Here is a 56,856-nt window from a genome sequence, read left to right as displayed (position 1 = left end):
TGATGGGTCCGCAGGAGCCCCTGGGCGTAGGCCAGGACGGTACGCACCCGGGTCTGCGGGGTCAGCGGGGTCGCCAGGCGCGCCCGGAGCCGGGGCAGCAGACCGTGCGGATCCGTGATCAGTTCGACGCAGTCGAGGGCGGCCTGCATCTCGTCGCGGACCTCGTCCGGCAGGGTTTCCTCCAGTGCGCGCCGCAGGAGCGCGTGGGCCCGGGCGGGGTCGCGTTCGCTCACTGCTCCCGTGGCCGCGGCACGCAACTGTTCGGGGGCCCATTCGGTCCCCGTCGGCCCCGTGCGGAGCAGATGCCGGGCCACCTCGGCCGACGGGGCGCCGCGCCGGTGCAGAACCCCGGCCGCGCGACGGTGCACGTACTCCGGTGCGACGGCCTCGGGCAACCGCCGCAGTACTTTGCTCACGACGGGGTGGACGTAGGCGGGCCGGGCGGCGTCGGTCAGCAGTCCCATGCCGGTCAGTACGGCCAGTGCGGCGACCCCCTCGCCCTCCGGCAGGCCGGCGGCCTCGGCGGTGAGCGCGGCGTCGGCCTCCCCTTCGAGGAGGGCCAGGCTCTCCGCGACTCTCGGCACCTCGGGGGGCAGATGCGAGAGCCGGGACCTGACCGTGAGTCCGACGAGGGTCTCCAGCATGCCCGGGGACCGGTCGACCCCCGCGGATTCCCGCTGCGGACCGAGGGAGGCCCTGAGCACCGTGTCGAGAAGCATGGGGTTGCCCCCCGTCAGTTCGTGCACCTCCTCCACCACCGAGACGGGCGTGCGGCCGAGGACACCGTCGACGAGTTCCCTGGTGCCGGCGGCGGTCAGCGGGGCCGGGTGCAGCACGGTCCACTCACCGGCCTCCTGAAGCGCCGCCAGCATGGCCGGCGCGGCGACCGGCTCACCGTGCCGGCGGGTGCCCACGATCGCGATCGGCCATCCCTTCAGGCGCCGGGCGGCGTAGGCGAGCACGTGCAGGGAGGGCGCGTCGCAGAAGTTCAGGTCGTCGATGGTCAGGACGACCGGAGCCCGTTCGGCGAGACTCCGGATGGCCCACAGCATCGCGTTGAGGACCTGGACGTCGTTCACGCCCGCTGGGGAATCCATGGCCCGCAGCAGCTCGGCAGCGGGACGCGCCGCTTCGGAGTCTCCCGCCGCCAGCGTAGAGAGATGGGGTTCCAGGAGCTGGTGCAGCACTCCGAAGGGGAAATCGGCCTCCAGCATGCTGCACCGCGCAGTACAGACGGTCAACTGGCGTACGGAGGCGATCCTTTCGAGTTCCAGCAACAGGGCGGTGCGGCCGACGCCGCAGCCCCCTTCGATCATGAAGAGGTCGCCGGTCCCCTGGCACAGGGTGTCGACGGTGCGGTTGAGAACCAGTAACTCCGACCAACGTTCTACCAAGATGTGCTGCACGACCCCCCCGGACGTTAGTTCCTGTCACCCCACCGCGAGGTGGCCGGCCCCGCCTGGTCCGGCCACCTCGGGGGGTCAGCTGATGCTCTGTGCGAATCGGAAGAAGTTGTCCGGGTCGTAGTGCTTCTTCACTCCTCTCAACCGGGTCAGGTTCTCCTTGTAGTAGGCGTCCGCCCAGTCGGGCAGCACGCGGTCGAGGTAGTTCACGTAGCTCTCGCCGTTCGAATGGGGGTTGACCGCGTCGAAAACGTTGCCGGCCCAGTTCCGCGCCACCGTCCGGTCCGCCTCGGGCGGCGCTCCCGTGGGCAGACCCGTGGCGATGCTCATGACGAACTCGGAGTCGCGGTGGACGTACGCGGTGTCGGTGCGGCCCGGGTCGTTCGCGCGGCCGCCGAGGACGAGGGTGCGGATGAACCGGGAGTGCCCAGCCGCCCGGTCGGCGTCGAAGGCGGTGAGCAGGGCGTCGATGCCCGAGGCGGGTATGGCGTCGCTGAAGAGGCGGCTGCGGTCGAACGACCAGCCAAAACGAGGGATCTGCCCCTCTCCCGAGGGTCCCGGCAGGTGACACTGCGGAACCGTCAGGTCGGCGCAGCCGTACAGGGCCAGTATTCCGTCGGTGTAGCTGGAGTCGTCCACGGTGCGGGTCGTCGGGGCGTGGCCCACCTCCCCGACCAGGGCGTCCAGATGCGGCGCCAGGCCGTCGGGGTCGCCCAGCCAGACACCGGACACGCCCACCGTGGGTGTGTTGCCGGACGCGGCGTCGAAGAGCGCGAGGACCGGCCCCGAACTGAGCTGCCGCGGGCCCGCAATGGCCCACTGCTGCCAGGCCGTCAGGACGTCGGCGGCCTGGTCCCAGGTCCAGTCGAGGGTGAACCGGGAAAGGGCGGGCACGGCGGTCGCGGCCGCCCGGTACGCGGTGACGATCCCGAAGTTGCCGCCCCCGCCTCCGCGCAACGCCCAGAAGAGATCGGCGTTCCGGGTCGGCGAGGCGATGACAACGCTGCCGTCGGCCAGCACGACACGGGCGCATTCGAGGGTGTCCGAGGCCATGCCGAGCAACCGCGTCTGCCAGCCGAGTCCACCGCCCTGGATGAAGCCGCCCGAACCCACGGTCGGGAAGAGACCACCGGGCAGGGCGAGTCCCGTACCGGACAGGCCGCTGACGGTGTCGATCTGGAGTGCTCCGCCGCCCAGGGCCACCTTGTTGCCGTCGGCCCTGACACCGTTGAGCCGGGACACGTCGATGACGAGCCCCGTGGTCAGCGAGAAGCCCATGAAGCTGTGTCCGCCGCTGCGCGCTGTCGCGGGTATCCCGTTCGCCTGGGCGAACTTCAGGCAGGCGCTCACGTCGGAGTCCGACTGGCAGTAGGCGACAGCCGCCGGCCGTACGGTGTCGTACTCGGTCCACGAGAGCTGCTTGGCGGCGGCGTACGCCGCGTCGGAGGGCAGCACCAGAGTGCCCTTCAGACGCTTTTGAAGCAGCGCCCAGTTGGGGCCGCCGGCGGCATGGGCGAGGAACGCGGGCATAGCGGTCGTCATGCCTGCGGCCGTGAGCGTCGCCGCCGCCCCCGTGCGGATGAATGCTCGTCGGGAAACCATGTGGATGCCTCTTCTCCGGTACGTGTGCAGGTGTGCGGGTGGAATCGGGCGCGGCGGACGCGGGCCGCGGTGGGCTCGCCCGATCAGCGCGGGACGGCCTCGACCAGGGCGTGGACGAGGGTGTCGCCGGCGCTCTCGGCCTGGACGGCGCGGGTCATACGGAAGCCCGCTGCGGCGAGGAGATCGCGCCAGTCCTGCTCGGTGCGCTCCTTGCCGCCGAGGATGACCATCATGAAGAGATCGGCGAGCATGCTCGGGTGCAGGCCGCCCCCCTCGTGGACAACGCTGTCGACGACGATGAGCCTGGCGTGCGGCGGCATCGCCTCGTGGACACGGCCGAGGATCTTCAGGCAGTCCTCGTCACTCCAGTTGTGCAGCACTCGGGACAGCACATAGGCGTCCGCGCCGGGCACGACCGAGTCGAAGAAGCTTCCGCTGACCACCTCGACACGGTCCGCGACGCCTTCTTCGGCGAGGTGGCCGGGTGCTTCGGCGGTCACGGTGGCGAGATCCTGCACGACCCCCGTCATGGAGGGGTTCAGCTTGAGGACGGCGGCCAGCAGGGTACCGACGCCGCCACCGACGTCGACGACGCTCTTGATGCCGGTGAAGTCGTACCGGTTGAGGGCGGCGATGGCCGGAGCGAGGGAGGTGACGCCCATGGTGCGGTTGAACAGCTCGTTCTCCGCCGGGTTGGCCTCGAGGTAGTCGTAATAGGCGGCCCCGTGCACCTTGTCGAAGGCGGGCTTTCCGGTGCGGACCGTGTGCATCACCTCGGTCCAGGAGCGGAAGCAGGCACCACTCTGGAGCATGACCCCGTAGCGGAAGCCGCCGGGGGCGTCGCTGCGCAGAATGGCACCCGCCTCGGTGAGCGAGAAATGCTTGTCGGGGTGGGCGTGCAGGACGCCCATGGCGGCAAGGACGCGGCAGAACCGGTACAGCGCGTCCTCGTTCGCCTCGGTGACGCGTGCGAGTTCGGTGACCGGCTTGGGTTCCGAACCCAGATGGTCGGCGAGCCCGAGCTCGGCGGCGACGTACATCGTCTGCCCGATCCAGGGACCTCCCATGTGGTAGAGCTGCATGAGGTCCGGACCCTGGGACGGTGTGAGTGCAGGCACGATCTCTCTCCTTAAGCAGGGCTCTGGGCAGGAAGGACGTGTTCTGGCATGAACACCGGAGCATGTGAACGGGAAACGGGACTGCCGAACAACGCTGTTCGGCAGCGTGGGTGCCGCAGGGCGCCGGACAAGTCGATTCGCCGGTGCGACGGGAATCCGGGCAGGCCGGGTCACCTGCAGGATGCGGCGCCCCCGATCACTGCGAGAGATGCCGGCGCCGGTCCGGTAGCGATGCCCGGTTTACCGGCAGAACACGATGATCAGAGTTCGGCCACTCGGCGACGAATGGCGTCGCCAGCGCCTCGGTCGTTCATTGTCACAGGGAAAAGAATCCCTGGAAGCCCCCGTATGCAGCACTACGCCCCCGTTGCTGGATCTGTCGACCGAAACGGACAGTCACGCGCAATGAATGCTATCCATCCGGCGAGTGGACGGGAGTGCTTTCACACCCCGTCAGTCGACGAGTGAAGCATCGCAATCCATTTCACGCCACCCCCGTGGGAGGCGTCGGCCACATATGGCTGAAATCATGCTGCACGGTGCGGGTGGCCCGGGCGGACTGCTCGCCGCGACCCGTGGTACGGCGGCGCGTTTCCGCGCAGCTCAGGCTGTCTGTACCCGGCAGGTCAGTCACCGTGGCCGGGATGCGGCGACGCCGGCCGGGCCCCGGGCGCGGCCGGGCCCCGGGAGGGGTCGGCGGCCGGAATGATCTGGTCCGATCTCCGTGCCCCGAGTGCGAAACGGAGAATGATTGTCATCCGTGAACCACCGAAACAAACACCGAAACGAAAGCGGAACCAGAATTATCTTGCTCGATCAGAATACTGGTTGCTAACGTTCCCTGAGGTTCTCGGCCGATCAGTCGATGCCGTACGCCCAGATCAATGCGGCGGCTCGCAGAGAAAAGTGCCTGCCGATCCTTCTGACGCCTCGGGACGGGGAATTGTATGTCTCATTCAGGAACTACTGCGGCCGAACAGGTCGGAACGCTGTACGACCACATGGCGGGATTTGAGTCGGACAACTTCACAGGCGACCACAACCTGCACTTCGGGTATTGGGACAACCCCGGGGACGACTGGTCGCTGGAACGCGCCGAAGAGCGCTTCACTGAGCTCATGATCGAGAAACTCAGGGCCGGCCGGGAGGATCGGGTCCTCGATGTCGGCTGCGGCATGGGAACGCCCGCTATGCGCCTGGCGAAGGCCACCGGAAGCACCGTGGTCGGCATTACGGTCAGTCATGAACAAGTGAAGCGGGCCGGAATTCGGGCGGCGTCGGAGGGGCTGGCCGACCGCGTCTCGTACCAGTATGCGGACGCGGCGGTCCTGCCCTTCGAGGACGGTTCCTTCGATGCCGTGTGGGCGCTGGAGTCGATCATCCACATGCCCGACCGCCTCCAGGTGCTGCGGGAGATGTCCCGCGTGGTCCGGCCCGGCGGCCGGATCGTGCTGACCGACTTCTTCGAGCGCGCCCCCGTCCCGGAGCACAAGCGTCCGGCCGTGGAGAAGTTCTACAAGAACTGGGTCATGGGTCCCATGGTGACCATCGACGACTATCCACGACTCGTGCGCGAAGCCGGCCTGCGGCTCGTCGAGGCGTCCGACATCAGCGAGCAGGTGATGAAGCGGACCCTCGAAGGAATCGCCCGGCGCATCGGTCACGACCGGGACCACATCGACGACACCCTCGGCTCCGAAATGGCCGACGATCTCGATCTGTCGGACCTCATCGAGGTGTGGGAACTCGGCTACCTCCTGGTGGTCGCCGAACTCCCCGCGAACGACGCCTGAGGCCGGATTCGAGCTGCGCGGCCGGATGAAACCGGCGCGTGAGACGGAACAGCGCAACGCCAGGACAGCAGTCGGATCCGTTGGAGGAAACCATGCCCGTCCATACCCGAGAAGGCCCGGATCTCCGGGAGATGTACCACGCGTCCGGTCCGTGGATAGGGCAGACGCTCTACGTCGCCGCGCATCTGGGCCTCGCGGATCTGCTGGGCGACGAGCCCATGGGCGTCGGGGACATCGCGAAGGCGACCAACAGCGACGAGGACGCCCTCTACCGCTTCTGCCGGGCACTCACGGCGCTCGGCATGCTGGCGGAACATCCCGGGAAGTCCTTCACCCTGCAGCCTTCCGGCAAGGCCCTCGCACAGGACGCCCCCGACGGGTTCCGCGACGGGGTGCTCCTGCAGAGCGGCGCCGTCTTCCGCGCATGGGCGGACGTGCTCCACACCGTCACTACCGGGCGCCCGGCCTTCGACAAGGCGCTCGGCATGAACTACTTCGAATTCCTCGCCGCCAACCCGGAGGAAGCGCGCATCTTCAACCGCGCCATGGGCGCCACCATGCCGGCCGCTGTCGCGGCACTGGAGCTGTACGAGTTCGGCGACTGCGGGACGGTCGTCGACGTCGGGGGTGGTGACGGACGGCTGATGGCATCGGTGCTCACCCGCCACCCGGAGATGCGTGGTGTGCTCCAGGACCTGCCCGAGACCGTCCAGCAGGCCGAGGAGAACCTGGCTGATGTCACCGACCGGTGCACCCTCGTCGGGGAGAGCTTCTTCGACAAGGTCGCCACCGGGGGAGACGTGTACATCCTGTCCCGGGTGCTGCACGACTGGGACGACGACAACGCCGGGAAGATACTGCGGAGGGTGCGGGCATCCATGCCCGCGCACGGGCGGCTGATCCTGGTGGAGAGCATCCTGAGGCCCGCCGAGGGAGACCTGCGCAGCGTACTGGGGGACCTCCTCATGCTGGTCGTCCTCGGCGGCAGGGAACGCACGGAGAGCGAGTGGACCGAACTGCTCGGATCGTCGGGGTTCAAGATCCGGCGGGTGCGGGACGACCCGGGCATGGCCACCACGCGCGGGCACAGCGTCATCGAGGCGGTCGTCCAGTAGGAAGTCGTCACGACGCCCGGCCGGTCGCGTGCCGGCCGGGCACGCCCGCGGCGGCGGTCCCTCCGCTCGCCGAACGGGGGCGGGGTCTTCGCCGACCGGTTGTCGGTGGTGGGCCCGACCACGGGGACGGCCGGCCGACTGGCCCGGGCGGCGGCGTGGTTCTGCGGGCGCACCGGTGCACGGCCGGTGGCGGACCGGGTCAGCCGTGTCTCTGGCTCTCGTCCAGCAACTCGAAGAACACGTCGCCGCGCACCACCTCGAACGGGTCGTCCAGGAGCGCCGCGACGGTCGCGATGTCGCTCGGTGTCCAGGTCCAGGCGTTGATGGCCGCCGCGATGAACAGGGGGCGGGACGGGTCGCGGTCCTCGACGTGCTTCAGCAGTGCGTCCCGGAAGTCCGCGCCCTTGCCCTGCGGATAGAAGTTGCCGATCACCGGGATGCCGCCGGCCCGGGTCTGGAGATCACCGGTCTCCCAGGACTGGATGATGCCGCGCAGGGGCGTGTGGCGGGCGTACGAGGCGACGACGCGTTCGTCGAAGGGGATCCAGCCGTCGCCCGCCGCGTTGCGCGGGTTGTAGGCGTACACGAGGTCCATGCCGGTGCGGCGCAGGTAGCGGCCGGTCAGTTCGGTGTAGGCGGCCAGGTGCTCCTCGGGCCAGGAGGCCGGGTACGTGTAACCCGCGCCGGAGGGGCCGCAGACGAGGAGGTCGTTGGCGGTGGCCGTGCGCTGGTAGTGGGCGAGCAGCGCGGGGCCGAGGTCGGCGAGCAGGGGGCTGACGGTCCAGTTGACGGGGACGGTGCCGCGCGCCGGGTCGTCCCAGATGTCCCGCATACGACGCTGGCAGTACTGCACGTTGTCGCCCTCGCCGATGGTGAAGGTGACGTGGACGCGGTTGCGGAGTCTCGCCCTCGGCCGGGTGCGCACCCGGCCCGAGACGCGTGCGGGGACGCCGGCGTGGACCGTCGCGTTCATGTAGAAGTCGGTGGCGACGACCTCGACGCCGTGGCGCGAGGCGCGGTCGACGCCACCCCATTCGCCGGCCACGTCGTTGGGGAACCAGCCGGTGTAGGGCGTGGTCGGCGCGAGTCGGCTCAGCGCCTCGTCGAGCAGGTCACCGGTCTCGCCGGCGGGCGGCAGCCACAGGACCACAGCTCTGCTCGCGACCGTGTAGTCACGGAAGTTGGGGAACGGTTCGACGCGGGTCGGGGCCGTGGTGGTGGCGGTGACGAGGAACTGGTTCCACAGGTCGACCTCGGCGGTCAGCCGCTGCGTGCCGCCGGGGACGGTGAAGCGGTAGACGAAGTAGCCGCTGCCGTCGCCGAACCGGTTGGCGTCGCCGCCGACGGAGGAGTCGAGTCCGTCGAAGAGGTAGGGCCTCTCGGCCTCGGTGCCCGGGGTGAAACGGGCGATCTCGGCTCCGTCGGCGTGCAGCGCGAGCGAACCCACGGACGCCCCCCAGCCGTCGTCGCCGAAGGAGTCCTGGAACCGCAGATACACGGCGTCGCCGTCGCCGCCGGCGCTCAGCTCGGGGCTCAGGTCCAGCGTGCGTGTGCGGCGGTTGGAGCTGTCGCGCACCCGCTCCGTCTCCCGTGCGACCTCCCGCCACCGCACCCCGGGGGCGGGCACGGTGCGCGTCGGCGGCAGCCCGGCCACCAGCGTGTGGGCGCAGCGCGGGAAGAGGTGGCGGAGCTGCCAGCGGTAGGTGGCGGGCACGTCGTCGGGGTCGAAGCGGCCGCGCAGGTCGGTGACCGTCCCGAGGCCGTGACGGTCGGCCTGCTCCGCGGTGGCCGCCACCGCGTCGGACAGGCCGGCCAGGGTGGTCGCGACATTGACCGAGTCGGGCACGTCCGGGTCGATCAGCACGGCGCCGCGTACCTCGCGGCGGTACCTGGCCACCAGGTCCAGGGCGTGGTCGTGAGCGGTGACCCTCGCGCCGGTGCCGGCCAGCCAGCGCAGGTCGGTGTCCCCGGTGGCGTAGCTGAAGTAGAGGCGTGGTGTGCGGCGGTTGACGACGCCCTGGAGGGTCGTGAGGAGGAGCTGGTCGTAGCCGTCGAGGCCACTGACGTCGGCCACGTCGAGTCGGGTGGGGCGGCCGAAGGACGGAAGGAGGCGGGGTGCGGGGGCGGCGTCGGCCTCGGGTGGCCGTGCGAGTCCGAGCCCGCCCGCCGCGAGAACCGCGCTGCCCGTCCGTAGCAGGTCTCTCCGTGTGACCATCGATGATCTCCGCTTCCCGTAGCCGCCACGCCCGGACTTCGACATCGTTGTCAATCGTCTGTGAGCGTAGCGAGGGATGTGGTGGTCGTCCATGGTGCGTACGGGATACGACCGGTTTCCGGCGGGTCGGCCGGTTCAGTCCTGTTGCGACAGGTCCCGTTCCAGCGCGTGTGCCGCGGTCTTGAGCGCCGTGACCAGTGGCTGGAGCCGCTGTGGGTCGTAGCGGACGCCTGGCATCGACACGGACAGCCCGGCCAACGCGGTCTCCTCCTGGTCCCGGACCGGAACGCCGACCGCGACGAGACCGCGTTCCGACCGCTCCCTGTTGACGGCGAAGCCGTTGCGCCGCAGACGCCTCAGTTCCGTCCGCAGCCGACTCGTCTAAGTGGACTTGTACAGGATGCGACGTAGCAGACCTATCCCGATGTGAGGTTTTCCTTGATGAGCGAGAACCTGCCGGCCAAGCCCGAGGACGTGGTCGATCGGGGCCGGGAGTGGGAGCTGCCGGCCGAGTTCGTCACCGATCCGGATCCGGCGATGCGCATGGGCATCGTGTCGGGGCGCAGGCGCCACGGGAAGTCGTACCTCCTGCAGGCACTGTGCGAGCAGGTCGGCGGCCTCTACGTCACCGCGGTACGGGAAGAAGGGCGGCTGCCGGCGATCCGGCGGTTCGGCGACGCCGTCGCGGCACACGCCGGTCTGCGGTCCGGCACGCTGAGGCCGGCCGACTGGCGTGAGGTCCTGACCAACGCCCTTGATGTCACCGCACGTTCGGGTACCCCGCTCCTGGTGATCGACGAACTGCCGTATCTGCTCCAGCACTCGCCGGAGATCCCCGGACTGCTCCAGCAGCTCTATGACGAGCGTCAGCGCAACACCGGCACCGGCACCGGTGCCCGGCTGATCCTCTGCGGCTCCGCCGTGAGCGTCATGCACGAACTGCTTTCGGGTACCAGGCCGTTGCGGGGCCGCGCCGTGATCGACCTCCGGCTGGGTGCCTTCGACTACCGTGCCGCCCGCGACTTCTGGCAGATCGACGACCCACTGACCGCCCTGCAGGTCCACGCCGTCGTCGGCGGAGCCCCGGCTACCGGCCGGTGGCGGCCCGGCCGCACCCGAACGACGGCTTCGCCGACTGGCTGACCCGCACGCTCCTGGATCCCGGCCGCGCCGTCTACTCACGTACCGAGACGGAGTACCTGCTGCGGGAGGATCCGCGGATCACTCATCCTCCTTGCACGGCTTCTATCCGGACCTGGTCGAATTGCGGCCGGACGTGATGACCTTCTCCTGGTCGACCTGCCGGGTCTCTACGGGACCGGCTGACTCGACAGGGATGTGCCCGTCAAGCCGATGAACGGCGCACAGGGGAAGAGATCAGCCGGTGCCCTCCCGGGGCCTCGGCGTCCCTCGCCACGAACGGCTTCGTCTGTCCTCGGCTCCCCGCCCCCTGAAGCGGCACCCGGGGCCCGCGGGGCTCACCAGTCGTGCACCGTGCCGTCCTGCAGTCGGTTGACCGGCAGGTAGGCCGCCTCGTAGGGGTGGGCGGCCGCGAGGTCCAGGTCCAGCTCCACGCCGATGCCGGGGGCCTCGCCCGGGTGCAGGTGGCCGTCGGTGAAGGTGTAGGCGTGCCGGAAGACCTCGTCGGTGAGGGGGGTGTGGCCCGAGTACTCCTGGATGCCGAAGTTGTGCACGGCGAGGTCCAGGTGGAGCGCGGCCGCCATGCCCACCGGGGAGATGTCCTCGGGGCCGTGCACGGCGCTCCTGATCTGGAACTGCGCGGCGTAGTCGAAGAGCTTGCGCAGCGGCGTGACACCGCCGAAGTGGGTCACGGCGGAGCGGACGTAGTCGATCAACTGCTCGCTGATCAGCGTCTGGTAGTCGTGCACGGTGTTGAAGACCTCGCCGACGGCGAGCGGTGTCGTGGTGTTCCGGCGCACCAGGCGCAGGGCCTCCTGGTTCTCGGCCGGCGTGCAGTCCTCCAGCCAGAAGGGGCGGTACGGTTCCAGGTCCCTGCCGAGCCGGGCCGCCTGTACGGGGCTGAGCCGGTGGTGTGCGTCGTGGAGCAGCGGGAGTTCGGCGCCGAACTCGGCACGGACCGCCTCGAACACGGTGGGCGTGTGCCGCAAGTAGGCGTCGGTGTCCCAGTCCTCCACCAGGGGGCGGGCCTGCTGGTGCAGGACGGGCGCGCCGTCGTCGTCGGTGCTGTGGACGCCGTAGACGGCCTTCAGGCCGGGGATGCCGGACTGGATGCGCACCGCCTGGTAGCCCTCGGCGAGCCTGGCGCGTACGGAGTCGAGGAGTTCGGGGATGTCGCGGCCGTTCGCGTGTCCGTAGGCACGGACGCGGTCCCGGCTGGCGCCGCCGAGGAGCTGGTAGAGCGGCAGGCCGGCGGCCTTCGCCTTGATGTCCCACAGGGCCACGTCGACGGCGGCGATCGCGGCCATGGTGACGGGGCCGCGCCGCCAGTAGGCCCCCCGGTACAGGTACTGCCAGGTGTCCTCGATCCGGTGCGGGTCGCGGCCGGTGAGCAGGGGCACGACGTGGTCGGTCAGGTAGCTGACGACGGCGAGTTCCCGGCCGTTGAGGGTGGCGTCGCCGAGGCCGGTGAGGCCGTCGTCGGTCGTCAGCTTCAGCGTGACGAAGTTGCGGCCCGGGCTGGTGACGACGACCTGGGCGTCGACGATCTTCATGCGTGTGCTCTTTCCAGTGCGGTGGCGTGCGTATGCGTAGGTGTGTGGGGGCTGGGCTGGCTCAGCCCTTGGTGGCGCCCGCAGTCAGGCCCGCCACCAGGTACTTCTGGCCGACGACGGCGGCGATGACGACGGGGACGGTGATGAGGGTGGCGGCGGCCATGAGGCCGCCCCAGTCCGTGCTCGCGTACGAGATGAAGTTGAAGAGGGTCACGGGCACCGTCTGGGTGCGGTCGTCGGCGAAGACCAGCGCGAACATGAAGTTGTTCCAGCTGAAGACGAACGCGAGGAGCGAGGCGGTCGCGGTGCCGGGCGCGGCCAGCGGCAGCGAGATCCGCCAGAAGGCGCCGAACGCGCTCAGGCCGTCGGTGCGGGCGGCCTCCTCGAGTTCGACCGGGAGACCCGCGAAGAAGCTGATCATCACCCACATGATCAGTGGGACGGAGACGAACATGTGGCTGAGCACGAGGACGGTGTAGGAGCCGACGAGCCCCATCTGCGCGAACAGGTAGTACCAGGGCACGAGCAGCGAGATGGCCGGCACGATGCGGGCGACGAGGACGAGCGAGCCGGTGCGGTGCATGCCGAACCGGCCCACGGCCCACGCGGCGGGCACGGCTATGACGGCGGACAGCACCGTGGACACCACGCCCACCAGCAGCGAGTTGCCCAGGGAGCGCACGATCTGCCCGGCCTCGACGATGCTGCGGAAGTTGTCGAGGGTGGGAGTGAACCAGAGCCCCACGCTCGGGTCGGTCACCTGCACGTTGGTCTTGAACGCGGCGGCGAACATCCACACCAGGGGCAGCGCGAAGACGAGCGTGACCAGGGCGATGGCCGTGCCGCGCAGCCAGGACCACGTCCTGCGCCGCCGGGGGGCGGGCCTGAGCGGCGGCCGGGCCGCGGGGGTGACGGTGGCGCTCATCCGTTCTTCCTTCCGCCGCGGCGGCGCAGCAGGACCACGACACCGATGATGAACAGTGTGAACAGCACCAGGACGGCGGCGGCCAGGCCGTACTCCTGGTAGTCGAAGGTGAGCCCGTAGGCGTAGACGTTGAGCGTCTCCACCTCGAAGTCGGAGCCGCCGCCCGCGCCCTTGGTGGCGTAGAGGATGTCGAAGGTCTTGAGCGCGTCGACGGCGCGCAGGACCAGGGCCGTGGCGAGCGTGGGGGCGAGCATCGGCAGGATCACGTGGCGGAAGCGCTGCCAGGCGTTCGCGCCGTCGACGAGCGCGGCCTCCTCGGGCTCCTCGGGGAGGGTGGTCAGGCCCGCGAGCAGGAGCAGCGTCATCATCGGTGTCCACTGCCACACGTCGATGAGCATCAGTACCGGCAGCGACTGGCTCACCGAGCCGAGGAACTCCTGGCGCGGCAGTCCGACACCGGCGAGCAGGTGGTTGGCGATGCCGTTGGTGGGGTCGAGGATCAGCAGCCACAGGACGCCGATCGCGACGGGCGTGGCGAGCAGCGGGATGATCAGGACGGTGCGCACCAGACGCATGCCGCGGAACGGCTTGCGCATGAGCATCGCGAGCGCGAGCCCGAGGACCGTCTCCAGGACCACGGCACCGACGGTGAAGACCACGGTGCGGCGCGCGGCGGGCCAGAACCGGCGGGTGTCACCCAGCGCGTCGAGGAAGTTCTGGAGCCCGATGTGGCGTTTGTCCGCGTTCACCGCCCCGAAGGCGTCGGTCAGGCTCAAGTTCAGGGTGAAGGCCAGCGGGAAGACGATCATCAGGCCGACGAAGAGCAGCGCCGGGGTGAGCATCGCCCACTTCAGGCGCCGGTTGGCCTGCTCGAAGGTGCGCGGCGGCCGGGTGCGGGGGGCGTCCGGCCGTCCCCGGGTGCCGGCGCGGGCGGGGGAGACCTCGGTGGCGGCCATCAGGACTCCTTGTGGCGGTTGTCGCGGACGAGGAAATCGGCGAACTCCGCGTCGGCGTCGCGCGCGACGGGCCGTACGGACTCGCCGAGGATCGCCGCGACCAGGGGGCGCCCGACGATGTCCCTGGCCCGGCCGACCTGGAGGACCCGCGGCCGGTCGTAGCCGAGGCCGCGTTCGGCGTTGACCCGCATCGACTCGGCGAGGTCCGCCGGGAAGGACGCGAGCGTGCGGGAGTCGGCCCACACGGAGCTGCGGGCGCCGGGGATGCCGTCCGACTGGAGGGCGGCGGACAGGGCGGGACCCGCGGCCCACCTGATGAACTCCCACGCCTCGTCGCGCAGCAGGGAGAACCTGTTGATGCCGAGGCTCCAGGACGGGATGTTGTGCGGCTTCGCACCGGCCGGACCAGCGGGGAAGGGGGCGAACCCGACGGCCTCCCGCACACCCCGGGTGGCGACCTTCGGGTCGAGGAAGTTGCTGTAGATCGCGTCGGCGTCGATGTAGAAGGCGGCCTTGCCCTGCGCGAAGATCGGCATGGCCTGTTCGAGGCTCATGTTGGTCGAGCCGGGCGGCCCGGCCCGGCCGAGCAGGTCGCCGTAGTACTGGTAGGCGGCCAGGGCCTGGCGGCTGCCGATGCCCGACTCGCCGTCGACGAGGAAGTCGCCGCCGTGCGAGTACAGGAAGCTCGACCACTGGGAGACGGCGCCGCTGCGCTGGCCGCGGCCGACGAACCCGTAGAACCCCTTGTCCTCGTCGGTGAGTTCGAGCGCGGTGGACAGCAGGGCGTCCAGGGTGCGGGGCGGTCCGTCGACGAGGTCCTTGCGGTAGTACAGCGTGGGGCGTTCGGTCACCACCGGGACGCTCAGCACCTTGCCCGCCGTCACGGAGGCCTCACGCGGCGCCTCCTGGAAGTCCGCCCACGCGAACTCCCGGTCGTCGCCGACCCGGTCGGTGAGGTCGGCCAGCCAGTCGTTGTGCGCGAAGAGCAGCTGCTCCTGGAGGGGGCGGACCATCATGACGTCCACGTCGGTGCCCGAGGCGTTGAGCTTGACGTTGTAACTGCTCGACAGCTGGTCCGCGGTGAGCAGGGTCATCGAGACCCGGCGCCCGATCCGCTCCTCGAACTCCTTCGTCCGCCGCTTGACCGCCTGCGACCACACGTGATTGATCGCCATGATCCGCAACGGGCTGTCGGCCGAGGGCCTGCCGCCCTGCGGAGAACAGGCGCTCACCGCGCCCCCGGCGACGGTCGCGGCCGTCCCCGCGGCCAGCCTGTTGAAGGAGCGCCTGCTCAACAGCCGACTGCTCGTGGACATCGTCGTCCTCGTTCCTGGTGGGTGGTTGCGTCTGCCGGACCAGTGGTCCAACTGGTAGGACCAGTTTGCTGACGGGACCGTAACAGGATGCCGGCGCTTCCGAACAGCCCCTGAGGTGAAGATCCACACAACGGAACGGTTACGCGGCTCGGCCCGGGCCGGCCCGCCCCGGCACGAGGGGTACGGCTACTGGCCCGCGCTGCAGCTGCCGCCGTTGCCCGCCCGTCGGGCCTCCGCCTGCCCCAGCAGCGTCTCGATGTGGTTGCGGGCCATGATGTCCACCTGCACGTCGAGGTCCGGCCCGTAGGTACGCAGGCCGAGCATGAGGTGCTCCCGCATCCGCGCGGCCGCGAGGTCCTCGTCGCGTGCCTCGATCGCCTCGAAGATCTCCGGGTGGTGCGGTACTCCGGGCTCCCCGATCGAGGGGTCCGAGTTGGACCGGAGCATCATCTCGAACATCATTCCGCTGATCGACGACAGCATGATCCGCAGTACGGGATTCTTGCTCGCCACCGCGATCGCGTCGTGGAACTCCATGTCGGCCTGCGCCTTGACCACGGCGTCCGTGGCCGACTCCAGGGCCTCGCACGAGTTCCGCATCACGGCGAGGTCGTCGTCCGTGGCCCGCACGGTCGCCAGCCGGACCATCTCGACCTCCAACGGCAGCCGGGCCTCGATGAGCTGACGGACCGTCGGACGGCCGGCGCGGTAGAGCGCGTCGTACTCCCTGGCCTGCCCCGAGCTCTGCTCCCGGACGAAGGAACCGCGCCCCGGCGCGACCTCGATGAGGCGTTGCGCCTCGAGCCGCCTCAGCACCTCGCGCACGACATTGCGACTGGAACCGAACTGGGCGGCCAACTCGCGCTCGGACGGCAGCTTCGCCCCGACCGCGATCTCACCGGCCCGGATCTCGTGCTCCAGCCGGCGCGCGATCCGCTCCGTCAGCAGACCGCGCTCGGCGGGTCCGGTGAGACGGCCCGGCTGTGCGGAACCCGACGACGGGGAGGGAGCGGACGACTGCATGGTCGCAGCGTACAGCCGACCCGAGGGCGTGATCGCGCCCCGGGGCAGGCGTTCCCAGGCCGGGAGTTCCCGGACACCGGGCGGTGGGGCCCGGGGCGCGGGCCGGGTCTCGGGGGCGCCGACCCGTCGTGAAGGCCCTTCGGTCCGGGGCGGCCGTTCACCGGGGCGGTGCGACCAGGCGGCCCTGGTGGACGAGTGAGGCGGCCTTCTTGAGGATGCGCAGCCGGACGCCGATCGTGTAGCCGGTGATGCCGGGCACCGTCGCCAGCGTGCCGCTGAGCCAGTCGTAGAAGTCGGCGGTGCCCGTGCACATCGCGATCGCCATGAGGTTCTGCTCCCCGGTCGTGGCGGAGGCGAAGACGACCCGGGGGAGCGCGGCGACGGCCGAGCCCGTCTCGTGCAGGCGCGCGGGGGAGGTGGTCAGCCAGAGTACGGCGCTGAACGGGTAGCCCAGCTTCTCCAGGGCCAGGTCCACGTCGTAGAACAGGGTGCCCGAGCGCTCCAGCACCTCCAGGCGCCGTGCGACCCGTCCGGTGGTCCAGCCGGTGCGGTCGGCGAGCGCGGCCTGACTCGCCCGGCCGTCCTCGGCGAGCGCGGCGAGCAGGGCCCCGTCCTCCTCGTGCGGTGCGACCGGCGGGCCCTGCGGTGCTGTACGGGGGTGGTGCTCGCGCAGGAACGCCACCGCCTCCTCGGGGAGCGAGGGGCCGAGTCCTCTCCAGTCGGCCCCCGGCGGGGAGTAGGTGTGCAGGGTCATGCGCGAGTCGATGTCCAACACGCCCGGAGTACGGGCGAGTTGGCGCAGCACCTCCGGCAGTCGTCCCTCGTGCGGTGTCGCCATCGAGCACACGATCTCCGAGCCGCCGAAGGAGGTGTGCGCGAACGAGACCTCGGGAAGCCGCGTCAGCGCCTCGGCGCACGCGTCGATCCGGTCGGGGCGCAGCGAGATCCGCACCACACTCGACACCAGGCCCTGCACCGACGGGTTGACCAGGCCCACCACCCGCACCGTGCCCGCACGGCTCATGGTCCGGTAACGGCGGGCGACGGTCTGTTCCGAGGTGCCCACCACCTCTCCGACCAGCCGGAACGGCGCGCGGGGGCTGACGTGGAGCGCGTGGAGGATATAGCTGTCCAGGGTGTCGAGCATGGAGCAAGTATGCGGTGAAGCACTGCCGGGTGCGGGTTTCCTCCGGGTGCGGGGGTTCTGTTTGAGGGAATGGTGCCTTCCGGAGGAGACTCGGTCGCGTTCGATGTTCGATTTTCGGGTCTCCGGCCGACGGTGTCCGGTGCGGCCCGGCCCGGTCCGTGGCGGCTCCCCCGTGTGCTGCTCGGGGCCGTACGGCCGGACATGCCCCCACCCACCAGGCCCTCCCGTCTCTCATCTGTTCCCCGCGCCGGTCACCGGCGTCGCGAAGGAGTTGTGTTGTCCCAGTCACCGCCCCCAACCGTGCCTCGTCGCGGGGCGACCGTCGTCATGGCCTGTCTCGGGGTCTTCGTCGCCTACCTGCCGGTGACCAGCGTCTCGGTGAGCCTGACCGCCATCCAGTCGGCGCTGTCCACGACGACCTCCCAACTGGCCTGGGTGTCGGACGCCTTCGTGCTGCCGATGGCCGCCTTCATCCTCACCGCCGGCGTCTTCGGCGACGTGCACGGGCGCCGCAAGGTCTTCCTCGCCGGGCTGCTGCTCTCCGCCGCCGGCGCGGCCACGTCGCTCACCGCGCACTCGATCGGCCAGCTGTGGACCGGGCAGGCGCTGTCCGGGCTCGGCGCCGCCGCGCTGCTGCCCACCACGCTGGCCCTCATCAGCCACGCCGTACCCGACCACCGCGAGCGCGGGAAGTACATCGGCATCTGGGCGATGTGCCTGCTGGGCGCGCTCGCCGTCGGCGGTGTGCTGGCCGGGTCGATCATCAACAGCGCCGGCTGGCGCTGGATCTTCCTCGTGCCGCTGCCCGTCGCGCTCCTCACCGTCGGCATCGCCCTGCGGGCCCTGCCCGAGTCCCGCGCCCCGCGCGCCGGGCGGCTCGACTGGCCCGGGCAGATCACCGCCGCGCTCGCCATCACCGCGCTCGTCTACGGCGTCATCGAGGGCGGCGCCGGTTCCTTCGGCGACGTGCAGGTCGTCGCCGCGCTCGCCGTCGCCGTCGTCAGCGGCGCCCTCTTCGTCGTGGTCGAACGGCGCTCCGCCCACCCGATGCTCGACCTCGCGCTCTTCCGCAGCCCCGGCTTCACCGCCACCGCCCTCGTCGCCATGATCATGTTCCTGGGCATGATCGGCTTCTTCTTCGTGCTGAGTCTCTACTTCGGCATGGTCCAGCGGCTCGACACCCTCGGCACCGCCTGGCGCCTCCTCGTGATCACCGGGGCCGCCCTGGTCGTCAGCGGGGTCGCCGGGCGCGTCATGCACCGGCTCTCACCGCGCCTCATGATCACCACGGGCCTGCTCATGATGACGGCGGCGATGCTGACCCTGCTCGGCGCCGACGCCGGCACGTCCTTCGGCGCGCTCTCCTGGCGGCTGCTCCTGCTGGGGCTCGGCATGGGGCTGGTGACGACGCCGATGACGGCCACCGCGGTCGCCTCCGTACCGCACCCGCTGGCCGGGATGGCGGCCGCCGGGAACAACGCCTTCCGCCAGGTCGGCGGAGCGCTCGGCCCCGCGGTGCTCGGCGCCCTGCTCACCAGCCGGGCCGTCTCCTCCCTCCCCGGCCACCTCGCCGACGCGGGCGTGGACGGCGCGCTGGCCGACCAGGTCACCGGCGTGACGGGGGACGCGGGTCTCGGCGCGGTGGGTTCGCTGGAACTGGGCCCGCGCGCCGGGCAGGTCTTCGGCGCGGTCGGTGACGCCTTCCTCGACGGCATGCGCCTGTGCCTGATCGTCTCGGCGGGCCTCACGTTCCTGGCCGCGGTCCTCGCCTTCGTCCTGCTCCACCCCCGCCTCGGACGCAAGCGCTCGGTGAACGTCGCCGGCGAACCGGCGGCGCAGGCCCCCGGCAGCACGGAACGGCAGGGAGCCGGCACGGGGACGCCTGCCTGATCCCGGGGGGCGGTGCGTGCAGGCCGGACCGGAACCGCGTCGTGCGACCGGTTCCGGGCCGTGCCGCGGACGACGGGCGCGCGGCCGCACCGCGGCGGTGGGCCCATGGGGCGGCCGGGCAGCGGCTCGGGGCCCGGGTACGGGCTCGGGGCCGTGGCGTGGCGACCGGCGCAGGGCCCGGTCGCGGGCGACGGCCTCGGAGCAGCCTCGTGACGGCAGAGCTGCCTCGTGGCGGCGGGCCCGGGGCCGCCGTGCGGGCGACGGCTCAGGGCTGCGTCGTGGCGACCTTCAGGCCGAAGCCGATCAGTACGGTCCCGGTGGCGCGGTCCATGGCCCGGCACACGGCCGGCTTCTCGAAGAAGCCGCGAGCCCTGGACAGGAGCAGGACGTAGCCGCCGAGCCAGAGCGCGGTGAGCACCGCGTGGACCAGGACCAGCAAGGCCATGCCGCTGTGGGGAGGCAGGCCGGCCGGCGCCAGGGCCGGCAGCAGACCCGTGTAGAAGACCGCGATCTTGGGGTTGAGGACGTTGCTGACCAGACCGGTCCGCCACGGGCTGCCGCGGGGCGGGGCGGGGGCCGTCGCCGGTGACGGCGAACGGTGGCGGCGGCTCTGGAGCAGCGCCTGGACACCGAGGAGGACCAGGTAGGCGGCTCCGGCCAGTTTGACCACCGTGTACGCGGTGGCGGACGTGGCCAGGACGGCGGCGAGGCCCGCCACCGCGAGGACGCCCCAGACCAGCAGCCCGGCGGTGATCCCGCCCACGGTCCGCAGTCCGTCCCGCCGGCCCGAGGCGACGGCCCGCCTGGTCACGACGGCCATGTCCGGCCCGGGCACCACGGTCAGTACGGCGAGGACACCGGTCGCGGTGAGGAACTGCATGAGCACCTCCCCAGTCTCACACGGACGAAGACGTACGAAAGGGGGCGACAGCCGTACGATCGGCCGCCGCCCCCTTCGTCACGCTCCGCCCGGTGTCAGCGGTCCTCGACCGCCATCTCGCCGAGCAGCGACCAGTCGTCCTGGGGCACGTTCGCGTTGACGATCCTGGGGGTCGCCGCGAGGTACGGCGGCAGCGTCTGCTGGGCCGTCCTGAAGTGCGCCGAGCCCACGTGGGCCGCACCGGCCTCGTCGTCCCGGAAGGCCTCCACCAGGACGTACTCCGTCGAGTCGTCGAGGCTGCGGGACCAGTCGAACCACAGGCATCCCGGCTCGGCCCGCGTGGCGCGGGTGAACTCCTCCACCACCTGGGGCCACTGGTCGGCGTGCTCGGGGCGGACACGGAACTTCGCGGTGATGAAGATCAAGGCCTTGCTTCCTTCGTCGTTCGTGCTTCGGGGTCTGCCACCCGGGGCCCGGCCACGGTACGCCGGGTCACGGTATGAGGATCGCGCGCCCCCGGATGCGGCCGCCGTCCAGGTCGTCCAGCGCGTCCTGGAACCGGTCGAGAGAGTACTTGGCGGTGTGCAGGCGCACCCTCCCCCGCGCCGCGAGGACCATCAGCTCGCACAGGTCGTTGTAGGAACCGACGAGGTTGCCGATGAAGTTGATCTCGGCGGAGATGATGTCGATGGTCGGGACGTCGATGTTCTCGCCGTAGCCGACCACGTGGTAGTCGCCGGCCTGGCGGAGCATGACGACGCCGTCCTTCGTGGAGCCGCCCTCACCGACGAAGTCGATCACCGCCTCGGCCCCGTGCCCGCCGGTCAGCTCGCGCACCCGCTCCACCTGGCCGCCGTCGGCGAGGACACCGTGGTCGGCGCCGACGGAGACGGCCAGGTCGACGGCGTCCGGGTTGCGGTCGACGACGACGATCTCGGCGGCGGTGAGGGCCGCGAGGACCTGGATGCCGATGTGCCCGAGACCGCCCGCGCCGATCACGACGCACCGGTCTCCCGGCCGGAGCTTGCGGGCCGCCTTGGCCGCCGCGTGGTACGCCGTGAGGCCCGCGTCGGCGAGCGCGGCGACGTCCGCCGGTTCGAGGGAGTCGTCGAGCCGTACGACACTGCGCGCCGAGGTCTTCAGGTACTCGGCGTAACCGCCGGCGGTGTCGATGCCCGGGAACTGGTTGTTCTCGCAGTGCACGTCGTCACCGGCGCGGCACGCCCGGCACAGCCCGCAGGTGATCAGCGGGTGCACGATGACCTTGTCGCCCTCACGGACGTTGGTGACGGCGCTGCCCACCGCGTGGACCCAGCCGGCGTTCTCGTGGCCGATCGTGTAGGGCAGCTGCACGCCCGACTTCCCGGCCCACTGCCCCTCCAGAATGTGGATGTCGGTACGGCACACGCCGGCGCCGCCGATCCGGACGATCACGTCGAACGGGCCGGTGACCTCCGGGGCCGGGACCTCGGCCATCTCGAGGTTCTTGCCGTAGCCCACCACCTGGACTGCTTTCACGAGACGTTCTCCTTCGGTGGAGCGGTGAGCTGGAAGAGATCCCCAGCCTGTACGGGTTCCCCGGCCTGTACGGGTTCCCCGGCCCGTCCGGGTTCCCCCGCGTGCGCGGGTTCCCCCGCTTTCACGGAGTCCGTGGCCGGTACGGGTTCCCCGCCCGCCGGGAATTCCTCCGGGCGGGCGGACTGGTCGGCCCCGGACTGCGGGTACCGGGTGCGCAGCAGGCCCCGGCAGAAGTGGGCGTTGCCGTCGATGGAGATGCGCACGGAGCGGGCGAACCGCAGCCGCAGCGGGATCTCCCCGGCCGGGTAGCGGCGGCCGTCGTCGTCCACGAGCGCCGGGTCGGCCGAGTCGGTACCGAGCCCGAGGGCGGCGCGGCGGCGCAGCAGTGCCCGGGTGGCGGCGGTGTCCGGCAGGTCGCCGAGGACCACGTCGCCGAGCTGCTCCTCGGCCAGCTCGGGCCGGTCGCGCAGCAGTGCGCTGAGCGCCCGTTCCATCGCGGCGGTGTGCGCCTTGCGCCGGAAGATGTCCCGCAGCTCCTCCAGGTCCTGCTCCGCCTCGTGGCCGAAGGTGCCGCGGTACCCGGCGTCGGCGGCCAGACCCCGGTTGATCAGGTCGGAGTCGTGGTGGTCGTCGAGCACGACCGTCACCTCACGCGCCCCGGGCAGGGCGCTCAGCGCGTCCTTGGAGTCGGAGGCCATGAGGTACGCGAAGTTCGGCGAGCAGAACGAGGTCGGCAGCCGCAGGTGCACGGTGACGTGGCCGTCGTCGGCGGTCAGGGAGCGCACGAAGCCCAGGTCGGTGATGGGCTCGTCCAGCTCGGGGTCGTACACGGTGTCGAGCGCGGCGCGTGCCGCCCCCTCCAGTTGCGCGGCCCACATGTCAGGCCACCGCCGGTTCGGCGAGACCCAGCCCGGCCGGGACCTCGATGCCGTACATGGCGGCCGCGTTCAGGCCGAGGATCTTCTTCTTCTGGGCGACGGTGAGCTGCGGGTACTCGCTCGTCATGTCCTCGGGGATCTGGAAGTCGACGAACTGCTCGACGATCCACTTCGGCGTCCACAGCGCGTAGTCGCTGGAGAACTGGATACGGTCCTCGTCCAGCCAGTACAGCAGCTCGCCGATGATCTGGGCGAAGTAGCGGGGCCGGGTGTGCATGAACGGGATCGCCACGGCGAGGCCCGCGTGCACGTTGGGCTCCTGGGTGGCGATCCAGCAGAAGTCCTCCAGGCGGGGCAGGCCGCAGTGCTCGACCACGAAGTTCAGGTCGGTGAAGTCGGTGGCGGCCGCGTCGACGTCGGCCACGTCGAAGGCGTCCCGGTCCAGGGGCCGGATCGTGGGGCCCTTGTGGATGTGGATGTTCTTGATGCCCAGCTCCTGGCAGGCCTCCAGGTAGCGGTACGTCCACTTGTCGCTGAGCTTGTAGCCGCGGGAGTCGCCCTTCCACTCGGCGGTGTAGAGCTTGACGCCCTGCAGCCCGAACCGTGCGGCGTCCTCGCGCAGCTGCTTGAGGCCCGCCTCCTCGAAGCGGGGGTCGAAGCAGTGGTTGTAGGTGAGCTTGCCGGGGTGCTTCTGCGTGAGCGCGAAGGCCTCCTCGGTCTGCCCGAAGCCGGTGTTGTAGAACGCGGGCAGAGCGGCCGGCTGGAAGATCGCGTGGTCGACGTACCCGTCGGTGAACAGGTCCTTCATCAGCCGCTCGCCGCCCTGGTAGAGGAAGTCCTCGTACGGCCAGAGCTCGGAGGCCGGGCTCAGGTTGCGGTGGTAGTCGTAGAAGCAGTCGATGAACTGCTTGCCGTGGATGTTGCGCTGGTTCTCGGGGCGCGCGTCCCAGAGGGCGACGTGCGCGTCCACGATGAAGTAGTTCTCGCCGTCCTTGGAATACATGGGGTGCTCCTCGGTTCGCGTGAGTCGTGGGTGGCGGGCGCCGGCGGGCCGATCGGGCGCCCGGCGGCGCGGGCCGGGCGGAGTGCGTGAGCCGGGCGAAAGCGGGCGGGTCAGGCGAACTGGATACCGCCGTCGATCATCACCGACTGGCCGGTCATGTAGTCCGAGTCCCGCGAGGCCAGGTAGGAGACGAAGGCTGCGACGTCCGCGGGCTCCTCGACCCGGCCGAGCGCGATCGCCTCGGCGTGCTTCTTGATGGCCTGGCCCTTCTGGATGCCCGCCTCCTCGGCCAGCCGCTCGTCGATCAGGTCCCACATGTCGGTGCCGACGATGCCCGGGCAGTACGCGTTGACGGTGATGCCGTACCGGGCCCACTCCATGGCGGCGGCCTGGGTCAGCCCGCGCACGCCCCACTTCGAGGCCGAGTAGGTGCCGAGCAGCGCGAAGGGGCGGTGGGCGACGATCGAGGCGGCGCCGATGATCTTGCCGCCGCCGCCCTGGGCGATCATCTGCCGCGCGGCGGCCTGGTAGGAGAGGAAGACCCCCCGCAGGTTCACGGCCATGACCTGCTCGAACTCGTCGAGGTCGGTCTCCAGCAGCGGGGTCACCCGGGCGATGCCGGCGTTGGCCACGTAGACGTCGACCCGGCCGAAGCGGTCCGCCGCCGCCGCGACGAGCGCGTCGGTCTGCTCCTTGCTGGTGACGTCCGCGTGCACGGCGAGGGACCGGCGGCCCGTCTTCTCGATACCGGCCGCCACCGCGCTCAACTCCTCGGCCATTCCCGGGAGATCGGCGACAACCACGTCAAGACCGTCCTCGGCCAGCCGCTCGGCGATGCCCCGGCCGATGCCCCGCGCCGCGCCGGTGACGACGGCGATACGGGCAGTGGTGTGGTCGGCGGAAGTCATGGGTCCTCCTGTGCTCGACTGCTCGACGGTGAGCGTCCGCACCTGTCGTGCGGTGCTGCCCAACAGCGTGCGGGCGCCGGGCGCCGTCGACTTTTTCAATGTGGAACACACCCGGCCCGCCCCTGATCAGGGCATGGCGAACGCGGGGAAAAGCGGTACCGAACCACCCGTTGACAGGTGCAAACGCGTTCGTAATATGGCGGAAACACGCTCATCGGAGGCGCCATGCTCAGTGACAGCACAGCGCGCGACCGAAACATCGCGCGAGCACGCCTGAAGTTCCTGGAGAACGCGGAACTGCCTGCGGCGGTCGTGCCCGAGGGCATCCTCAACTCCTGGCAGCGTTCCAAGTACCTGGGGATCGGCACGGACGAGGTCGTCGTCCCCTACCAGCCGGACTACGACCGGGACAGCCGCCTGGTGCGCGCCGCCACGCCCGTCCTGGACCGGCTGGAACAGGCGCTGACCGGCTCGGACGCCAGCGTGATCGTGACCGACCGCAACGGCTGGGTCCGCGACCGCCGCGTCGGGGAGAAACGCCTCTCGGCGCACCTGGACCGGGTCCACCTGGCGCCCGGCTTCAACTACGCCGAACAGTTCGTCGGGACGAACGGCATCGGGGTCGCGCTGGAGGAGCGTCGGCCCAACGTCGTGCTGGGCACCGAACACTTCAACGAACGCCTGCAGAGCGTCTCCTGCGCGGCCGCCCCGATCCGCAACTCGGTCACCGGACGGGTCGAGGGCGCCATGAACCTGACCTGCTGGAACGGCCCGGCGCGCCCCCTCATGGCGGCCCTCGTGCAGGAGGCCGTCGAGGACATCGAGCGGGTGATGTACGAGTTCAGCAGCGCACACCAGCGGGCACTCCTGGAGGCGTTCCAACAGGTCACCCACTACGGTGACCGGCCGGTGCTCTGTCTCGGCCAGGACCTCGTCCTCGCCAACACCGCCGCCTCCGCGCGGCTCACCGGCGACGACCACCGGCTGCTGCACGAGGCCGCCGCCGAGTTCGGGCACGCGCCCCGCACCCGCAGGGAGGTGCGGCTGACCGGCGGGGAGAGCGTCATGATGCGCTGCCGGCAGGTCGACAGCCCGGCCGGCGCGGCCGGATACCTGCTGGAGCTGGCCTTCACGGACCGCCCCGCCGACCGCCCCGCCGACCGGCCCGGCCCCGGTACGAACTCCCGCTCCCGCACCAGGTTCCGTACCCGCGCGGAGGGGAACGCGGCCGGTCCCTGGCCCCTGCCGGGCCTGGCCGGCACGGACCCGGCCTGGAACACGGTCTCCCGCACGGTCTCGCGCTGCGCCCGCGACCGCACCCCGCTCCTGCTCCACGGCGAGACCGGCACCGGCAAGGCCACCCTGGTCCGGGCCGCGCACGCGCTGACCGGGGCGTCCTCGTCCCCCGTGGTCGTCGACGCCGCCACCCCCGCCGTGACGGACGCTGCCGCTCCCATCGTGCTGGACGCCGCCGCTCCCGTCGGAGCGGACGCCCCTGTCACGGGGACCGCGAACGCCGGGTACGACCTGCCGGCGGCCCTGCGCTCGGCACCCGCGGGACCGGGCCGCGCCCTGGTCCTGCGCAACGTCGACGCGGTGGCCCCCGAGGACGAGGCAGCCGTCGCCGGAGCGCTGGACGCCGCGACGGCCCGGGGCACGTGGGTCGTCGGCACGCTCCAACGGGCAGCGGGCGTACCGGAGTCGCTCAGGCGCTGCTTCCTGGAGGCGGCGGCGGTGCCCGCCCTGCGACACCGCCTCACCGACCTCCCCGCCCTCGTCGACTGCCTGCTGCGACGCATCGGCAGCGGCGTGGAATGCGCCCCGGAGGTGCTCCCCACGCTGCGCCGGCACGACTGGCCCGGCAACGTCCGCGAACTGAGCCTCGCCCTGAGCAAGGCCGCCGCGGCCCGCCGTACGTACCGGATCGAGCTCGGCGACCTGCCGCCGTCCCTGCACAGCGCGGGCAGCCGCTCCCTGAGCGTCTGGGAGGCGTCCGAGCGCGACACCCTGGTCCAGGCGCTCCTGGAGGCGGACGGCAACAAACTGCTCGCGGCCCAGCGGCTCGGCATCTCCCGCACGACCATCTACCGCAAGATGCGGGCCTACGGCATCACGCTCCCCGCCCGCGGCTGAGGCGGACGCCGTACCAGGTCTCCCGGGCCCTACGGCGTGTACACGGCGTCACTCCCGTACAGCTCCCGGGTGAACGCCGACACGTCGGCGCCGCGGTCGCTGCCATCGAGGTTGTACGTGAGGAAGACGCCGTACCCCTCGTCGACGGTGCGGCGGGCGAGGTCGGCGGCCGTGCTCTGCGCGGTCCCGCCGATCTCGACGGCCGCCGGCGACAGCTGCGACTTGGGCAGCGAGATGCCGGGGACCTGCCAGGTGCCGTAGTACGGGTTCCAGGCGTAGTCGAACTCGCCGGAGACGTCGACGCCGTCGTGGGACAGGCGCGACGCGGCCGGACCGATGTTGTAGAGGCTGATGATCTTGTCGGGCATGTCGGCGCGCAGTGCCGTCACCAGGTGCACGAACGAGCTGTCGTTGGGCTGGCCGGTGCCGTTGTTGCCGTACTCGGCGTACTCGTCGTCGAAGTCGATGCCGTCGAGCCCGTACTCGGCCACGGTGTCCGACATCTCCTTGGCGAACGCCGAAGCCGCCTCCTGGGACGGGAAGTTGGCGAACCCGGCGCCCTGGTGGTTGCCGAGCACCGAGAGCACGACCTTGATGCCCTGTTCCTGCAGCGGCCGGATCTCCGTGTCGGCGTTGTCGAGGACGCGCTGCACGTTCTCGTTGAAGTGCAGGTACGCCGACTGCTTGCCCGTGTCGTAGTTGATGTTCGCGGCGAAGATCACGGCGACGTCGAAAACGTTGTCACCGCCGTCGGCGAGCGTGTACTTGCCGACGTTGCGCATGCTGTTGTTGTTCACCTCGACGTAGGCCACCGAGGTTGGCCCGTCCTTGGCGGCGGCGACGGCGGGCGCGGGGTCCGCCTTCGCGTCGGGGGCGCCGCTCGCACCGGCCGTGGCGGTCGCGCCGAGGACGAGGGCCGCGACGGCCGAGAGCGCGAGCGCACCCGTCCGTACTCTGTTCCGTTTCCGTACCCGTGTCGGAGTGAACATCGTTGGTCGTCTCCCTTCGCAGGGTCGGCGCCCGACTGGTTGAAAGAGCGCCGAGTGGGGGTTCCGAGTGTTGCGCCGCCGTGAACGACATCCGGCATCCGTGCGCGAACCCTTCACGACTTCCCCGCACACCGTCACCGGCGGTGACGCCGCCCCGCCCCCACCCCCTACCGCGGTAGCACCGCCACTTCGGCACCCGGGTATGACGCCGCGCGCCCCGCCGTCCCCGCACTCTGCCTTCCTCCCCGTCCGGAGACGACGGAACGGAAAGGAAGCGCATGACGACAACCCTGGCCCCCTCACCCCCACCCACCATGGGGCGGGCCGCAGTCGGGGCGCTCGGCCTCCTGGCGCTGTCCACCGGCGCCCTGGAGTCGGTCGTGTCACCGACGATCCCGCTCCTGGAGCGCGAACTGCACATGAGCCAGTCCGAGTCGGCGCTGCTCAGCATCGTGCTCCTCATCACCGGCGCGCTCATCACCCCGCTGGCGGGCAAGTTCGGCGACCGCTACGGCGGCAAGAAGGTCCTGATCCGCCTGATGGGGGTCGTCGCGGTCGGCGGCACGGTCTCCGCCCTGGCCCCGAACCTGCCGGTGCTGCTGCTCGGGCAGGTGCTGCAGGGCGCGATGGTGGGCGCGCTGCCCCTGTCCTTCATCGTGGTCCGCAAACACCTCCCCGCGGGCGAGTCCAAGGTGGCCATCGGCGTCGTCAGCGGGCTCTTCGTCGGCGGCGGAATGGTCGGCATGCTGTCGGCCGGCCCGGTGGCCGAGGCACTCTCCCGGCACTGGATGTTCGCCCTGCCGACGCTGGCGGTCGCCGGAGCGACCCTGCTGGTGAACAGGCTGATGCCGTCCGACCCGCCGGGCCGCTCCCGCGACGCCCGGATCGACTGGCCCGGCCTGCTCCTCCTGAGCGGCACCCTGGTCACCCTCATGCTCGTCCTCGCACTGGCCCCGGAGGCCGCCTCGCAGCCACTCGCACTCGGCGCGCTGCTCCTGCTCCTCGCCGCCCTCGCCACCGCCTGGATCCGCGTGGAACGACGCGCGGCAGCCCCCATGATCGACCTGCGCATGCTGGCCCGCCCCGCGATCTGGAAGGCGTGCGTGCTGACGTTCGTGATCTGCCTCGGCACGTCGACGGCGGTCTTCCTCGTCCCGCAACTCCTCGACGAGCGCGGCGACGGATACGGCTTCGGGGCGAGCGCCACCGAGATCGGCTTCATCCTGCTGCCCGGCGCCGTCGCCGCCACCCTGGCCGGCCCGCTCGGCGGCATCGGCGACCGCCGCTTCGGCTCACGCGCCGTGGTCAACACCGGCATCGTCATGATGGCCGCCGCCCTGCTCGCCCTGGCGGCCGCGCACTCCGAGATCTGGCACGTAGCCCTCGCCAAGACCCTCATCGCCCTGGCCAACGGCCTCTGTGTCACCGCCATGATGACCAGCACCGCCACGGCCGTCGACTCCGACGACACGGGCATCGCCACCAGCCTGATCCTGGTCAGCCGCGTACTCGGCTACGCCGTCGGCGGCCAGCTCGGCGGCGCCCTCCTCACTGCCGCAACCCCTGCCGGCTCGGAGACGGCGGCCGAATCGGCCTACGTCACCGGCTTCGTCCTGGCCGGCGTCGTCACGTCGCTGGCCCTGTTCGTCACCCGCACCATGCGCAAGGGAGTCCCGTCATGACCCGCCCCACCACCCCCCGCCGCAAGGTCCTCATCTCCGGAGCCGGCATCGCGGGCACCGCCCTCGCCTTCTGGCTGGGCCGCCAAGGTCACGAGGTCACGGTCGTGGAGAAGGCCGGCACCCTCCGCAGCGGCGGCTACCCCATCGACGTACGCGGCACCGCCCTGGACGTGGTGGACCGGATGGGCCTGCTGCCCCGACTGCGCGACGCGCACATCGACCTGCGCCGCCTCACCTTCCTGGACGGGGACGGGAGCGAGATCACCTCCCTCCACCCGCACGCCGTCACCGGCGGAGTCGAGGGAAGGGACCTGGAGATCCGGCGCGGAGACCTGACGAACGCCCTGTACGAGGCGGTCCGCGACGACGTGGAGTTCCTGTTCGACGACTCCGTCGCCACCCTCGACCAGTCCGCCCACGGAGTCGACGTCACCTTCCGCGGCGGCGCCGGCCGCACGTACGACATGGTGTTCGGCGCGGACGGCATGCACTCCGCCACCCGGAAGACCCTCTTCGGACCGGAGGAACAGTTCCACCACCACCTCGGCCACTGCTTCGCCGTGTTCCCCATGCGCAACGCCCTCGGCCTCTCCCACGAGACCGTCATGTGGAACACCCCGGGCAGGGCGGCGGCCCTGTACGCCGTCGACGACTCCGACGAGGTCCACGCCTTCCTGAACTTCGCCCAACCGGAGCCCCCCGTCGCCGCGTTCAGGGACCGAGCAGCCCAGGAGGCCCTGCTCACCGAGGCCTTCGCCGACGCCGGATGGCAGGTCCCGGCCCTCCTGACCGCCCTCCACGACGCGGATGACGTGTTCTTCGACGCGGTCGGCCAGATCCGCATGCCCCGCTGGTCCAGCGGCAGGGTCGCGCTGCTCGGCGACGCCGCGTACGCCCCCTCGTTCCTCACCGGCCAGGGCACCAGCCTCGCCCTCGTCGGCGCCTACATGCTCGCGGCGTCCCTGGCGGGCCGCGACCACGCCGAGGGCTTCGCCGCCTACGAACACACCACCCGCGACTTCGTCACCCGGAACCAGAACCTCGTCGGCGAGGGCGGCGCCACCCTCTTCCCGACCACGACGGAGGCCCTGGAGCAGCGCAACACCCGCCTGCGGGGCCTCAGCACGCTGCCGGCCCCGCCACCGCGGGCGGCGCACTCGGCCCTGACCCTGCCCGGCTCCGGCGACCGCGTGACGCGCCGCGAGGGTCAGGAGGCGTAGCTGCCGGTCGACTTGGCGTCGCTGCGGAAGTAGAAGTGGTAGTGGGTCGCGTCCTTCACGTTGGTGGCGATCACCGTCCAGGCGCCGGCCGTGGCGAGTTTGTAGTCGGTCTGGCACTGCGTCCCACCGGCCGAGAGCTGGAAGCAGACCTTCACGTAGCGGTTCGTGTTGGTCTTGATGTTGATGTCAACGCAGTCGGCCGTTGCCAGGAGATAGAAGAAGTTGGGGTAGTTCGGGTAGATGTGTGTGCCCGACGCCTTGTTGTAGCTGTTGGCTTCGCCGTAGCAGGACCGGGCGCCCTGCTCTGCGGCAGCGGTCGGACCTGCCCCGGCTACGAGGCACCCGGCCGCGATGGCGGCGCTCGCGATGACGGCGGCGATGCGTGTACGTACGTACATGGGCGGACCCTCTTTCCGTGCACGACGATGTGGCGGCTCCATGGGACCACCGCGGCCGAGCAGAGGGACCCTGCAATGGTGCAGGTACCCGGGCGGAGCGCCTCCTGCGATCGTGAACGCCCGGACCACCGGTCCGGACCACTGGCATCGACCCCGCGGGAGACCACCGTGAAGACGCGCAACCGCCTCGTCACCTCCGTCCTGACCGGCAGCCTTGCCGCCGCGAGTGTCGTGGTCGGCACGACGGCCGACGCAGGGGCGGCCGAACAGGGCGCCCAGTCCTGCTACGGCAACGCATGGAGCTACAGCAAGCCCTCGGGCACGTACTTCCAGCCGTCCAGCGGCGCCCTGTACTTCGCGACCGGCAACTGCGCAGACATCAACATCAAGACCAACACCAGCCGCAAGGTGAAGGTGTGCTTCTACGCCAGCGGAGGAGGGCTGAACTACTGCCAGAGCGGCTACAAGACCACGACAGCCGGGCAGTGGAAGGTCATCGCCACAGACGTCATCGACGGAACCAAGTTCAAGTTCCAGTTCGCGAGCCAGGCCGCCTCGTCGGGAATGCGGGCACACTGACCGGCGCACCGCGTGTCGTCGGCCTGAGCTGCAACGTCCGGCGCAGCTCGGGCCGGAACAGCCGCACCAGACAGCGGAGCAGCGGAGCCCGCTGCAGGTCGGACAGTGTGCGACGGGACGGGCTCACCGGGGATCGCTCCCGCCGGACAACTGGACACACTCATGCAGGGCCGTGGTGTGTCTGATTGCCGCCCTTTCGGACCTTCTTGCTTGGTTCCACCCTGAAAGAACACGAACAAAGTGCGAGGCAGCAAGGGAAGTATCCGAGCACGGGCAGTGCCGAGGGGAAACGCCGTGTCCGTACCGCCGTACGTTCCCGTCCTGCCGACCCGGCCCCACGCCGAGGCGGCCTACCGTGCGCTGACACCGGACGTACGGCGCCGGGTCGCCCCGCTGTGGACGTTGCCACCGCGCCCCGACGTGCTGCCGAAGCCGCTCGCCGGACGCCTGGCCAAGGAGGCCGGCGACATCTCCACCGCACAGCGTCTCGGGCATGGTTGGCTGGACGCGCCCTTCGCCGACGAGGCCGAGGCGGCGGTCCTGGCCGAGGTGCTGCCTCCGGAGTGGTGGGACGACCGCAACTTGCGGCCGGTCACCGGACCGGGACGCCCCGGCGCCCAGCAGGTGCTCGCCCTCGCGGCGGCCCGCCACGGCGGTGACGGGCTCGGCGTCCGCGTACGCCTTCCCGGTGACTGGAACGACCGCATGGCCGCGGACGTCTCCGTGTTGCTCGACCGACTGCCCACGGGCCACCCCGTCGACCTGTTCCTCGACCTCGCCACCGTCCTGCCCGACCGCCCCGACGCGGCCAAGGAGGCACTGCGCGCCCTGGACACCCTGGTCCCCCTCACCGCCTGGCGCACCGTGACCGTCCTCGCCGGCGGCTTCCCCGAAGCGCCGGACAACTTCCAGGTGGGCGTGCCGTACGAAGCCCCGCGCTCGGACTGGGAGACCTGGCACGAGATCCGCCACGGTGAACGGTCCTACCTGCCCCGACTCCGCTACGGCGACTATGGCATCCATCCCGCCACATACGTCTCCCGTACGCCGTCCGCCGGCGACGGAGGCCCGTCCTGGGGCATCCTTCGCTACACGACGGCCCGTTCGTACCACCTGTCCAAGGTCCCGCACGGCAAGCAGTACGAGGAGGCGAACCGGAAGGCGGCCAGGTGCCTCACCGGTCTCGTGGACTTCCGTGGCGCGCAGGCGGGGCTGGGGGAGATGTGGCTGCGGGATCGTTCCCAGGGTGCCGTCAGTACAGGAGCTCATGCAACCTGGAACAAGATGGGGAACATTCAGCACATGACGTTCGTGGCCAAGAGTCTGGATACTGAGTGACCTGCGCCGGAGGCCGTCACGAGGTCGAGGGCGTGCTGTGTTCTCTCCGGTCTCTACAGCTCCGTTGCCCGATCGCCCGCGAACCCGACGAACGCGGCCCACTGTGCCGCGCCCACGCTGATCGAAGGCTGGGCGCGGTTCTTGGAGTCCCGCACGTGCACGGTCGCGGAGGCCGCGGCGACCTCGACGCAGTCTCCGCCGCTTGTCCCGCTGTAGCTGCTCTTCCACCAGCTCAGACGGTCGGGTGCGTGGCGTGCCTGATCTATGGTCATAGCTCCTCTGCCACCTGCTTGATGAAGTCTGCCGAGGCACCTGTGTCGAGGGCCTGCGTCCGCAGCATCCCATAGCGCAGCCAGAACTCGCTGACCAGCTGGCGTTCTGAGAGGACGCTCACGACGTCCTGGGACTCGATGTACACGACCTGACGGCGGTCTTGAGTCTCCAGCAGCACCATCGAGCCGTTCAGCCCGCTGTGGGCTCCGCGGCTGTTCGGCATGATCTGGATCTCCACGTTGCGAAGCTCGGCCGACTCCAGCAGGTGCTCGTACTGCCCTGCCATGGTCGCATCGTCACCCACAAGTCGGCGCAGGGCGTTTTCCTCGATGATGAACACCAGCATCAGAGATGTGGTTTCCCGGTGCAGCAGTGTCTGGCGCGCGAGCCGGGCGTCTGTGAGGCGTTCGATGGCATCGTCGCTCAGGGGCGGGTAGTGCGCACGGAACAGCGCGCGTCCGTAGCGTTCGGTCTGGAGCAGCCCTGGGACGAGCAGGGCATCGTAGGAGAACCGGCTGAGCGCCTCGGCCTCCAGCAAGGCGAAGTCCTGGAAGAAGGTGGGCAGCTTGGCGCGCTCCACCTCGCTCTGCAGCGCAGCCAGCACCCCGCCCGCCCCCAGCACCCGCTCCGCCGCCTCCGTGAACGCCGCCTTCGCCGGGCGGCGGCCCTGTTCGATGGAGGCGACCTGCTCGTACGAGTACCCCACGGCCTCGGCCAGTGCCTGCTGCGTGAGGCCCGCCTTGTCCCGGAAGAGCCGGACCAACTTGCCGTATCCGGCCCAGATCGCGGGCTTGTCGTCGTTGCCGTTGCTCGGCTTCTTCTGCTGGCGGGCTGCCAATGACACCACGTCCCCAAGTCCGCGAACTGCCCCTACCAACCGGGCCCGCCGCCCTCAAGGCACGCAACCGGACCCGTACAGGCCCGCACACGACCCGTACAGCGCGTCCGGGTACGCCGAACCTCCCTGTTCAGGTTATTCACAGTGACGGGAAGGTCACCCTGTGAATGCAGAAACCGCCGCTCCCGTCAGCCCGTTCACCGTGCTCCTCAGCTCGACCCGACGCGGTGCCCGCCTCGCCCGCACGCTGGTCGTGAGCCGGCTCATCGACTGGGGCGTCCCGCACGAGGCGTCCGTCATCGAGGACGCCGGCGCCGTCACTGCGGAACTCGCCGCCAACGCCATCAGCCACGGCCGCGCCCAGGGCCGGGACTTCCGCCTCACTCTCACGTTCGTGCCCGCGACCGGACGACTCCGCATCGCCGTGTCCGACACCCGCCCCGACCGGCTCCCGCCGCGCCCCGGCACCCTGAGCGCGCCGCCTCCCGAGGCGGAGAACGGGCGGGGCCTGCTGCTCGTCGAGGCCCTCGCGGCCGACTGGGGCTGGACGGCCGACGATCCCGTGGTCAAGACCGTTTGGGCGGAGCTCGAGCAGTGATCCCCATGGAGCTGCTGGACTACTTCCAAGCACTCGAAGACGCCCGTGACATTGCCACGGCGGAGGAGAGCAGGGCCCAGACCACCCGCCGCGTGTCCCATGCCGAGGTGGCAGCTCGTTTCAGGCCGAACCCTGACGGGACCGTCAAGAGGTGACGTACGAGATCGTCTGGACCGACGTCGCCATCGATCAACTGGGCGCCCTGAACGAACGACACCCGGATGCGGCCATGCTCGTAACGGCCGGTGCCTGGGACCTCGTCGGCAATCCACGTCCGATCAATGCCTCACGCCTCGGCGGCGACATGTACAGGGTCTCCGCGAGCTGCGGCAGCGGTCCGGGGCTACGGGCGGTCGCCCTCTGGCCGCGGGCGGACCAGGCCGCTCCGGTAGGCGATCACCACGAGTTGGGCGCGGTCGCGGGCGTGGAGTTTGGTCATGGCGCGCTGGACGTGGCTGCGCACGGTCAGGGGGCTGACCACGAGGTGGTCGGCGATCTCGGTGTTGGACATGCCGTGCGCGGCCAGCGTCATGACCTCGCGTTCGCGCTCGGTGATGGTGGCGAGGAGTGCGGGCAGGGCCGGCGGTGCCTCGTCGTCCGGGGTGGCCAGGAAGCGGGTGATGAGAGTCCGGGTCGCCGTCGGGGAGAGCAGGGACTCGCCGGCGGCGACGGTGCGGATGCCGGTCAGCAGGACGTCCGGGCTGACGTCCTTGCCCAGGAAGCCGCTGGCGCCCGCGCGCAGCGCCCTGGCGACGTTCTGGTCGTTCTCGAAGGTGGTGAGGACCAGGACCCGGGTGGCCGCCAGATCCGGCCGTGCGCAGATGTCGGCGGTGGCGGTCAGGCCGTCGGTGTCCGGCATGCGGAGGTCCATCAGGACCACGTCCGGTGCGTGGGCCCGGGTGAGCTCGATCGCCTCCCGGCCGTCGGCGGCCTCCGCGACCACGGTCATCCCGGGATCCGAGTCGATGAGGATGCGGAAGGTGGCCCGCAGCAGGGCCTGGTCGTCGGCGAGCAGGACGCGGATGGTCATCGGGCGGTGCTTTCGTCGTGGCCGGGAAGAGGACCGGGAAGGGGACCGGGGAGAGGGCCGTGCAGGGGGAGGGTGCAGGCGACCTCGAAGCCGCCTCCCGCACGGGGCCCAGCGTGGAAGGTGCCGCCCGCGGCGAGGGCCCGCTCGCGCATGCCGAGGAGCCCGAAGCCGGGGGCGGGCGGAGGAGCGGGGCGCGGGCCGGCGGTGTCGTTGGTGACCGTGAGCGTCAGGAAGCGTGCCCCGTGCGCCAGCCGTACCTCGGCGGTGGCGGGGCCCGCGTGCTTGGTGACGTTGGTGAGGGACTCCTGGACGATCCGGTACGCCGTCAGGTCGAGCCCCGGCGGAAGCGGCCGAGGCTCGCCCTCAGTGCTGACCGTCACCTTCAGGTCGGCCGCGGCGCAGGCCGCCACCAGGTCGGGCAGGCGGGCCAGGCCCGGCGCCGGTGCCAGCCCGTCGTCGGTGTCGGTGTCCTGGCGCAGCAGGCCGACGGTGGACTTGAGTTCGCGCAGGGCCGCGGCCGTGGTGTCCGACAGCCGGTCCATGATCCCGTGCGCCTGCTCCGGATCGGTACGCGCGAGGTGCGCCGCGACACCCGCCTGGGCGTGGGCCAGGGTGAGGTGGTGGGCGACGACGTCGTGCAGCTCACGGGCGATGCGCATGCGTTCCTGGACGACGCGGTGGCGGGCCTCCTCCTCGCGTTCGCGCGCGATGTGCTCGGTGCGGGCGGCGGCGTACTCGCGGCGGACGCGCACGTAGCCGCCGAACGCCGCGGACAGCGGGACCCAGGCGGCCGGGTTGACCAGGCCGATCAGCCACTGGTCGCGCAGCTCGTCGTGGAAGAGCCCGGAGGCCACCAGGGCCGCCGTCGCCACCAGAGCGGCGTACCAGCCGGACCGGCGCTCGGCGCGCAGGCTCACGGAGTACTGCGCGACCATGAGCGGGCTCATGAGCATCGCGGTCACGAGGTGGCCCAGCGCGGACACGGCCACCACGCACAAGGTCGTCACCGCCAGCACCCGGAAGGGGTACCTGCGGCGCCGGGCCAGCGCCGCGCACGCGAGCGCGGACAGCGCGACGCCGGCCCACATCGGGGGCCGGCCCGGCATCACGCCGAACGAGAGGAAGCAGCCGGAGAGGGCGATCGCGAACAGGAGCGTGAGCGTGAGGGCCTCGGTGGTCCGGCGGCTCGCCACGCGGCGCTGCCAAAGGGTGCTCATGGTGTGCTCATCGCGCGTTCTCCCGGTGGGGCTGGGGTGCCATCGTGACAGACGCGGGCCGCGGAGCCGCCGGAGACGGTGCCGCGGCCCGCGGGGACGCCGGTAAGGGTGCAGGACCGGGTACAGGCGCAGACCGGTACGGGTACGGACCGGTTCAGGTGCGGGCGGGCGCCTGAGGTTCCTGCGGCTGGGTGTCACCGCCCGCGGGCGCCGGGACGTGCGCGGACCGTCCGGCGAGTGCGGTGCCCTCGATGTCGACGCGCGGCAGCAGCCGGTCCAGCGGCCGGGGCAGCCACCACGCCCTGTCCCCGAGCAGGGCCAGGACGGCGGGCACCAGAGCCATACGGACGACGAACGCGTCGAAGAGCACCGCGACGGCGAGACCGAAGCCGATCGTCTTGACCATCGACTCGCCGGATCCCACGAAGCCGGAGAAGACCGCGATCATGATGACCGCGGCGGCGACGACCACACGGGCACTGTGCCGGAAACCGACGGTCACCGCCTGCGCGGGCCGCGCCCCGTGCACGTACGCCTCCCGCACCCGGGAGACCAGGAACACCTCGTAATCCATGGCCAGACCGAAGACGATGCCCACCAGGAAGACCGGCATCAGGCTCATGATCGGACCGGTGTGCTCCACGCCCAGCAGCCCGGCGCCCCACCCCCACTGGAAGACCGCCACGACCGCGCCCAGCGACGCCAGCACCGACAGCAGGAACCCGAACGCGGCCTTGACCGGCACGAGTACGGAGCGGAACACCAGCATCAGCAGGAGAAGGGAGAGCGCCACGATGACGGTGAGGTAGGGCACGAGGGCGTCCTGCAGCGCCTGCGCCACGTCGATGTCCATCGCCGTGCTTCCGGTGACCTCGAAGGCCGCGCCCGTCCCGCCCTCCAGCCCGGGACGCTCGGCCCGGATGGTCTGCACGAGTTCCTTGGTGCGTCCGTCGGTCGGCGCGGTGGCCGGGACGGCCGAGAACAGCGCGGTGTCGCCGTCGGCGTTGAACCGGGGCGGCGAGACGGACACGACGCCGTCCGTGCCCTCGATCCGCGAGGCGATCGCCGTCACCGCGGCCTGCGGGTCCGAGGCGTCCCGGACGTCGGCGACGATCGTCAGGGGGCCGTTGAAGCCCGGGCCGAACCCGTCGGCGAGCGCGTCGTAGGCGCGCCGTTCCGTCGTCGAGACCGGCTTGGCCTCGTCGCCGGGCATGCCGAGCCGCAGATCGGCGGCGGGCAGCGCGAGCACACCCAGACCGGCCAGGCAGACCAGCAGCACGGTCACCGGGCGGCGCAGCACGAACCGGGCCCAGCGGGAACCGCCGTTGTCCGCCGCACCGGTCCGCCGACCGCCGGTGGCGCCGGAGCCGCGTCGCGACGTGCGGGGCAGGACCGCCTCCGGCCACATCCCGAGCAGGGCGGGCACCAGGGTCAGCGCCACCAGGACGCCCACGACCACCGCGCCCGCCGCGCACAGGCCCATCTTCGTCAGCATCGGCACGCCCACCACGGAGAGCCCGGCCAGTGCGATGACGACCGTGAGACCGGCGAAGACCACCGCAGACCCGGCCGTACCCACCGCGAGTCCCGTCGCCTCCCGCGCCTCGTGGCCGCTCGCCCGTTCCTCCCGGTAGCGGGAGACCACGAACAGGGCGTAGTCGATGCCGACCGCGAGTCCGAGCATCGAGGCGAGCGTCCCGGTGGTCATGGACAGTCCGAGGGCGCTGCCGAGCGCGAGAATCACGCACACGCTGATGCCCACGCCGACCACGGCGGTGAGCAGCGGGAGCCCGGCCGCCGCCAGGGAACCGAACGTGATCAGCAGGACGACGGCGGCCAGACCGATGCCGATCGCCTCGGCCGCGCCCCCGACGGCCGGCTGCGAGCCGAGCGCGTTGCCGCCGACCTCCACCGTGAGGCCGGAGTCCCGGGCCCGGTCGACGGCGCCCTCGAGCGCGCTCCGGTCGGCGTCGGTGAGGTCGCCGGAGCCGACCTCGTAGGTCACGGTGGCGTACGCGGTGGAGGCGTCCTCGCTCACCGCGCCGGAGGTGAAGGGGCCGACGGCGCCGGCGACCCGCGGCCCGTCCCCGGCGTCCGCGACGAACGCCTCGACGGCGGCCCGGTGCTCGGCGGCGGTCACCTTCTCGCCGCCGGGCGCGATGAACACGACCCGTGCGCTCGCGCCGTCGGCATCCTGGCCCGGGAAGCGCTCCCCGATCAGGTCGAAGGCCCGTTGCGCCTCGATGCCGGGCATGAAGGACGTCTCGTCGTCCCCGGCGGACGGTGCCTGGGCCGCGGCCGCTCCGGCGAGGCCGAGGAGCACCGCCCACAGCAGGACCACGAGCCGGCGCCGCCCGAAGGCGGCCCGGCCCATGCGGTGGAGGAAGGTAGCCACGTGTCTGGAATCTCCGCATCGATCTTGGGTTACCCACCAAGACTCGCGGCCACGGCCCCGCACGGCATCGTGCGCCTGCCGTCACTTCCCCCTGGTGCACCTGCACGAGGCGGGCGCCCTCTTCTCCTCCCTGGGAAGGACCCGACCCCCTGGGAAGGCCCCCCCCGGGTAAGGACCGGCCTCCCCGGGGGAACGACCGACCTCCCCGGGGAAGGCCCCTGACCGTGGTCCCGTGCGGCGGGGTCGGGCCGTGCCCTCCGTGCCAGAATGGACGCCCCGCCCGAATCGCCACCCGCCGCCCCCGAGGTTCCCGTGACCAAGCCCGTCGCCCGTGAGCCGCAGCGTCGCAACGCGCGGTCCAACCGGGCGCGGATCCTGGCCACCGCCCGCCGGGAGCTGGGGCGCAATCCGGACACCACGCTGGAGGAACTGGCCCGCGCCGCAGGCGTCGTACGGCGTACGCTCTTCGGTCACTTCCCGGGGCGCACCGCGCTCCTGGAGGCCCTGGCCGAGGAGGCGTCCGAGGCGCTGCGGGGCGCGATGGCCGACGGGGCCGAGCGGGCCACCGACCCGGCGGAGCCGGCCGAGCGGGCCCTGGCGCGGTTCACGCTGCTGATCTGGCCCGTGGGTGACCGCTACCGCATGCTCCTGGCGCTGGCCCGGCACGACCTGGGCGAGGAGCGGGTGGCCGAGATCCTGGCACCGGCCCGCGCCGAGGTCACCGCCATCCTGGAGCGCGGCGGGCAGGAGGGGTCCTTCCCCGCGCATCTGCCGTCCGCCGTGCTGAGCGCCGGGCTCGAGGCGATGATCGTCGCGCTGCTCGAACAGGTCAACACCGGCGCGCTCGAGGACGACGGCACCCGCGTCACCGTCGCCATGCTCATCGCGGCGGGGGTTCCGGAGCAGAGGGCCCGGGCCGTGGTCGCGGACGTGCGTCCGGCGCCGGCCGCGCAGGGCGAGTAGCCCGCCTGTCCGGAGAACCCGGGTTCCCGCCTGTCCGGGTTCCCGGGTTCTCCGGTGCTCCGGTACTCCGGTTTTCCGGGGCCGCGGAGCCGGAGTGACCGGCTCGCCCCCCAACCCTCACGCCCCAGCAGTGCTGTCCTGCCGCACGTCCCCCACTCGGACCATCATATTTGCACGTCGGTGTGCAACAAACTACTCTGTTCATGTCTGCCCAACGATGGGCAATTAAGCTGACCCCGCTCGCTTCCGGGAGCCCCCATGCCCCTACTGGCCACCACACCCGTCGAGAAGATGACCGGGCCCTACGCCCGTCGCTGGTGGGCGCTGATCGTGCTCTGCCTCAGCCTGCTGATCGTCGTCATGGCCAACACGTCCCTGATCGTGGCCGCGCCGGACATGACCGCCGACCTGGGGCTGAGCAGCAGCGACCTGCAGTGGGTCATCGACGGCTACACCGTCCCGTACGCCGCGCTGATGCTGGTGCTCGGCGCGATCGGGGACAAGTACAGCCGGCGCGGCGCGCTGGTCACCGGGCTCGTGGTCTTCGCGGGCGGGTCGGTGATGGGCAGCCTCGTGCACGAGACGGGGCTCGTCATCGCGGCCCGGGCCGTCATGGGCGTCGGTGCCGCCGTCGTCATGCCGGCCACGCTGTCCCTGCTGGTCGCGGTCTTCCCCAGGGGTGAGCGGGCCCGTGCCATCACGGCCTGGACCGCCACCTCCGGGCTCGCCATCGCGGTCGGGCCGCTGGTCGCCGGCTGGCTCCTGGAGGACCACGCCTGGGGCTCCACCTTCCTGGTCAACGTCCCCGTCGCGGTCCTCGCCGTCGTCGGCGCGCTCGTCCTCGTACCGCCGTCCAGGGCCGCCGCCATGGGCCGCATCGACTACGTCGGCGGCCTGCTGTCCATCGTCTCCGTCGGCAGCCTCGTCTACGCGACCATCGAGGGCCCGCACTTCGGCTGGGGCGCCGGCCCCGTCGCCGCGGCCGTCGTCGCGGGCGTCGGACTGGTCGCCTTCGTCGCCTGGGAACTGCGCCACCCGCACCCCATGCTGAACGTGCGGCGGTTCCTGCAGCGCCCCTTCAGCGGATCCATGCTCGCGGTGCTGTTCTTCTTCTTCGGCACCTACGGCGCCATCTACTACGCCACGCAGTTCCTGCAGTTCGTCCTCGGCTACGGCGCCCTGGAGACCGGCGTACGGCTGCTGCCGCTGGCCGGCGCCGTGTTCGTCGGCGCCGCGGTGACCGGGCGGCTGACCCCGAAGCTGGGCGTGAAGGCCATGGTCGGGTCCGGCATGGCGATCGGCACCGCCGGTGTCCTCCTGCTGGTCCTGATCGACCAGGGCTCCGCCTACGCCGACTTCCTCGCCCCCATGCTGCTGCTCGGCCTGGCCATCGGGCTCAGCGTCTCCCCGGCCACCGACACCATCATGGGCTCCTTCCCGGAGAGCGAACTGGGCGTCGGCGGCGGTGCCAACGACACCGCGCTCGAACTGGGCGGCTCGCTCGGCATCGCCGTCCTGGGCTCCCTGCTCGGCACCGCCTACCGCGACGAACTGGGCGGCCTCGTCGGCGACCGGCTCCCGGCCGCGGCGCTCGGCACCGCCCAGGACTCCGTGGGCGGCGGACTGGCCGTCGCCGAGCGGCTCGCCACCAACCCCGCCGCCGGACCCGAGCAGGCGCAGGCCCTCACCGAGGCCGTGCACAAGGCCTTCGCCCACGGCGTCTCGACGACCAGCCTCGTCGGCGGCATCATCATGGCCGCCGGCACGGCCCTCGTCCTCGCCGTACTGCCCGGCCGCCGCGCCCGGCGGGCGGCCGAGGAGCCGGTCGAGGAACGGGACCCCGAACTGAGCCGTTCCGGGGGCTGATCCGGGGCCGAACGGGGCTGATCCGGGGACCAAGTGGTGGGCGCCCCGCGTCAGTCGGCCAGCGCCGCCAGCTCCTCCGGCGTGCGCGGGCCGGCCGCCGTGTCCGCCAACAGGCCCCGCGCGCGCAGCAGTCCGGCCGCCGCGACCCCCCACGGCAGCCGCAGGCCCGCCCGGCGCAGCAGGTCGGTGCGGGCCAGCGTCGCGGCGGTGGGGCCGGTGCGCACCCCGTCCGGGGTGAGCAGCGCGGTCTCGTCCGACCAGCGCAGGGCGAGGTCGACGTCGTGGGTGGCCATCACCACCGTCGTGCCGCCGGCGCGGAGCCGGTCCAGGGTGTCGAGCAGCCGCTCCTGCCCGTCCGGGTCGAGACCCGCGGTCGGCTCGTCGAGGATCAGCACCCGGGGCCGCATCGCGACCGCGCCGGCGATCGCGGTCCGCTTGCGCTGCCCGTACGACAGCAGGTGCGTGGGCCGGTCGGCCAGGGCCGCGATGTCGAGCGCGGCCAGCGCCTCCCCGACCCGGGAGCGGACCTCCGGGTCGGGCAGCCCCAGGTTGAGCGGGCCGAAGGACACGTCCTGACCCACCGAGGCCGCGAAGAGCTGGTCGTCGGGGTCCTGCACCACCAACTGCACCGTGGTCCGCAACCGCGTCAGCCCCCTGCGGTCGTACGTCACCGGCTCCCCGTCCACCTCCAACGTCCCCGAGCGCGGCCGCAGTCCGCCGCTCAGCAGCCGCATCAGCGTCGTCTTGCCGCTGCCGTTGCGGCCGAGCAGCGCCAGCGCCCGCCCCTCGCGCACCGTGAAGTCCAGCCCCGCCAGCACGTCGGGACCCTCCTCGTACGCGAAGGACACGCCCCGCAGGGCGACGGGGTCCGGCCGCCCCGGCGACCGCGCCGGTCCGCTCACGACAGGGGTCCTTCCAGTACGAGGGTGAGGGCGGCCAGCGCCGCCAGCAGCCCGACGCTCGCCGCCGTGAACGGCACCGAGACCCGGGCCTCGGGCACCAGCACCCGCAGCGTGCCGTCGTATCCGCGCCCGGCGAGCCCCGACTGGAGCCGCGCCGCCCGGTCGAAGGCCCGTACGAAGGCGGTGGCGGCGAGTCCGCCCAGCGAGCGCCAGGCGGCCGCGCGGGTGGTGTGCCCCAGCCGCGCGGCCTGCGCCTGACGGATGCGGCGCACGGAGTCCAGGAGCAGGAAACTCATCCGGTACGTCACCAGCGCCACGTCCACGACCGGCGCGGGCACCCCGGCCCGCACCAGCCGCGGCAGCAGGTCCGACATCGGCGTGGTGAACGCGAACAGCAGCACGCCCAGCGAGGCCGCCGAGGTACGCAGCAGCAGTCCGCCCGCACGCGCCGGCCCGCCCTCGGCCGCCGACAGGAACCCGTCCGGGCCCCCGACCTGCACCAGCAGGGGCAGCGCCCCCGTCACGCAGAAGCCCAGCGGCACCCGGTAGGCCCGCCACAGCCGGCGCCCCGGCACGCCCGCCGGGCCGAGCAGCACCGTCAGCGCCGCCACCAGCACCAGCGCCGCGCCCGGCCAGGGCGGCAGCGAGATCGCGAGCACGGTCAGGCCGAGTCCGAGCACGGCCTTGTCCACGGGGTGGCGGCGGCGCCACCGGCTGCTGTGCGCCGCCGCGTCGATCGGCAGCACTCAGTCCCCTCCGGGAGTGTTCCGGTGCCGGGGAGCCGACACCTCCGGTTCCCCGGACGACGTCGACGGCGGTGTCGCTGTCGTATGCACCGCCGTTGTTGCCGGCGTTGCCGCCGCCGTCGGCATCGCCGCTGTCGCCGCCAACGCCCGTTCCTCGCCCTGCCGTCGTCCGCGGCGCAGGCCGAAGTAGTACGCCAGTACGCCCGCGCCGAGCGCCGCCTGCAGCGCGAACAGCGCCGACTCGACCTCCCCGGACGGCGGTTCGTACAGCGGCGAGAACCAGGGCTCGTAGTCCGGTTCGATCTCGGTGATCGCCGTCTCCGCCTCCGCGTCGGCCCCGGCGAACGGCTCCTCCTTGTGGTCGCCGAGCCCCAGCACCAGCGGCAGCACCGCGAGCGCGGCCACCGCGAGCAGCAGCAGGAGGTTGACCTTCGTGTTCCGGCTCATCGGGCCACCGCCTCCTGCTTCCGCCCGCCCGACCGGGTCAGCAGCACGCCCAGCCGGGTCAGTTCCCCCCGGCTGGACTGCACCAGCAGCCGCATCACGAGCACCGTGAGCAGGCCCTCGCTCACCGCGAGCGGGACCTGCGTGACGGCGAAGATGGACCCGAACTTCCCGAGCGCGCCCAGGAATCCGCTGCTCGGGTCGGGGAAGGCCAGCGCCAGCTGCACGCTGGTGACGCAGTACGTGGACAGGTCGGCGGCGAACGCCCCGAAGAACACGGCCACCATCAGCGGCACGTCCCAGCGGCGCAGCAGCCGGTAGACGCCGTACCCGGCCCACGGGCCGACGATCGCCATGGAGAAGACGTTGGCGCCCAGCGTCGTCAGGCCGCCGTGGGCGAGCAGCAGCGCCTGGAAGAGCAGGGTGATGGTGCCGAGGACCGCCATGATCGGCGGCCGGAAGAGGATCGCGCCCAGACCGGTGCCGGTCGGATGCGAACAACTGCCCGTGACGGACGGCAGCTTCAGCGCCGACAGGACGAACGTGAAGGCCCCGGAGGCGCCGAGGAGCAGCGTGCTCTCCGGGTGCTCCCTGACCTCACGGGTGAGTGACCGTACTCCGTGGACGACGAACGGCGCGGACGCGACACCCCAGGCGATCGCGTGCGCCGGTGGCAGAAAGCCCTCGGCTATGTGCATGGCTCAGCAGACCCTCTCCAACACCTCGTGGATGGACGACGCGCCCTGGCCGGTCTCCTGGCTTACGGGTAGCACCGCCCGTGCTCCGCCTTCCCGGACCGCAAGCGGTCCAGTGGCTGCCCGCGAGGGCCGGAGCCGGACTTCCCGATTCACAGTGGCGAGGGCCGCACCGGCATCACACCGGATTTCCCGTTCACCAAGGCGTGGCGACAGTAGTGCGCCGCCGGGGGAGGGCACAAGGAGGCCTCCGTCACGGTGGGCACGCCGCGTCGGCGTCGCCGCTCACCTGGGCCGCCCCCGCTGCGTCCGCCGGACCACCATGTCGCGCATCCGGGTGGTCAGTGCCGTGGCGGCGGCCGTGAGGAAGACGAAGCTGTACGTGATCTGCAGCACCGTCACGACCCGCGCGGACTGGCCCCGCGGGGTGATGTCCCCGTACCCGACGGTGGCGAGCGTGACCACGGTGAAGTACAGCGCGTCGATGCGGGTGCGCAGGCCGCTGAACTCGCCCGGCTGCTTGGCGAGGGCGTAGTACGTGGCCGCGAAGACGTGCACGGACAGGACGATCAGCAGGGAGATGACCACACCGGGGCGGCTGTCCGGCCGGTCGACCAGCACGTGCCGGATCTGCCGGAGCAGCAGCACCGCGACGACGGTCAGCAGCAGGGTGAACAGCGTCCAGCTCAGCACGGGCCGCTGCGGGCCCAGGTGGTCGAGGGGGAGCAGGAAGTAGGCGGCGACCGTCACCGCCGCGATTCCGGTCCGGACGAGCCAGGGCCGCACGGCGTCCCACCCGGTGCGGGCCCCCGGGGCACGCAGGCGCCTCACCGTGCGCCTCCCGGCGTCGGTGCCGCCCCCGGTTCCGCGTTCGGTTCCGTGTTCGGTTCCGCGTCCGGTTCCGTACGGCGGACCAGTTGGGAGACGACGAAGGCGACAACCGACGCGACGACGATCAGCGGCATCTGCTCGTGGGCGTCTCCGCCCGTCAGCAGCACCGCCAGCACCGCGCTGGCCAGCGGCAGCCCGGTGACCGCGGCCGCCGCGGACGAGATGCCGAGGGCGAGGGCCGGGGTCACGCCGAAACCGGGAAGGCCGGAGCAGGCCAGGGCCGTCGCCGTGCCCAGCAGGACCGCCGGGAAGATCGGGCCGCCGCGCAGGCTGCCGAGCGCGACGGCCCAGGCCAGCCCCTTGCACGCGACCAGCGCGACCAGTGCGCCCACGGACCAGGCGTGCGGGTCGGCGGCGAGCTGGGCGAGGGCCGCCTGGCCGGACAGCGCCGCCTCGGCCGGGGAACGGCCGGTGATCAGCGCGTACGCGGCGACGCAGACGCCGACCGCCGTGGCGCAGACGACGGTGCGCAGGGCCGTGCGGTGCCGTGTCCAGGCGACGGTGCGGTGCCCCAGCCCGCGGGCGAGCGTGACCAGTACGGCGATCAGGGCGGCCGTCGGCACGCCCCACAGGAAGTCGCCCGCGTCCGGACCTGCGGACGGCGGCAGGTCGGGCAGGGCCAGCGCCCCGATCCGCAGGCCGGTCCACTGGCCGAAGCCGGTGAACACCAGGGCGCCCGCGGCGCTGGCCAGCAGGCACGGCAGCAGCAGCGCGACCAGCCGCGCCCCGGCCAGGCCCGCGCCCTCGATGAGCAGCACGGCGGCGGCCACCGGGCCGCCGAGGATGGTGGAGATCGCGGCCGTGGAACCGGCCGTGGCGACGATCGCGCCCGCCCGCGGGTCCCCGCCCGTACCCGCCCGCCGCACCGCCAGCAGGGCGAGCCCGCTGCCGACGGCCATGAGGGGAGCCTCCGGTCCCAGCACCACGCCGAGCGGCAGCGTGGCCAGCGCGGCGAGGACCGCGCCGGGCAGCTCCCGGGGGCCGACGGGCGCGCCGCCCAGCCCGTTCACCGGCAGGTGACCGCCGCCGCCCGGCATCCGCGTCACGATCGGCGCCAGGACCAGCCCGGCCAGGACCAGCGCGGGCAGCGGCCACCACCAGGGCGGGGTGGCGTAACCGACCGCCTCGGGCAGCGACGTCCACACCCAGTGCTGCAACTCGTGCTGGAGGGCGACGAAGAAGAAGCAGGCGAGCGCGACGGGCACACCCAGCAGCACGCACAGCAGCAACAGCCGCCGGTAGCCGGGACTGAGCAACGTCTGCCGCAGCGACTGCTCGGCCCGGTCCGCGGTCGCGTTCGCCGGCGCGGTCACGAGCCCCTCCGGCGCGCTCCCCGCACGAACCTCGGCCGACCCGTCACGTGCCCTCCTTCGTCAGCCCGGCGGACGGCGCCGGGTCAGGCGCGGGACGAGCTCTCCTGACGGCTGGCGAGGGCCCAGATCACGAACACGTCGATGGCCATCATGATCACGGACCAGACGGGCGAGTACGGCAGGAACAGGAACTGCGCGATCAGGCTCAGCGAGGCCAGGACGATGCCCGCGGTCCGCGCCCATGCCATGTCCTTCAGCAGGCCGTACCCGGTGGCGAACACCAGTGCGCCGAGGACGACGTGGACGACGCCCCAGCCGGTGAGGCTCATCTCGTAGACGTACGTCCCGATCCGGGCGTACACGTCGTCCTCGGCGATGGCCGCGATGCCCTGGAGGACGGCGAGCGCGCCGCTGAGCAGCAGCAGTACACCCGCGAAGACGACACCGCCGGTCACCCAGCTGTCGGAGCGGCCGCCCGGCTGTCCCGACCAGGTGCCGTCGCCGCGGGAGGGCCGTCCGGGAGTGGGTTCGGCGTGCTGGCTCATGTGGAGAGTCCTTTCTGAGTGTCCCCCGCTACGGGGCCTCGGCCCACCGGCGCCGAAGCGGCACCGCCAGGCCCTTCCGAGCCTGCGGCCGTCCGTACGCTCCGTCCACGCGGGTCCGCCGGACGGGTGAGGCCGCGACCCCGCGGTCCGCAGCCGCCGCGGGAGACACGCCGCCCCGCGGTCCGCGGCCGCCGCGGGAGACACGCCGCCCCGCGGTCCGCGGTCGCCGCGACGGACGCGCACCGGCGTTCGCGCCGGGGCCGGCGTTCGGGTGCCGCCTGCGTGCCGTCCGGGTGCCGCCTGCGTGCCGTCCGGGTGCCGCCCGCGTGCCGTCCGGGTGCCGCCCGCGTGCTGTCCGGGTGGAGGGTTCTCGGGCTGCCGCCCCGAGTGCTGTCCGCGTGCCGTCCGCGCGAAGGGCCCCCGGGCCGGCGCCCGCGCACCGCCCTCGCGGAAGGGCACCCGGCGGGCGGGCCCTGGGCGGGCGGGCCCCGAGCGGGCGGGACCCGGGCGGGCGTCGCGGAGGCCCCCTCTCACCGCCTCCGTCGGCCGCGCAGCCCCCGGGCCAGGGCCGCCGCCGTACCCGCGGCGGCCAGGCCCGTGCCCGCCAGGGCGAGTGCCTTCGCCCCGCGTCCCGGCGCCCGGGCGCCGTCGGGGTCGCCCGCGGAACGGGGCAGCGCCGACGCCAGCAACTCCGCGAGGTGGACGCCCTCGTGGCCGCCGCTGTCGAACTCGCGGATCTGGGTGCGGCAGCTGAAGCCGTCCGCGAGGACGACGGTCGCCTCGTCCTCCCCGCGCAGCCGCGGCAGCAGCACCCGCTCCGCACACGCCTCGCTGACGTCCAGGTGACCGCGCTCAAAACCGAAGTTGCCGGCCAGCCCGCAGCAGCCGGAGTCCAGCCGTTCCGCGTCCACCCCGGCCCGGCGCAGCAGCTCCCGGTCGGCGTCCCAGCCGAGCACCGCGTGCTGGTGGCAGTGCACCTGGGCCAGCGCCCGTGCGGAACGCTCGGGCACCCGCGGCGGCTCGTAGCCGGGGGAGTGCTCCGTGAGCAGCTCCGAGAGCGTCACCGTCTGCCCGGACAGCCGCAGCACGTCCTGGTCGCCCGGGAACAGTTCGGCCGCGTCCGCCCGGAACACCGCCGCGCAGCTCGGTTCCAGCGCCACCACCAGGCCGCCCGACCGCACGTGGTCGGCGAGGCCCCGCACCGTACGGCTGAGGACCCTCTCCGCCGTGCCGAGCTGGCCGGTGGAGATCCAGGTCAGCCCGCAGCACAGCGGCTCCTGGGGCAGCGCCACCCGCCAGCCCGCCTGCTCCAGGACCCGTACCGCCGCCCGGCCGATGTGCGGGTGGAAGTGGTTGGTGAACGTGTCCGGCCACAGCAGTACGGTGCCGCGCCGCCCGTCGCCCTCCGGCTCCCGGCCCGCGAACCACTGCTCGAAGGTCTCCTCCGCGAACAGCGGCACCTCCCGGTCCGCCACCCCCGCCACCAGCCGGGCGGCCCCCGACAGCAGCGGGGCGTGGGTGAGCGCGTTGACCACGGGCCCGAGCCGGGTGCGCCCCACGACCTGTGCCAGCGCGGGCAGCCAGCCCATCGACCAGTCCGAGCGCGGCCTGCGCCACGGCCGCCCGGCGTAGTGGTGGGTGAGGAACTCCGCCTTGTACGAGGCCATGTCCACGTCCGCCGGACAGTCCCGCTTGCACCCCTTGCAGGCCAGGCACAGGTCGAGCGCGGCCTTGACGGCCTCCGAGCGCCAGCCGTCCCGCACCGCGGCGTCGCCGTGCCCGTCGAGCATCTCGAACAGCAGCCGCGCCCGGCCCCGCGTCGAGTGCTCCTCCTCCCGCGTCACCTGGTACGACGGACACATCACGGTGCCGTCGCTGGTGTGCTGGCGGCACTTGCCGACACCGACGCAGCGGTTGGCCGCCTTGGCGAACGACCCTCCGTCGTGCGGGAACTTGAAGTGCAGGTCGCGCGGCTCGTACGGGGCCCAGTCACCGCCCAGGCGCAGGTTGTCGTCGAGTCCGTACGGTTCCTCGTCGACGCCGTACGGCTCGATCACCTTTCCCGGGTTCATCCGGTTCAGCGGGTCGAAGACGGACTTCAGCCGCGCGAACGCCCCGACGAGCTCCTCGCCGAACATCCGCGGCAGCAGCTCGCCCCGGCTCTGCCCGTCCCCGTGCTCCCCGGACAGCGAGCCGCCGAACTCGACGACGAGGTCGGCGGCCCGCTCCATGAACCTCCGGTACGCCGCCACCCCGTCGGCCGTGTACAGACCGAACGGGATCCGGGTGTGCACACAGCCCTGCCCGAAGTGCCCGTACAGGCTGGGCCCGGTGTCGCTGAGGTACCCGAACTCCTCGAACAGCGCGCGCAGCCGGCGCAGGTAGTCGCCCAGCTTCTCCGGAGCGACCGCCGAGTCCTCCCAGCCCTCGAAGGTGTCGGGCCTGCCCGGCACGTGCGCGGTGGCCCCGAGACCGGCCTCGCGGACCTGCCACAGGTCCTGTTCGTGCGCCGGGTCGTCCAGGAACGCGCAGTCGGCGTCGTGCTCCGAGCGGTGCACCGCCTCAAGGAGCCGGTGGGCCCGCGCGTCGGCCTCCCCGACGGTGTCGCCGCCGAACTGCACCATGAGGTAGGCGTCGCCCTCCGGCATCTCGGCCAGCGCCTCGGGGTTGAGGTGCTTGATCCGCTCGTCGCGGACCAGCCGGGCGTCGACCCCCTCCAGCGCGATCGGCTCGTGCGGCAGGATGTCGGGCACCGCGTCGGCGGCCCGGTCGATGCTGTCGAAGCCCAGCACCACCAGGCAGCGTTCCTTCACCACCGGAACCAGTTCCAGTTCCGCCCGCACCACCGTGACCAGCGTCGACTCGCTGCCCACCAGCAGTCCGGCCACGTCGAAGCCGTACTCCGGGAGCAGCGAGTCCAGGTTGTAGCCCGAGACCCGGCGCGGCACGCTCGGGAAGCGGCGCCTGATCTCGTCCGCGTAGGTGTCGCGCAGGGCGCGCAGCCGCCGGTAGACGGTCGCCCGCAGGTCGCCCTGCCGCTCGATCTCCGCGTACTCCTCGTCGCTGGTCTCCCCGCACCAGAACCGGGTGCCGTCGTAGAGCAGCACCTCCAGGCGGGCGATGTTGTCGACGACCTTGCCGTGCGCCTGCGCGGTGGCGCCGCAGGAGTTGTTGCCGATCATGCCGCCGATCGTGCAGTTGGGGTGCGTGGCGGGCTCGGGCCCGTACCGCAGGCCGTACGGCGCGAGTTGCCGGTTCAGGTCGTCGAGGACGATGCCCGGCTGCACGACACAGGTACGGGCGCCGGGGTCCACCGACTCCACGCGGGTGCAGTACTTCGACCAGTCGACGACCACACCGGCGTTGGTGCACTGCCCGGCCAGGCTCGTCCCGCCGCCGCGCGAGAGCACCGGCGCCCCGAACTCCCGGGCCACGGCCACCGCCTCCACCCCGGCCTCCGGGGTGCGCGGGACGACCACGCCCAGGGGCGTCTGCCGGAAGTTGGACGCGTCCGTGGAGTAGGCGGCCCGGGTCCCGGCGTCAAAACGGACCTCGCCGTCCACCCGCTCGCGCAGGGCACCCTGGAGCGATTCGGTGTCGACGGGCGGTCCCGCGCCGTCGCGCGTGACGGGCTCGGGGAGGTCGAGGGCGGCCATGGACTCTCCATCCGTCGTGGGTCGGCGCCTTCGTGGCCGGGGCGGCGCACGCGAGCGTGTCGGCGCGGCGAGGCACCCTCGGGGCGCGGCGGCCGTCGCTGAGTACCCCGCGGGCCGTGGTGCAATCACCGGGCACGGAGCGTCGCCGCCCGTGTCGCTGTTGGGCCGAACGGGTGACTTGGCGTAAGAATTGGCTGGTGCACGCAATGAAGGCGAGTGGAATCGGGGGGAGCCGGTGAACAGCCACGACGTCACCGATGAACAGTGGGAAGGGCTCGCCCAGGTCGTTCCCTTGCGCGGACGCGACGCGTGGCCCTCCGCGATCGACCACCGGGCTATGCCGGAGGCGGAGACCGAGCGCCGCCGCCGTTTCGTGGTCCTGCGGGTCAACGTGTTCGCGGACGCGCGCGAGGTCGCCGAGACCCTGATGTCGGGCATCCCCGTCCTCCTGGACCTGACCAGTGCCGAGGGCGAGGTCGCCAAGCGGGTCCTGGACTTCAGCACGGGCGTCGTCTTCGGACTGGCCAGCGGGATGCACCGGGTCGACCGCAACGTCTTCCTGCTCACCCCGGCCGGCACCGAGGTGAACGGACTGATGGGGGAGGGCGCGGTCACCGCGCCCGGAGTGTGAGGTCACCGCGCCCGGAGTATGAGGTCACGGCGCCCGGAGTGTGAGGTCCCGCACGGTTGTGGCGGCACGGTCCCCCGATCGTAGGAACGCCGTCCGGGCGTAACGGTTCGCCGCGTGGCGGGGCCCTACCGTCCGCATATGGCAGCGTCACCTGCGTCACCCGCGTCGACGGCGTCCCTCCCACCGCTCCCGGACCGGCCCCGGGTCACGGAGCTGCGGCTGTCCGCCTACGCCGGGCACCGGCGCGTGGTGCTGCCGCTCGGGCCGCTCACCCTGCTCGCCGGGCCGAGCGGCAGCGGCAAGACCAGCGCGCTGCGGGCGTACGACGCGCTGGCCCGGCTCGGCGGCGGCGCGGAACTGGGCGCCGTGTTCGCCGATCCGGCCGCCTGCGTGCCCGAGCGGGCCAGGCCCGACGCCCAGCACCGCCGGGGCTTCCGCATCGGCTGCACGGCGGACGGCGCCGAGGGCCCGGTCCACCTCGACGTGGCCGTGCAGGCGGAGCCCGAGCTGCGCGTCGTGGGGGAGCGGCTGACGGCCGACGGCGTCGTGCTGCTGGAGACGGCCCTGCGCGACCCCGGCCGCCGAGCCGTGCAGGCGGCCTGGCACACCGCCGGTCCGGCGCCCGTGACCCGCGCCCCGCTCCCGGACGACCGGCTCGGCACGCCGCTGCTGCCGCTCAGGGTGGCCGGCAAGACGGACGGGCAGCGCAGGGTGCTGGCGGCGGCCGAGCAGATGGTGGTCGCGCTGCGCTCCGTCTTCGCCTGCGATCCGCGGCCCGGCCGGATGCGGGAGCCGGTGCCCACCGGGTCCGGCCCGCTGCTCGGCGGCTGCGACAACCTCGCCGACGTGCTGTGGCGCACCCGCGCCGAGTGCGCCCGCCGGCACGCGCAGTTCGTCGCGGCGGTCCGCGCGGGCTGTGCGGGCCCGGTCGTGGACGTGCTGGCCGAACCGGTCGTCGGTGGCGTCGTCCGCGTGCTCCTCGACCGGGGCGACGGCGTCCGCACCGGGCTCGCCCGGCTCGGCTACGGCGAACTGCGCCACCTCGCCCTCGCGCTGGTGCTGTTGACCGGTCCCGGGGTGCTGGGGGCCGACCCGGCCGGCGAGGTGCCCGCCGGGCTGCGGACGCTCACCGTCCTCGCCGACGGCTTCGACCGCGGCCTCGACGTGCGCCAGCGCGCCGAACTCCTGGACCTCGCCGCGCGGATGTGCGACCGCGGCCACATCCGCCTCGTCGGGAGCGTCGGCGACAGCTCCTGGGCGGCGGGGCGGGACGGTGTCACGGTGGTACACCTGAACGCGTGACCGATCACTCACCCGGCCTCGCGGCCCTGCAGCACAGACTGGCCGAGTTCGCCGCCGTGCGGAACTGGCAGCCGTACCACACGCCCAAGAACCTCGCCGCCGCGCTGAGTGTCGAGGCGGGCGAACTCGTCGAGATCTTCCAGTGGCTGACGCCCGAGCAGTCGGCCCGGGTCATGGACGACCCCGGTACCGCGCACCGCGTCCGCGACGAGGTCGCCGACGTCATGGCGTACCTCCTCCAGTTCTGCGAGGTGCTCGGGGTCGACCCGCTGGCCGCCCTGGAGGCGAAGATCGAGCGGAACGAGTCCAGGTTCCCCGTGCCGGACGAAAAGGAGGCCGAGCAGCGCGAGCGCCCCCGCGGCTGAGGGGCCGAAGACGACCGGCGACTGAGGAGCCGAAGACTCCGTTATCACTCTCCGCAGTCGCTGCGCGGGGCGAAGTGAATCTGGTGTCCGATAATTTCCGCCTTCCTCTAGCTTTTCGCACCACACACCTTCACTCTGGGTAGTGGACAACGGAGTTCGGGCGGACGCGCCGCAAGCGCGTCGGAAACAGACGGGGGCAGCGCATGGACGCTGTTCGGCTCATCGTGACGAGTGGGCGCGCCCTGGCCGCCGGCGGCCGGGTGCCGGACATCCTGGTGGAGGTGTGGCAGGTGCAGGCCCTGGCACAGGCGATCGGCAGCCGGCTGGCCGTCCACGGACCTCCCGAACTGCGCGGCGAGGCCATCGGACTGACCGAGCTGGCGGGCCGCGGCTGCGGAGTGCTGCACACGCCCGAGCTGGGCCCGGACGAGCTGCGCGCGGCCCAGCTCACCGAACTGGGTGACGCCCGCCAGGCGCTGATGCGCCTCGGCACCCTGCTGGGCGAGACCGGCATAGCCCTGGTGGGAGTCGCCTGCGCCGCCGACGACGAGGCCACGTACTGGCAGTGCATGGAGGCCATCGACGCCGCGGACGAGTCGCGGGACCGGGTCATGGAGATGCTGCGCAGACTGGCCGACCGCGAGGCACTGTTACCGCAGCGGGCGGCGGGCTGACCCGCCCCGCGCCGGCCCCGGCCGCTCGCACGCCCCGCCGACCGCTCCCGTATGCGCCCCGCGCGGCACGGTGCGACCTGACGCCACCGCGGCACGGCAGGGCACGGCGCGCGCGGCCGGGAGGTGCGGTGCACCCGCGGCGAGCAGGCAGGATGGAGACATGGATCTCCGCATCTTCACCGAGCCCCAGCAGGGGGCCACCTACGACACCTTGCTCACCGTGGCCAAGGCCACCGAGGACCTCGGGTTTGACGCCTTCTTCCGCAGCGACCACTACCTCCGCATGGGCTCCTCCGACGGACTGCCCGGCCCCACCGACGCCTGGATCACCCTCGCCGGCCTCGCCCGTGAGACGCGGCGCATCCGCCTCGGCACCCTGATGACCGCCGGCACCTTCCGGCTGCCCGGCGTCCTCGCCATCCAGGTCGCACAGGTCGACCAGATGTCGGGCGGCCGCATCGAACTGGGCCTGGGCGCGGGCTGGTTCGAGGAGGAGCACAAGGCGTACGGCATCCCCTTCCCGAAGGAGAAGATCGGCCGCCTGGAGGAACAGCTGCAGATCGTCACCGGTCTGTGGGCCACCGAGACCGGCAAGACCTTCGACTTCCACGGGAAGTTCTACGACCTCACCGAGTCGCCCGCGCTGCCCAAGCCCGCGCAGGCCAAGGTGCCCGTGCTCATCGGCGGCCACGGCGCCACCCGCACCCCGCGGCTGGCCGGCCGGTACGCCGACGAGTTCAACATGCCCTTCGCCTCCCTCGAGGACACCGAGCGCCAGTTCGGCCGGGTGCGGGCCGCCGCCGAGGAGGCCGGCCGCCCGGCCGGCGCCCTCACCTACTCCAACGCCCTCGTCGCCTGCGTCGGCAAGGACGACGCCGAGGTGGCCCGCCGCGCAGCCGTCATCGGCCGCGAGGTCGAGGAGCTGAAGGCCAACGGCCTGGCGGGCTCCCCGGCGGAGGTCGTCGAGAAGATCGGCCGCTACGCCGAGGCCGGCGCCCAGCGGATCTACTTCCAGATCCTCGACCTCGACGACCTGGACCACCTGGAGCTGATCTCGTCCCAGGTCCAGTCGCAGCTGACCTGACGCCGCACCACCGTGACGTCACGAACCCCCGGGGGAGCCCCCCCCCGGGGGGGCCTCTCACGTGCCCGGTGCCCGTGTCCCGTACCCCTGCGACCGCCCCTACTGCCTGCTGCTGCCCCTGCCGCTCTCCTGCGTCACTCATCCCTTCCCCGGCCGCTCGCCACCGCCCTGCCCCTCACCCGCCTCGGCCCGGTCCCCCGGCACCGCCTCCGCCGCGGCGTACGGCGTCCCGGCCGCCGCGGGGAGCGGTGCCGCGCGGCGGTCGCGTGCCGCCAGGCGGCGGGTCAGCACCAGGAGCGGCTGGGTCAGGAGTGTCGTGGCGAGCGCCATGAAGACCAGAACCGTGTAGAGCGGGGCGCTGACCAGCCCCGCCTCCAGGCCTGCGTTCAGCGCGATCAGCTCGGTCAGGCCCCGCGCGCTGAGCAGCACGCCGACCGTGCGGGCGTCGTGCCGGTCCAGCCCGCCGAGCCGGGCCGCCGCCAGCCCGCTGCCGATCTTCGTCGTCACCGCCAGCACCGTCACCGCCAGCAGCACCACCCATCCGGTGCCGGTCAGGCTGTTCAGGGCCACGGACTGCCCGGACAGCACGAAGAAGTACGGCAGCAGCAGGGAGCCGACCTCGTGCAGCGGACGCAGCAGGTCCGGGTCGAGCGTGCCGTTCTCCTCCCGCGGCGTCACCAGACCGGCGAGCAGCGCCCCGAAGATCACATGCAGCCCGAGCCGGTGCGTCACCCAGGCGGACCCGAGGGCGAAGCCGATGAGCAGCGCCAGCCGCAGCGAGGGCTCCAGCCGGGTCCGCCACAGCAGCCCGCGCAGCACCGGCCGGGCCGCCAGCGCCATCACGGTGACGAAGCCGGCGGCGAGCGCCGCCCGCCACGGCCACTCCAGCGCCGCCTCGTCCGCGCCGCTGTCGAGCATGGCCCCCGCGAGCACCGTCCAGCACACCGCGTCGAGGACCCCGGCCGCCGAGACCGCCACCACGCCCGGCACGGTCCGGGTGAGGTTGTTCTCCCGCACGATCGCGGTCAGGACGGGCACCGCGGTTATCGACAGGGCGATGCCCGCGAACACCACCGCGGCGGGTGACAGCTCCCGGCCCCCGCCCAGGTCGCGCAGCGTGTCCCGGAACAGCAGCGCGGCACCGCACCCCACCGCCATCGGCACCGCGAACGACGCCAGTGCCACCGTGACCGACACGCGCGCCCGGTCGCCCAGGATCTTCAGGTCCAGCTCGTATCCCACCGCGAAGAGGAACACCACCAGGGCGAACTGCGAGAACCCGGTCAGCGCCGGCCCGATCGCCGCCGGGAAGAGGGCGTCGTACGCCTGCGGGGCGAGCGCGCCGAGGAGGGAGGGGCCGAGGGCGATGCCCGCCGCCAGCTGACCCACGATGTAGGGCTGCCCGAGCCGCCGGGCCAGTCCGCCGCCCGCGTGCGCGGCGACGAGGACGAGAGCGGACGCGCCCACGAGGTGGGCGATCAACGCGTCAGGACTCACACAATGCTCCGCAGGGTCCGGTGCACGACGCCGGCCTCCCCCGGGAGACCGGCCCAGCCAGCCCTCACAGGATGAGCGCGGTCCCGCGTCGCATCGCAGGGCGCACACCGACGCATGCCGGGCGTACGGGGTGCGCGGGGGTACACGGAGGCGGGGGCCGGCGCGTAAGAGCGGCAGGCCCGGCAGGACCCGGCACACGGGTCCTGCCG

The 56,856-nt window shown here is 72.1% G+C and carries 50 protein-coding genes, 1 pseudogene and 1 riboswitch (1 of these 52 only partly in view); of the genes and pseudogenes, 18 read left to right on the top strand and 33 right to left on the bottom strand.

The features are described from left to right. From HZS56_RS14350 to HZS56_RS14340, 3 genes are all read right to left on the bottom strand, one after another. Positions 1 to 1,406: the 5' portion of a LuxR C-terminal-related transcriptional regulator gene (locus HZS56_RS14350; protein ID WP_216721100.1), read on the bottom strand. It extends 1,384 nt beyond the left edge of the window; 1,406 of the gene's 2,790 nt are visible here — the first part of the coding sequence; its start codon is at positions 1,404 to 1,406; its stop codon lies off the left edge, out of view. Positions 1,407 to 1,481: 75 nt separating this feature from the next. After that, on the bottom strand, positions 1,482 to 3,005 hold the full coding sequence (locus HZS56_RS14345) for an FAD-binding oxidoreductase (protein ID WP_216721099.1): 1,524 nt from the start codon (positions 3,003 to 3,005) through the stop codon (positions 1,482 to 1,484). Positions 3,006 to 3,088: 83 nt separating this feature from the next. Next, positions 3,089 to 4,123: a methyltransferase gene (locus HZS56_RS14340; RefSeq protein WP_216721098.1), complete on the bottom strand. Its 1,035-nt coding sequence runs from the start codon at positions 4,121 to 4,123 to the stop codon at positions 3,089 to 3,091. Between the two features lie 1,001 nt (positions 4,124 to 5,124). Between HZS56_RS14340 and HZS56_RS14335 the strand changes: the two genes are divergently transcribed. Further along, positions 5,125 to 5,916 carry a methyltransferase domain-containing protein gene (locus tag HZS56_RS14335; protein ID WP_216721097.1) on the top strand — a complete coding sequence of 264 codons (792 nt, stop codon included), beginning with the start codon at positions 5,125 to 5,127 and terminating at the stop codon, positions 5,914 to 5,916. A 92-nt stretch (positions 5,917 to 6,008) separates the two neighbouring features. Continuing rightward, a complete protein-coding gene (locus tag HZS56_RS14330) occupies positions 6,009 to 7,031 on the top strand; it encodes a methyltransferase (protein WP_216721096.1) in 1,023 nt (340 codons plus the stop codon). A gap of 199 nt (positions 7,032 to 7,230) precedes the next feature. Here HZS56_RS14330 and HZS56_RS14325 read toward each other — a convergent pair whose 3' ends face one another. Then, positions 7,231 to 9,246, bottom strand: a complete 2,016-nt coding sequence (locus HZS56_RS14325) for a GxGYxYP domain-containing protein (RefSeq protein ID WP_216721095.1) — start codon at positions 9,244 to 9,246, stop codon at positions 7,231 to 7,233. Between the two features lie 135 nt (positions 9,247 to 9,381). Beyond that, entirely contained in the window at positions 9,382 to 9,618 is a 237-nt protein-coding gene (locus HZS56_RS14320) for an IclR family transcriptional regulator domain-containing protein (RefSeq protein ID WP_301543026.1), read from the bottom strand. A 69-nt stretch (positions 9,619 to 9,687) separates the two neighbouring features. On the opposite strand from HZS56_RS14320, the pseudogene HZS56_RS14315 reads away from it, so the two are divergent. Then, positions 9,688 to 10,472: pseudogene (locus HZS56_RS14315) on the top strand (AAA family ATPase); the annotation flags it as partial. A 252-nt stretch (positions 10,473 to 10,724) separates the two neighbouring features. Here the strand turns inward: HZS56_RS14315 and manD are convergent. From manD to HZS56_RS14295, 4 genes are all read right to left on the bottom strand, one after another. Continuing rightward, positions 10,725 to 11,939: a D-mannonate dehydratase ManD gene (gene manD, locus HZS56_RS14310; RefSeq protein ID WP_216721094.1), complete on the bottom strand. Its 1,215-nt coding sequence runs from the start codon at positions 11,937 to 11,939 to the stop codon at positions 10,725 to 10,727. A gap of 61 nt (positions 11,940 to 12,000) precedes the next feature. Next, positions 12,001 to 12,864: a carbohydrate ABC transporter permease gene (locus tag HZS56_RS14305; RefSeq protein ID WP_216721093.1), complete on the bottom strand. Its 864-nt coding sequence runs from the start codon at positions 12,862 to 12,864 to the stop codon at positions 12,001 to 12,003. Next, on the bottom strand, positions 12,861 to 13,820 hold the full coding sequence (locus HZS56_RS14300; RefSeq protein WP_216721092.1) for a carbohydrate ABC transporter permease: 960 nt from the start codon (positions 13,818 to 13,820) through the stop codon (positions 12,861 to 12,863). Before HZS56_RS14300 ends, HZS56_RS14305 begins: the two co-directional genes overlap by 4 nt. Then, entirely contained in the window at positions 13,820 to 14,995 is a 1,176-nt protein-coding gene (locus tag HZS56_RS14295; RefSeq protein ID WP_253914242.1) for an ABC transporter substrate-binding protein, read from the bottom strand. Before HZS56_RS14295 ends, HZS56_RS14300 begins: the two co-directional genes overlap by 1 nt. Here HZS56_RS14295 and HZS56_RS38180 point away from each other — a divergent pair. Further along, entirely contained in the window at positions 14,994 to 15,194 is a 201-nt protein-coding gene (locus HZS56_RS38180; RefSeq protein ID WP_253914241.1) for a hypothetical protein, read from the top strand. The genes HZS56_RS14295 and HZS56_RS38180 overlap by 2 nt on opposite strands. 128 nt (positions 15,195 to 15,322) lie before the next feature. Here the strand turns inward: HZS56_RS38180 and HZS56_RS14290 are convergent, their stop codons facing one another. Both HZS56_RS14290 and HZS56_RS14285 read right to left on the bottom strand, forming a co-directional pair. Next, the gene (locus HZS56_RS14290; RefSeq protein ID WP_216721090.1) at positions 15,323 to 16,159 is read right to left on the bottom strand and encodes a FadR/GntR family transcriptional regulator; all 837 of its coding nucleotides are present in this window, start codon (positions 16,157 to 16,159) and stop codon (positions 15,323 to 15,325) included. A gap of 157 nt (positions 16,160 to 16,316) precedes the next feature. After that, positions 16,317 to 17,306: an Lrp/AsnC family transcriptional regulator gene (locus tag HZS56_RS14285; RefSeq protein WP_216721089.1), complete on the bottom strand. Its 990-nt coding sequence runs from the start codon at positions 17,304 to 17,306 to the stop codon at positions 16,317 to 16,319. Between the two features lie 327 nt (positions 17,307 to 17,633). Between HZS56_RS14285 and HZS56_RS14280 the strand changes: the two genes are divergently transcribed. Continuing rightward, positions 17,634 to 19,196: an MFS transporter gene (locus HZS56_RS14280; protein ID WP_216721088.1), complete on the top strand. Its 1,563-nt coding sequence runs from the start codon at positions 17,634 to 17,636 to the stop codon at positions 19,194 to 19,196. Between the two features lie 265 nt (positions 19,197 to 19,461). Here the strand turns inward: HZS56_RS14280 and HZS56_RS14275 are convergent, their stop codons facing one another. From HZS56_RS14275 to HZS56_RS14250, 6 genes are all read right to left on the bottom strand, one after another. Next, entirely contained in the window at positions 19,462 to 20,076 is a 615-nt protein-coding gene (locus HZS56_RS14275; RefSeq protein WP_253914240.1) for a LysE family translocator, read from the bottom strand. A 95-nt stretch (positions 20,077 to 20,171) separates the two neighbouring features. Beyond that, positions 20,172 to 20,501 (bottom strand): putative quinol monooxygenase, encoded by a 330-nt coding sequence (locus HZS56_RS14270; protein WP_216721086.1) that lies wholly within the window; start codon positions 20,499 to 20,501, stop codon positions 20,172 to 20,174. A 67-nt stretch (positions 20,502 to 20,568) separates the two neighbouring features. Further along, a complete protein-coding gene (locus tag HZS56_RS14265; protein WP_216721085.1) occupies positions 20,569 to 21,594 on the bottom strand; it encodes an NAD(P)-dependent alcohol dehydrogenase in 1,026 nt (341 codons plus the stop codon). After that, positions 21,591 to 22,472 (bottom strand): iron-sulfur cluster assembly protein, encoded by an 882-nt coding sequence (locus HZS56_RS14260; protein ID WP_216721084.1) that lies wholly within the window; start codon positions 22,470 to 22,472, stop codon positions 21,591 to 21,593. Before HZS56_RS14260 ends, HZS56_RS14265 begins: the two co-directional genes overlap by 4 nt. A 1-nt stretch (position 22,473) precedes the next feature. Then, positions 22,474 to 23,475 carry an amidohydrolase family protein gene (locus HZS56_RS14255; RefSeq protein WP_216721083.1) on the bottom strand — a complete coding sequence of 334 codons (1,002 nt, stop codon included), beginning with the start codon at positions 23,473 to 23,475 and terminating at the stop codon, positions 22,474 to 22,476. A 110-nt stretch (positions 23,476 to 23,585) separates the two neighbouring features. Then, complete coding sequence (locus HZS56_RS14250; protein ID WP_216721082.1) at positions 23,586 to 24,383, bottom strand: acetoin reductase; 798 nt, start codon at positions 24,381 to 24,383, stop codon at positions 23,586 to 23,588. Between the two features lie 225 nt (positions 24,384 to 24,608). Between HZS56_RS14250 and HZS56_RS14245 the strand changes: the two genes are divergently transcribed. Then, entirely contained in the window at positions 24,609 to 26,516 is a 1,908-nt protein-coding gene (locus HZS56_RS14245) for a sigma-54-dependent Fis family transcriptional regulator (protein WP_253914239.1), read from the top strand. Between the two features lie 29 nt (positions 26,517 to 26,545). On the opposite strand, the gene HZS56_RS14240 is transcribed toward HZS56_RS14245, so the two are convergent. After that, positions 26,546 to 27,505 (bottom strand): endo-beta-N-acetylglucosaminidase H, encoded by a 960-nt coding sequence (locus tag HZS56_RS14240; protein ID WP_216721081.1) that lies wholly within the window; start codon positions 27,503 to 27,505, stop codon positions 26,546 to 26,548. 278 nt (positions 27,506 to 27,783) lie between these two features. Here HZS56_RS14240 and HZS56_RS14235 point away from each other — a divergent pair, with 278 nt between their 5' ends. Both HZS56_RS14235 and HZS56_RS14230 read left to right on the top strand, forming a co-directional pair. After that, positions 27,784 to 29,187, top strand: a complete 1,404-nt coding sequence (locus tag HZS56_RS14235; RefSeq protein WP_216721080.1) for an MFS transporter — start codon at positions 27,784 to 27,786, stop codon at positions 29,185 to 29,187. Beyond that, positions 29,184 to 30,407 carry an FAD-dependent monooxygenase gene (locus HZS56_RS14230; RefSeq protein WP_216721079.1) on the top strand — a complete coding sequence of 408 codons (1,224 nt, stop codon included), beginning with the start codon at positions 29,184 to 29,186 and terminating at the stop codon, positions 30,405 to 30,407. Before HZS56_RS14235 ends, HZS56_RS14230 begins: the two co-directional genes overlap by 4 nt. Here the strand turns inward: HZS56_RS14230 and HZS56_RS14225 are convergent. Next, positions 30,395 to 30,805 (bottom strand): hypothetical protein, encoded by a 411-nt coding sequence (locus tag HZS56_RS14225; protein WP_216721078.1) that lies wholly within the window; start codon positions 30,803 to 30,805, stop codon positions 30,395 to 30,397. The two genes, HZS56_RS14230 and HZS56_RS14225, sit on opposite strands and share 13 nt — an antisense overlap. Positions 30,806 to 30,973: 168 nt before the next feature. On the opposite strand from HZS56_RS14225, the gene HZS56_RS14220 reads away from it, so the two are divergent. Both HZS56_RS14220 and HZS56_RS14215 read left to right on the top strand, forming a co-directional pair. Next, on the top strand, positions 30,974 to 31,384 hold the full coding sequence (locus HZS56_RS14220; RefSeq protein WP_216721077.1) for a hypothetical protein: 411 nt from the start codon (positions 30,974 to 30,976) through the stop codon (positions 31,382 to 31,384). Between the two features lie 294 nt (positions 31,385 to 31,678). Further along, positions 31,679 to 32,722 carry a beta family protein gene (locus tag HZS56_RS14215; RefSeq protein WP_216721076.1) on the top strand — a complete coding sequence of 348 codons (1,044 nt, stop codon included), beginning with the start codon at positions 31,679 to 31,681 and terminating at the stop codon, positions 32,720 to 32,722. Between the two features lie 53 nt (positions 32,723 to 32,775). Here HZS56_RS14215 and HZS56_RS14210 read toward each other — a convergent pair whose 3' ends face one another. Together HZS56_RS14210 and HZS56_RS14205 are read right to left on the bottom strand one after the other, a co-directional pair. After that, a complete protein-coding gene (locus HZS56_RS14210; RefSeq protein ID WP_216721075.1) occupies positions 32,776 to 32,994 on the bottom strand; it encodes a DUF397 domain-containing protein in 219 nt (72 codons plus the stop codon). Beyond that, on the bottom strand, positions 32,991 to 33,839 hold the full coding sequence (locus HZS56_RS14205; RefSeq protein WP_374201148.1) for a helix-turn-helix domain-containing protein: 849 nt from the start codon (positions 33,837 to 33,839) through the stop codon (positions 32,991 to 32,993). The genes HZS56_RS14210 and HZS56_RS14205 overlap by 4 nt, the downstream gene beginning before the upstream one ends. A gap of 157 nt (positions 33,840 to 33,996) precedes the next feature. On the opposite strand from HZS56_RS14205, the gene HZS56_RS14200 reads away from it, so the two are divergent. Next, the gene (locus HZS56_RS14200; RefSeq protein ID WP_216721074.1) at positions 33,997 to 34,431 is read left to right on the top strand and encodes an ATP-binding protein; all 435 of its coding nucleotides are present in this window, start codon (positions 33,997 to 33,999) and stop codon (positions 34,429 to 34,431) included. Between the two features lie 343 nt (positions 34,432 to 34,774). Here HZS56_RS14200 and HZS56_RS14195 read toward each other — a convergent pair whose 3' ends face one another. The 3 genes from HZS56_RS14195 to HZS56_RS14185 form a co-directional block, all read right to left on the bottom strand. Continuing rightward, positions 34,775 to 35,461 carry a response regulator transcription factor gene (locus HZS56_RS14195; protein WP_216721073.1) on the bottom strand — a complete coding sequence of 229 codons (687 nt, stop codon included), beginning with the start codon at positions 35,459 to 35,461 and terminating at the stop codon, positions 34,775 to 34,777. After that, positions 35,458 to 36,678 carry a sensor histidine kinase gene (locus tag HZS56_RS14190; RefSeq protein ID WP_216721072.1) on the bottom strand — a complete coding sequence of 407 codons (1,221 nt, stop codon included), beginning with the start codon at positions 36,676 to 36,678 and terminating at the stop codon, positions 35,458 to 35,460. Before HZS56_RS14190 ends, HZS56_RS14195 begins: the two co-directional genes overlap by 4 nt. A gap of 154 nt (positions 36,679 to 36,832) precedes the next feature. After that, positions 36,833 to 39,073, bottom strand: coding sequence for an MMPL family transporter (locus HZS56_RS14185; RefSeq protein WP_216721071.1), 2,241 nt, complete (start codon positions 39,071 to 39,073; stop codon positions 36,833 to 36,835). A 312-nt stretch (positions 39,074 to 39,385) separates the two neighbouring features. Between HZS56_RS14185 and HZS56_RS14180 the strand changes: the two genes are divergently transcribed. Beyond that, positions 39,386 to 40,036, top strand: coding sequence for a TetR/AcrR family transcriptional regulator (locus HZS56_RS14180; protein ID WP_216721070.1), 651 nt, complete (start codon positions 39,386 to 39,388; stop codon positions 40,034 to 40,036). Between the two features lie 258 nt (positions 40,037 to 40,294). Further along, a complete protein-coding gene (locus tag HZS56_RS14175; RefSeq protein WP_216721069.1) occupies positions 40,295 to 41,902 on the top strand; it encodes an MFS transporter in 1,608 nt (535 codons plus the stop codon). A 50-nt stretch (positions 41,903 to 41,952) separates the two neighbouring features. On the opposite strand, the gene HZS56_RS14170 is transcribed toward HZS56_RS14175, so the two are convergent. The 8 genes from HZS56_RS14170 to HZS56_RS14135 all read right to left on the bottom strand — a co-directional run bounded on the left by HZS56_RS14170 (position 41,953) and on the right by HZS56_RS14135 (position 51,094). Continuing rightward, complete coding sequence (locus HZS56_RS14170) at positions 41,953 to 42,804, bottom strand: ATP-binding cassette domain-containing protein (protein WP_216721068.1); 852 nt, start codon at positions 42,802 to 42,804, stop codon at positions 41,953 to 41,955. Then, positions 42,801 to 43,550, bottom strand: a complete 750-nt coding sequence (gene cbiQ, locus HZS56_RS14165; RefSeq protein WP_216721067.1) for a cobalt ECF transporter T component CbiQ — start codon at positions 43,548 to 43,550, stop codon at positions 42,801 to 42,803. Before cbiQ ends, HZS56_RS14170 begins: the two co-directional genes overlap by 4 nt. Continuing rightward, entirely contained in the window at positions 43,551 to 43,997 is a 447-nt protein-coding gene (locus HZS56_RS14160; RefSeq protein ID WP_253914236.1) for an energy-coupling factor ABC transporter substrate-binding protein, read from the bottom strand. Beyond that, entirely contained in the window at positions 43,994 to 44,692 is a 699-nt protein-coding gene (locus HZS56_RS14155; RefSeq protein WP_216721066.1) for an energy-coupling factor ABC transporter permease, read from the bottom strand. Before HZS56_RS14155 ends, HZS56_RS14160 begins: the two co-directional genes overlap by 4 nt. A gap of 30 nt (positions 44,693 to 44,722) precedes the next feature. Continuing rightward, positions 44,723 to 44,908: riboswitch (cobalamin riboswitch) on the bottom strand. 66 nt (positions 44,909 to 44,974) lie between these two features. Further along, entirely contained in the window at positions 44,975 to 45,475 is a 501-nt protein-coding gene (locus HZS56_RS14150) for a potassium channel family protein (protein WP_216721121.1), read from the bottom strand. A gap of 41 nt (positions 45,476 to 45,516) precedes the next feature. After that, positions 45,517 to 46,893 (bottom strand): chloride channel protein, encoded by a 1,377-nt coding sequence (locus tag HZS56_RS14145; protein ID WP_216721065.1) that lies wholly within the window; start codon positions 46,891 to 46,893, stop codon positions 45,517 to 45,519. Between the two features lie 83 nt (positions 46,894 to 46,976). Then, entirely contained in the window at positions 46,977 to 47,438 is a 462-nt protein-coding gene (locus tag HZS56_RS14140; protein WP_216721064.1) for a DUF7144 family membrane protein, read from the bottom strand. 530 nt (positions 47,439 to 47,968) lie between these two features. Further along, positions 47,969 to 51,094 carry an FAD-binding and (Fe-S)-binding domain-containing protein gene (locus HZS56_RS14135; protein ID WP_216721063.1) on the bottom strand — a complete coding sequence of 1,042 codons (3,126 nt, stop codon included), beginning with the start codon at positions 51,092 to 51,094 and terminating at the stop codon, positions 47,969 to 47,971. Positions 51,095 to 51,329: 235 nt separating this feature from the next. Between HZS56_RS14135 and HZS56_RS14130 the strand changes: the two genes are divergently transcribed. The 5 genes from HZS56_RS14130 (at position 51,330) to HZS56_RS14110 (ending at position 55,150) form a co-directional block, all read left to right on the top strand. Then, positions 51,330 to 51,725: a cell division protein SepF gene (locus tag HZS56_RS14130; protein WP_216721062.1), complete on the top strand. Its 396-nt coding sequence runs from the start codon at positions 51,330 to 51,332 to the stop codon at positions 51,723 to 51,725. A gap of 138 nt (positions 51,726 to 51,863) precedes the next feature. Further along, positions 51,864 to 53,027 (top strand): AAA family ATPase, encoded by a 1,164-nt coding sequence (locus HZS56_RS14125; RefSeq protein ID WP_216721061.1) that lies wholly within the window; start codon positions 51,864 to 51,866, stop codon positions 53,025 to 53,027. Further along, entirely contained in the window at positions 53,024 to 53,392 is a 369-nt protein-coding gene (locus HZS56_RS14120; RefSeq protein ID WP_216721060.1) for a nucleotide pyrophosphohydrolase, read from the top strand. Before HZS56_RS14125 ends, HZS56_RS14120 begins: the two co-directional genes overlap by 4 nt. A 203-nt stretch (positions 53,393 to 53,595) precedes the next feature. Further along, the gene (locus tag HZS56_RS14115) at positions 53,596 to 54,066 is read left to right on the top strand and encodes a DUF6099 family protein (protein ID WP_216721059.1); all 471 of its coding nucleotides are present in this window, start codon (positions 53,596 to 53,598) and stop codon (positions 54,064 to 54,066) included. A gap of 160 nt (positions 54,067 to 54,226) precedes the next feature. Next, on the top strand, positions 54,227 to 55,150 hold the full coding sequence (locus HZS56_RS14110) for an LLM class F420-dependent oxidoreductase (RefSeq protein WP_216721058.1): 924 nt from the start codon (positions 54,227 to 54,229) through the stop codon (positions 55,148 to 55,150). Between the two features lie 138 nt (positions 55,151 to 55,288). Here HZS56_RS14110 and HZS56_RS14105 read toward each other — a convergent pair whose 3' ends face one another. Beyond that, the gene (locus HZS56_RS14105) at positions 55,289 to 56,647 is read right to left on the bottom strand and encodes a cation:proton antiporter (RefSeq protein WP_216721057.1); all 1,359 of its coding nucleotides are present in this window, start codon (positions 56,645 to 56,647) and stop codon (positions 55,289 to 55,291) included. Positions 56,648 to 56,856 lie beyond the last annotated feature (209 nt).

It is taken from the genome of Streptomyces mayonensis, from assembly GCF_018982965.1.
Lineage (GTDB): Bacteria > Actinomycetota > Actinomycetes > Streptomycetales > Streptomycetaceae > Streptomyces > Streptomyces mayonensis.
The sequence above is the reverse complement of the archived record's forward strand: the minus strand, read 5'-3'. Positions and strand labels throughout refer to the sequence as shown.

Bases quoted from the DNA above. Each gene is read 5' to 3' on its own strand.
- HZS56_RS14245 (WP_253914239.1), top strand. From the start codon at position 24,609: ATGCTCAGTGACAGCACAGCGCGCGACCGAAACATCGCGCGAGCACGC.
- HZS56_RS14155 (WP_216721066.1), bottom strand. From the start codon at position 44,692: ATGCACATAGCCGAGGGCTTTCTGCCACCGGCGCACGCGATCGCCTGG.
- HZS56_RS14330 (WP_216721096.1), top strand. From the start codon at position 6,009: ATGCCCGTCCATACCCGAGAAGGCCCGGATCTCCGGGAGATGTACCAC.
- HZS56_RS14230 (WP_216721079.1), top strand. From the start codon at position 29,184: ATGACCCGCCCCACCACCCCCCGCCGCAAGGTCCTCATCTCCGGAGCC.
- HZS56_RS14235 (WP_216721080.1), top strand. From the start codon at position 27,784: ATGACGACAACCCTGGCCCCCTCACCCCCACCCACCATGGGGCGGGCC.
- HZS56_RS14140 (WP_216721064.1), bottom strand. From the start codon at position 47,438: ATGAGCCAGCACGCCGAACCCACTCCCGGACGGCCCTCCCGCGGCGAC.
- HZS56_RS14210 (WP_216721075.1), bottom strand. From the start codon at position 32,994: ATGACCATAGATCAGGCACGCCACGCACCCGACCGTCTGAGCTGGTGG.
- HZS56_RS14285 (WP_216721089.1), bottom strand. From the start codon at position 17,306: ATGCTCGACACCCTGGACAGCTATATCCTCCACGCGCTCCACGTCAGC.
- HZS56_RS14240 (WP_216721081.1), bottom strand. From the start codon at position 27,505: ATGTTCACTCCGACACGGGTACGGAAACGGAACAGAGTACGGACGGGT.
- HZS56_RS14275 (WP_253914240.1), bottom strand. From the start codon at position 20,076: ATGCAGTTCCTCACCGCGACCGGTGTCCTCGCCGTACTGACCGTGGTG.
- HZS56_RS14295 (WP_253914242.1), bottom strand. From the start codon at position 14,995: ATGGCGATCAATCACGTGTGGTCGCAGGCGGTCAAGCGGCGGACGAAG.
- HZS56_RS14195 (WP_216721073.1), bottom strand. From the start codon at position 35,461: ATGACCATCCGCGTCCTGCTCGCCGACGACCAGGCCCTGCTGCGGGCC.
- HZS56_RS14110 (WP_216721058.1), top strand. From the start codon at position 54,227: ATGGATCTCCGCATCTTCACCGAGCCCCAGCAGGGGGCCACCTACGAC.
- HZS56_RS14300 (WP_216721092.1), bottom strand. From the start codon at position 13,820: ATGGCCGCCACCGAGGTCTCCCCCGCCCGCGCCGGCACCCGGGGACGG.
- HZS56_RS14290 (WP_216721090.1), bottom strand. From the start codon at position 16,159: ATGCAGTCGTCCGCTCCCTCCCCGTCGTCGGGTTCCGCACAGCCGGGC.
- HZS56_RS14135 (WP_216721063.1), bottom strand. From the start codon at position 51,094: ATGGCCGCCCTCGACCTCCCCGAGCCCGTCACGCGCGACGGCGCGGGA.
- HZS56_RS14325 (WP_216721095.1), bottom strand. From the start codon at position 9,246: ATGGTCACACGGAGAGACCTGCTACGGACGGGCAGCGCGGTTCTCGCG.
- HZS56_RS14345 (WP_216721099.1), bottom strand. From the start codon at position 3,005: ATGGTTTCCCGACGAGCATTCATCCGCACGGGGGCGGCGGCGACGCTC.
- HZS56_RS38180 (WP_253914241.1), top strand. From the start codon at position 14,994: ATGATCCGCAACGGGCTGTCGGCCGAGGGCCTGCCGCCCTGCGGAGAA.
- HZS56_RS14250 (WP_216721082.1), bottom strand. From the start codon at position 24,383: ATGACTTCCGCCGACCACACCACTGCCCGTATCGCCGTCGTCACCGGC.
- HZS56_RS14115 (WP_216721059.1), top strand. From the start codon at position 53,596: ATGGACGCTGTTCGGCTCATCGTGACGAGTGGGCGCGCCCTGGCCGCC.
- HZS56_RS14160 (WP_253914236.1), bottom strand. From the start codon at position 43,997: ATGAGCCGGAACACGAAGGTCAACCTCCTGCTGCTGCTCGCGGTGGCC.
- HZS56_RS14190 (WP_216721072.1), bottom strand. From the start codon at position 36,678: ATGAGCACCCTTTGGCAGCGCCGCGTGGCGAGCCGCCGGACCACCGAG.
- HZS56_RS14255 (WP_216721083.1), bottom strand. From the start codon at position 23,475: ATGTATTCCAAGGACGGCGAGAACTACTTCATCGTGGACGCGCACGTC.
- HZS56_RS14260 (WP_216721084.1), bottom strand. From the start codon at position 22,472: ATGTGGGCCGCGCAACTGGAGGGGGCGGCACGCGCCGCGCTCGACACC.
- HZS56_RS14225 (WP_216721078.1), bottom strand. From the start codon at position 30,805: ATGTACGTACGTACACGCATCGCCGCCGTCATCGCGAGCGCCGCCATC.
- manD (WP_216721094.1), bottom strand. From the start codon at position 11,939: ATGAAGATCGTCGACGCCCAGGTCGTCGTCACCAGCCCGGGCCGCAAC.
- HZS56_RS14125 (WP_216721061.1), top strand. From the start codon at position 51,864: ATGGCAGCGTCACCTGCGTCACCCGCGTCGACGGCGTCCCTCCCACCG.
- HZS56_RS14175 (WP_216721069.1), top strand. From the start codon at position 40,295: ATGCCCCTACTGGCCACCACACCCGTCGAGAAGATGACCGGGCCCTAC.
- HZS56_RS14335 (WP_216721097.1), top strand. From the start codon at position 5,125: ATGGCGGGATTTGAGTCGGACAACTTCACAGGCGACCACAACCTGCAC.
- HZS56_RS14280 (WP_216721088.1), top strand. From the start codon at position 17,634: ATGGCCTGTCTCGGGGTCTTCGTCGCCTACCTGCCGGTGACCAGCGTC.
- HZS56_RS14305 (WP_216721093.1), bottom strand. From the start codon at position 12,864: ATGAGCGCCACCGTCACCCCCGCGGCCCGGCCGCCGCTCAGGCCCGCC.